The 57671-nt window shown below is 64.5% G+C and carries 48 protein-coding genes (1 of these 48 running past the window's edge); 30 read left to right on the plus strand and 18 right to left on the minus strand.

Features of this window, described 5'->3' with window-relative positions; translation table 11 throughout:
- Positions 1-280 precede the first annotated feature (280 nt).
- Positions 281-1630, plus strand: a complete 1350-nt coding sequence (locus QRN59_RS02595; RefSeq protein ID WP_284980952.1) for an LLM class flavin-dependent oxidoreductase — start codon at positions 281-283, stop codon at positions 1628-1630.
- A gap of 25 nt (positions 1631-1655) precedes the next feature.
- Here QRN59_RS02595 and QRN59_RS02600 read toward each other — a convergent pair whose 3' ends face one another.
- The 9 genes from QRN59_RS02600 to QRN59_RS02640 all read right to left on the minus strand — a co-directional run bounded on the left by QRN59_RS02600 (position 1656) and on the right by QRN59_RS02640 (position 11330).
- Positions 1656-2861, minus strand: a complete 1206-nt coding sequence (locus QRN59_RS02600) for an AAA family ATPase (protein ID WP_284980954.1) — start codon at positions 2859-2861, stop codon at positions 1656-1658.
- Positions 2862-2877: 16 nt separating this feature from the next.
- On the minus strand, positions 2878-3705 hold the full coding sequence (locus tag QRN59_RS02605) for an inositol monophosphatase family protein (RefSeq protein WP_284980955.1): 828 nt from the start codon (positions 3703-3705) through the stop codon (positions 2878-2880).
- On the minus strand, positions 3702-5981 hold the full coding sequence (gene ligA, locus QRN59_RS02610) for an NAD-dependent DNA ligase LigA (protein WP_350225213.1): 2280 nt from the start codon (positions 5979-5981) through the stop codon (positions 3702-3704). The genes QRN59_RS02605 and ligA overlap by 4 nt, the downstream gene beginning before the upstream one ends.
- Before the next feature lie 91 nt (positions 5982-6072).
- Entirely contained in the window at positions 6073-6690 is a 618-nt protein-coding gene (locus tag QRN59_RS02615) for a hypothetical protein (protein ID WP_284980956.1), read from the minus strand.
- A 143-nt stretch (positions 6691-6833) separates the two neighbouring features.
- Positions 6834-7592: a PP2C family protein-serine/threonine phosphatase gene (locus QRN59_RS02620; RefSeq protein WP_502871013.1), complete on the minus strand. Its 759-nt coding sequence runs from the start codon at positions 7590-7592 to the stop codon at positions 6834-6836.
- A 101-nt stretch (positions 7593-7693) separates the two neighbouring features.
- Complete coding sequence (locus tag QRN59_RS02625) at positions 7694-8857, minus strand: adenylate/guanylate cyclase domain-containing protein (RefSeq protein WP_284980957.1); 1164 nt, start codon at positions 8855-8857, stop codon at positions 7694-7696.
- Positions 8847-9482: a PH domain-containing protein gene (locus tag QRN59_RS02630; RefSeq protein WP_284980958.1), complete on the minus strand. Its 636-nt coding sequence runs from the start codon at positions 9480-9482 to the stop codon at positions 8847-8849. Before QRN59_RS02630 ends, QRN59_RS02625 begins: the two co-directional genes overlap by 11 nt.
- Positions 9475-10383, minus strand: coding sequence for a biotin--[acetyl-CoA-carboxylase] ligase (locus QRN59_RS02635; protein ID WP_284980959.1), 909 nt, complete (start codon positions 10381-10383; stop codon positions 9475-9477). The genes QRN59_RS02630 and QRN59_RS02635 overlap by 8 nt, the downstream gene beginning before the upstream one ends.
- A 47-nt stretch (positions 10384-10430) precedes the next feature.
- Positions 10431-11330: an SDR family oxidoreductase gene (locus tag QRN59_RS02640; RefSeq protein ID WP_284980960.1), complete on the minus strand. Its 900-nt coding sequence runs from the start codon at positions 11328-11330 to the stop codon at positions 10431-10433.
- Between the two features lie 210 nt (positions 11331-11540).
- Between QRN59_RS02640 and QRN59_RS02645 the strand changes: the two genes are divergently transcribed.
- From QRN59_RS02645 to QRN59_RS02685, 9 genes are all read left to right on the plus strand, one after another.
- Entirely contained in the window at positions 11541-13124 is a 1584-nt protein-coding gene (locus QRN59_RS02645; RefSeq protein WP_284980961.1) for an acyl-CoA carboxylase subunit beta, read from the plus strand.
- On the plus strand, positions 13121-13375 hold the full coding sequence (locus tag QRN59_RS02650; protein WP_284980962.1) for an acyl-CoA carboxylase epsilon subunit: 255 nt from the start codon (positions 13121-13123) through the stop codon (positions 13373-13375). Before QRN59_RS02645 ends, QRN59_RS02650 begins: the two co-directional genes overlap by 4 nt.
- Before the next feature lie 141 nt (positions 13376-13516).
- Entirely contained in the window at positions 13517-15202 is a 1686-nt protein-coding gene (locus QRN59_RS02655; protein ID WP_284980963.1) for a DUF885 domain-containing protein, read from the plus strand.
- A gap of 230 nt (positions 15203-15432) precedes the next feature.
- Entirely contained in the window at positions 15433-16845 is a 1413-nt protein-coding gene (locus QRN59_RS02660) for a dicarboxylate/amino acid:cation symporter (protein WP_284980964.1), read from the plus strand.
- A gap of 97 nt (positions 16846-16942) precedes the next feature.
- Entirely contained in the window at positions 16943-17383 is a 441-nt protein-coding gene (locus QRN59_RS02665; protein ID WP_284980965.1) for a YbjQ family protein, read from the plus strand.
- A gap of 37 nt (positions 17384-17420) precedes the next feature.
- Complete coding sequence (locus QRN59_RS02670) at positions 17421-18089, plus strand: TetR/AcrR family transcriptional regulator (RefSeq protein WP_284980966.1); 669 nt, start codon at positions 17421-17423, stop codon at positions 18087-18089.
- Between the two features lie 43 nt (positions 18090-18132).
- Positions 18133-20655, plus strand: coding sequence for an MMPL family transporter (locus tag QRN59_RS02675; protein ID WP_284980967.1), 2523 nt, complete (start codon positions 18133-18135; stop codon positions 20653-20655).
- Between the two features lie 203 nt (positions 20656-20858).
- Positions 20859-21533: a Maf family protein gene (locus QRN59_RS02680; RefSeq protein ID WP_284980968.1), complete on the plus strand. Its 675-nt coding sequence runs from the start codon at positions 20859-20861 to the stop codon at positions 21531-21533.
- A 149-nt stretch (positions 21534-21682) separates the two neighbouring features.
- Positions 21683-23491 (plus strand): acetyl/propionyl/methylcrotonyl-CoA carboxylase subunit alpha, encoded by a 1809-nt coding sequence (locus QRN59_RS02685; protein WP_284980969.1) that lies wholly within the window; start codon positions 21683-21685, stop codon positions 23489-23491.
- A 91-nt stretch (positions 23492-23582) separates the two neighbouring features.
- Here QRN59_RS02685 and QRN59_RS02690 read toward each other — a convergent pair whose 3' ends face one another.
- Positions 23583-24992 (minus strand): MFS transporter, encoded by a 1410-nt coding sequence (locus tag QRN59_RS02690; protein WP_284981305.1) that lies wholly within the window; start codon positions 24990-24992, stop codon positions 23583-23585.
- A gap of 291 nt (positions 24993-25283) precedes the next feature.
- On the opposite strand from QRN59_RS02690, the gene QRN59_RS02695 reads away from it, so the two are divergent.
- From QRN59_RS02695 to QRN59_RS02705, 3 genes are read left to right on the plus strand one after another with little or no spacing between them, the layout of a single operon-like run.
- Positions 25284-26690: an MFS transporter gene (locus tag QRN59_RS02695; RefSeq protein ID WP_502871014.1), complete on the plus strand. Its 1407-nt coding sequence runs from the start codon at positions 25284-25286 to the stop codon at positions 26688-26690.
- Between the two features lies 1 nt (position 26691).
- Complete coding sequence (locus QRN59_RS02700; protein WP_284980970.1) at positions 26692-28941, plus strand: molybdopterin oxidoreductase family protein; 2250 nt, start codon at positions 26692-26694, stop codon at positions 28939-28941.
- On the plus strand, positions 28938-30500 hold the full coding sequence (locus QRN59_RS02705) for an FAD-dependent oxidoreductase (RefSeq protein WP_284980971.1): 1563 nt from the start codon (positions 28938-28940) through the stop codon (positions 30498-30500). Before QRN59_RS02700 ends, QRN59_RS02705 begins: the two co-directional genes overlap by 4 nt.
- 25 nt (positions 30501-30525) lie before the next feature.
- Here QRN59_RS02705 and QRN59_RS02710 read toward each other — a convergent pair whose 3' ends face one another.
- From QRN59_RS02710 to QRN59_RS02725, 4 genes are all read right to left on the minus strand, one after another.
- A complete protein-coding gene (locus QRN59_RS02710; RefSeq protein ID WP_284980972.1) occupies positions 30526-31011 on the minus strand; it encodes a GNAT family N-acetyltransferase in 486 nt (161 codons plus the stop codon).
- 10 nt (positions 31012-31021) lie between these two features.
- Complete coding sequence (locus tag QRN59_RS02715) at positions 31022-31780, minus strand: tyrosine-protein phosphatase (RefSeq protein ID WP_284980973.1); 759 nt, start codon at positions 31778-31780, stop codon at positions 31022-31024.
- An 18-nt stretch (positions 31781-31798) separates the two neighbouring features.
- Entirely contained in the window at positions 31799-31987 is a 189-nt protein-coding gene (locus QRN59_RS02720; protein WP_284980974.1) for a hypothetical protein, read from the minus strand.
- A 156-nt stretch (positions 31988-32143) separates the two neighbouring features.
- Positions 32144-33988 (minus strand): HNH endonuclease signature motif containing protein, encoded by a 1845-nt coding sequence (locus QRN59_RS02725; protein ID WP_284980975.1) that lies wholly within the window; start codon positions 33986-33988, stop codon positions 32144-32146.
- Positions 33989-34101: 113 nt separating this feature from the next.
- On the opposite strand from QRN59_RS02725, the gene QRN59_RS02730 reads away from it, so the two are divergent.
- Positions 34102-34368: a type II toxin-antitoxin system Phd/YefM family antitoxin gene (locus QRN59_RS02730; RefSeq protein WP_236816425.1), complete on the plus strand. Its 267-nt coding sequence runs from the start codon at positions 34102-34104 to the stop codon at positions 34366-34368.
- Positions 34365-34622 (plus strand): type II toxin-antitoxin system RelE family toxin, encoded by a 258-nt coding sequence (locus tag QRN59_RS02735; RefSeq protein WP_284980976.1) that lies wholly within the window; start codon positions 34365-34367, stop codon positions 34620-34622. The genes QRN59_RS02730 and QRN59_RS02735 overlap by 4 nt, the downstream gene beginning before the upstream one ends.
- Positions 34623-34646: 24 nt before the next feature.
- Here the strand turns inward: QRN59_RS02735 and QRN59_RS02740 are convergent, their stop codons facing one another.
- Positions 34647-35633 carry a S66 family peptidase gene (locus QRN59_RS02740; protein WP_284980977.1) on the minus strand — a complete coding sequence of 329 codons (987 nt, stop codon included), beginning with the start codon at positions 35631-35633 and terminating at the stop codon, positions 34647-34649.
- Positions 35634-35675: 42 nt separating this feature from the next.
- Positions 35676-37091 carry an NAD(P)H-quinone dehydrogenase gene (locus QRN59_RS02745; RefSeq protein WP_284980978.1) on the minus strand — a complete coding sequence of 472 codons (1416 nt, stop codon included), beginning with the start codon at positions 37089-37091 and terminating at the stop codon, positions 35676-35678.
- Positions 37092-37237: 146 nt separating this feature from the next.
- Here QRN59_RS02745 and QRN59_RS02750 point away from each other — a divergent pair, with 146 nt between their 5' ends.
- From QRN59_RS02750 to QRN59_RS02775, 6 genes are all read left to right on the plus strand, one after another.
- Entirely contained in the window at positions 37238-38038 is an 801-nt protein-coding gene (locus QRN59_RS02750; RefSeq protein WP_236816417.1) for a purine-nucleoside phosphorylase, read from the plus strand.
- A gap of 104 nt (positions 38039-38142) precedes the next feature.
- Complete coding sequence (locus tag QRN59_RS02755; RefSeq protein ID WP_284980979.1) at positions 38143-38748, plus strand: hypothetical protein; 606 nt, start codon at positions 38143-38145, stop codon at positions 38746-38748.
- Between the two features lie 116 nt (positions 38749-38864).
- Positions 38865-39599, plus strand: a complete 735-nt coding sequence (locus QRN59_RS02760; RefSeq protein WP_284980980.1) for a YcnI family copper-binding membrane protein — start codon at positions 38865-38867, stop codon at positions 39597-39599.
- Between the two features lie 740 nt (positions 39600-40339).
- Positions 40340-41944, plus strand: a complete 1605-nt coding sequence (locus QRN59_RS02765) for a glycoside hydrolase family 68 protein (protein ID WP_284980981.1) — start codon at positions 40340-40342, stop codon at positions 41942-41944.
- Positions 41945-42049: 105 nt separating this feature from the next.
- Complete coding sequence (locus QRN59_RS02770; protein WP_284980982.1) at positions 42050-43711, plus strand: glycoside hydrolase family 32 protein; 1662 nt, start codon at positions 42050-42052, stop codon at positions 43709-43711.
- Positions 43712-43864: 153 nt separating this feature from the next.
- A complete protein-coding gene (locus QRN59_RS02775; protein ID WP_284980983.1) occupies positions 43865-45613 on the plus strand; it encodes a phospho-sugar mutase in 1749 nt (582 codons plus the stop codon).
- Position 45614: 1 nt separating this feature from the next.
- Here QRN59_RS02775 and nirD read toward each other — a convergent pair whose 3' ends face one another.
- The gene (gene nirD / locus QRN59_RS02780) at positions 45615-45986 is read right to left on the minus strand and encodes a nitrite reductase small subunit NirD (protein WP_284980984.1); all 372 of its coding nucleotides are present in this window, start codon (positions 45984-45986) and stop codon (positions 45615-45617) included.
- Positions 45987-46266: 280 nt separating this feature from the next.
- Between nirD and nirB the strand changes: the two genes are divergently transcribed.
- Genes nirB through QRN59_RS02795 form a run of 3 tightly spaced genes read left to right on the plus strand, consistent with a single transcriptional unit; the run spans position 46267 to position 51113 of the window.
- Complete coding sequence (gene nirB / locus QRN59_RS02785) at positions 46267-48894, plus strand: nitrite reductase large subunit NirB (RefSeq protein WP_284980985.1); 2628 nt, start codon at positions 46267-46269, stop codon at positions 48892-48894.
- A 13-nt stretch (positions 48895-48907) separates the two neighbouring features.
- Entirely contained in the window at positions 48908-49942 is a 1035-nt protein-coding gene (gene cobA, locus QRN59_RS02790; protein ID WP_284980986.1) for a uroporphyrinogen-III C-methyltransferase, read from the plus strand.
- Between the two features lie 10 nt (positions 49943-49952).
- Positions 49953-51113 (plus strand): uroporphyrinogen-III synthase, encoded by a 1161-nt coding sequence (locus tag QRN59_RS02795; protein WP_284980987.1) that lies wholly within the window; start codon positions 49953-49955, stop codon positions 51111-51113.
- On the opposite strand, the gene QRN59_RS02800 is transcribed toward QRN59_RS02795, so the two are convergent.
- On the minus strand, positions 51110-52567 hold the full coding sequence (locus tag QRN59_RS02800; protein WP_284980988.1) for a sugar porter family MFS transporter: 1458 nt from the start codon (positions 52565-52567) through the stop codon (positions 51110-51112). The genes QRN59_RS02795 and QRN59_RS02800 overlap by 4 nt on opposite strands.
- Before the next feature lie 133 nt (positions 52568-52700).
- Between QRN59_RS02800 and QRN59_RS02805 the strand changes: the two genes are divergently transcribed.
- The 6 genes from QRN59_RS02805 to QRN59_RS02830 all read left to right on the plus strand — a co-directional run.
- A complete protein-coding gene (locus QRN59_RS02805) occupies positions 52701-53711 on the plus strand; it encodes a LacI family DNA-binding transcriptional regulator (protein ID WP_284980989.1) in 1011 nt (336 codons plus the stop codon).
- Positions 53712-53852: 141 nt separating this feature from the next.
- The gene (locus QRN59_RS02810; RefSeq protein WP_284980990.1) at positions 53853-54752 is read left to right on the plus strand and encodes an FAD-dependent oxidoreductase; all 900 of its coding nucleotides are present in this window, start codon (positions 53853-53855) and stop codon (positions 54750-54752) included.
- A 200-nt stretch (positions 54753-54952) separates the two neighbouring features.
- Positions 54953-55657, plus strand: coding sequence for a deoxyribose-phosphate aldolase (deoC, locus tag QRN59_RS02815; RefSeq protein ID WP_284980991.1), 705 nt, complete (start codon positions 54953-54955; stop codon positions 55655-55657).
- A 51-nt stretch (positions 55658-55708) separates the two neighbouring features.
- The gene (locus QRN59_RS02820) at positions 55709-55933 is read left to right on the plus strand and encodes a hypothetical protein (protein ID WP_284980992.1); all 225 of its coding nucleotides are present in this window, start codon (positions 55709-55711) and stop codon (positions 55931-55933) included.
- Positions 55934-56288: 355 nt separating this feature from the next.
- Positions 56289-56744 carry a hypothetical protein gene (locus QRN59_RS02825; protein ID WP_284980993.1) on the plus strand — a complete coding sequence of 152 codons (456 nt, stop codon included), beginning with the start codon at positions 56289-56291 and terminating at the stop codon, positions 56742-56744.
- Positions 56745-56831: 87 nt separating this feature from the next.
- Positions 56832-57671, plus strand: partial view of a COG1361 family protein gene (locus tag QRN59_RS02830; protein WP_284980994.1) — the 5' portion only. 6 nt of this gene lie beyond the right edge of the window; the window shows 840 of its 846 coding nt (coding positions 1-840); it begins with the start codon at positions 56832-56834; the stop codon falls past the right edge of the window.

Consider the following 57671-nt stretch of genomic DNA (forward strand, 5'->3'; position numbering starts at 1 on the left):
ATTCTGGAAGAATCAGCAGCATAAGGACGTGTTGCAACGACCACTTGAATCCGCCCCCAACGCGCGCTCAGATATCAGTGAGAGGGCGTCGGCGGAACACCCCACATAAGTGAGCCAGCGTCGGCGGCGCCTCAAACATTGCTTTGCGTGGCGCCAGATTGAGTCGGGTTTCGGGCTGTGAAGCCCGGTTTCCTGCTGTTGCGGGAAGGTTTCGCGACGCTGGCGCAGGGCGGGTGTCGCGTGGTTGATTGGCGGCCAGGACACAACGAAAGGAACCCCCATGAGCCCGCAGCAACGCACACTCCACCTCAACGCCTTCCTCATGAGCACCGGCCACCACGAGGCTTCGTGGCGGCTGCCCGAAAGCAACCCGCGCGCCAGCACCGACATCCGGCACTACCAAAACCTCGCACAAATCGCCGAGCGCGGCACGTTCGACTCCATCTTCTTCGCCGACTCCCCCGTGATCTTCGGCGACGTCGGACGCCGTCCGGTAGGGAAGCTGGAACCGACGGTGCTGCTCACCGCGATTGCGGCCGCCACCGAAAAGATCGGCCTCATCGCGACGGCGTCCACCACGTACAACGATCCCTTCAACCTGGCCCGGCGCTTCGCTTCGGTGGACTTCGTCAGTGGCGGTAGGGCCGGCTGGAACGTGGTGACCACAGCGGGACCGGAAGCAGCGCGCAACTTCGGCATAGACGATCAGCCCGCCCATGCCACCCGCTATGAACGGGCGGCAGAGTTCCTGGAGGTGGCCGCCAAGCTCTGGGACAGTTGGGAGGACGACGCCGTGCTTGGGGACAAGGAGGCAGGCGTCTGGGCAGACTCCGCCAAGGTCCGGCCCATCAACCACTCGGGCAAGCACTTCCGCGTCCAAGGGCCGCTCAATGTGCCGCGCTCGCCCCAGGGCCATCCCCTGATCGTCCAGGCAGGTTCCTCCGAGAATGGCAAGGGCCTGGCCGCCGAGTACGCCGAGGCCGTGTTCACGGCCCAGCAAACGCTGGAAGATGCACAGGCGTTCTACGGAGACCTGAAGACTCGGGCAGTCGCGCTTGGCCGGGCGGCTGAGAGCATCAAGATCCTGCCGGGAATTGTCCCGGTGATCGGTTCCACGCAAGCCGAAGCGCTGCGCCTGGAACGTGAACTGGATGAGCTGATCCGCCCCGAATACGCGAGGGCCGAGCTGGCCAAGACGCTCCGCGTGAAGCCTGAAGACCTGCCCCTGGACCGTCAGCTTCCCGCGGATCTCCCAGACGAGGACTCCATCGAAGGAGCGAAGAGCCGCTATACCCTCATTGTGGAGCTGGCCCGCCGCGAGAAACTCACGGTCCGCCAGCTGATCGGCAGGCTGGGAGGCGGCCGCGGCCACCTGACCTTCGCGGGAACCCCGGAGCAAGTTGCCGACGCGATCCAGCTGTGGTTCGAAAACGGCGCCGCCGACGGCTTCAACATCATGCCCGCAGTGTTGCCCTCAGGACTTGAGACCTTCGTTGACCACGTGGTCCCGGTGCTGCGCCAACGAGGTCTGTTCCGCACTGAATACACCGGCAGAACGCTGCGGGAACACTACGGCTTGGAACGCCCCGCGAACCGCTACGCGGAGGTGGGGTCTCGCGCCGGAGCCTGACAGATCAGGATGTTCGGTGCACGAATCACCGGCGGGGCCAGTTCCAGGGCGGTCCTTCCAGCGCACCAAGGCCCTTGATCCTTGTCTCCCCCAGGTCCTTGTACAGCTCATGCTGATGAACGCGTCTGCTCTCCCGCAAGGCAGCGATCAGGGGCGCAGAGTGCGAGACCACAATCAGCTGGCTGCGCTCACCGGCTTGAACGATGAGCTGGGCCAGCGCCGGCATCAGATCCACATGCAGACTGGTTTCCGGCTCGTTCAGCACCATGAGCTCCGGCGGCCTCGGCGTCAGGAGTGCCGCAACCAACATGAGGTAGCGGAGTGTGCCATCGGACAGTTCGGCGGCCGCCATGGCCCGAAGCATGCCCGGCTGTTGGAGTTCGACGCTGAAGCGACCATCGACGACGGCGATGCGCAGCCTACTGCCTGGGAACGCGCTGCCGATCGCGGCGTCGAGCAAACCGTCCTCGCCGGTTTCGCGCAGTGTCTGCAAGGCTGCCGCAAGATCACCTCCAGAATGGTGGAGGACGGGAGTCCTGGTGCCGATCTGCGCCTGACGGGCTGGAGCTTCATGGTCGGTGCGGAAGTGGTCATAGAAGCGCCAAGACCGCACCATGTCCCGGACCCTGAGTACCTCCGGGGCCCTGTCATGGTCAGAGACTTCTGTGAGCATGCTTTCGTAAGCGTGCAGGCGACGGGACAGTTCCACCCATTCGCCGTTCTCGCCTCTCAGCCGGGCAACGGCCCCTTTGCGGTCCACGAGCACCGACCCGGGCCTGGCTACCGGGCCGGAAAATACCTGCTCTCGCTTGATCTCCGGATCCCTGTTGAACGCAGACGGGACGGTCCTGCCTATGGCGTCGTCAAAAGCGCCACCGGAAACGGGCAGTCCCAGGTCAATCAGATAGCCGAAATCATCTCCGGAGAAACCCAGTTTCAGGTTGACGGATTCCTTCCGGACTGTTCCCTGCACCGGCGCTTCACCCCGCCGCATGGCATCGCTGATGGTTTCCGGTCCGGCCCATAGCGTTGAGCTGAGTCCTCCATCGCGGGCCAAGGAACCCACCACGTTCGCGGAATCGCTCCCGGCACACTCCGACAAGAGCCGCAAAGCACGGTAAAGCGAGGATTTGCCGCTGCCATTGGAGCCGGTGACCAAGTCCAGGCCATGCAGCTCCATGGTCAGGTCCCGGAGGGAACGGTAGTTCGAAATCGCCAGCGTCCGTATCATCGAAGACTCCGCGATCCTAGAGCGGGAACTTGCCCGAGAGCTCAAGGGTTCCCGCGCAGGTCCACGCTTCCAAACGGTCCGCGTCTGTGGGGCCGCCGTCCAACGGGCTCGCCAGCCGTGGGCGGCGGACCCAGCAGCCGGCTTCCTCGGCGATCAACGCGCCCGCCGCGTAGTCGTGTTCGTTGAGCCCGCGCTCTCCGAACGCGTCGTGGGTTCCATCGGCCACGAGGCAGAGATCCAATGCGGCGGAGCCGAGGCGGCGAAGATCGGCGAAGCCTTCCATGAGGTTCCCGAGCCCAGCGAACTGCTCTGCCCGCGTCGCGGGATCGTAGCTGAACCCCGAGGCCACAATCAGTCCCTTACGGCCGAGGAGCGGTCCACTCAACTGGGTGCGCTGCCCATTCTCTTCAAGCCACGCTCCGTGGCCCCGTGCCGCCGAGTAGATTCGTCCCAGCGCAGGGGCGTTGACGACGCCGGCCAGCCAGACGCCGTCGGCATCAGCAACGGCCACAGACGTGGCGTAGTAGACGATGTTCCGGATGAAGTTGGTGGTGCCGTCCAGCGGATCGATGGACCATCGGTAGCCACTGGGCTCCTCGGGCCGCGTGGTGCCGTGCTCTTCGCCCGTGATGGTGTCGTGCGGGCGGGCCGCGGTAATTGCGCCCCGCACAGCGTTCTCCGCCGCGACGTCGAAGGCCGTCACCCAGTCGCCGGCGTCACCTTTGTTCACGACGCCGAGGCTCCCCGCCGAGTTGGGGCCCGCAGGCCTGGCCGCGAGCACCTCAGCTCCTGCCGCGGCAGCTGCGTGGGCGACGGCGAGAAGCTCCAAGACATCGGCCGTCATTCGGCGGCATCCATGTCCGACGCGGCTTCCATTTCCGCCACAGCGATGGCTGCGTCTTCATCGTCCAGCGCCGTGCCGCCGGCAGGTTCCAGGACGCCGTCGAGCAATGCCTTGAAGCCATCCTCGTCCAACACCCGGATGCCGAGCTGCTCAGCCTTGTCCAGCTTGGAGCCTGCGTTCTCACCGGCCACGACGTAGCTGGTGTTCTTGGAGACCGAGCCGGCTGCCTTGCCGCCCCTGATGATGATGGCTTCCTTGGCTTCGTCCCGGCTCAGCGTGGGTAGGGACCCCGTCACCACAATAGTGAGGCCTTCCAGGTTCCGCTGGAGGCCGGCGTCGCGTTCGTCGACCATGCGCACTCCGGCAGCTGCCCAGCTATCAACGATTTCCTGGTGCCAGTCAACGGCAAACCATTCCTTGAGTGCCGCGGCAATGGTCGGTCCCACCCCGTCAACGTTGGCCAGCTCCTCCTCGGAGGCGGCCCGGATGGCTTCCATGCTCCCAAGGGCCGTGGCCAGGGCCCGGGACGCCGTGGGGCCGACGTGCCGGATGGACAGGGCAACGAGGACGCGCCAGAGGGGTTGTGTCTTGGCTTTCTCGAGTTCCTTGAACAGCTTGTCCGTGGTGGCTGTGGGTTTTGAAGGGGCCTTGGCGGTGGCCTTGGAATAGAAGTAGGGCACGAGTTCGAACGTTCCCGTCCCCACGCCTTTGGAGCGCTTCTCGCGCCGGATGCGGACCTCGGCGAGATCCTCCGGTGTGAGGCTGAACAAGGCCGCTTCACTGCTCAGGGGCGGCGTTTCCGGTTCGGCAGGCTGGGTGAGGGCGATGGCTGCTTCCCACCCCAAAGCTTCAATGTCGAAGGCGCCCCTGCTCGCGACGTGGAAGACACGCTCGCGCAGCTGGGACGGGCACGACTTCGCGTTGGGGCAGCGGATATCGACGTCGCCTTCTTTCGCCGGAGCCAGGGGCGTGTGGCAGGACGGGCATTCCGTGGGCATCACGAACTCACGCACGGGAGGATCCTGTTGATCACGCAGCGCCAATACCGGCCCGACGATCTCTGGAATGACATCGCCGGCCTTCCGCAGCACCACGATGTCGCCGATCATGACGCCCTTGGCCTTGACCACATCCTGGTTGTGCAGGGTGGCCATCTCCACGGTGGATCCAGCCACCTTGACCGGTTCCATCACGCCGTACGGGGTGACGCGGCCGGTGCGGCCAACGTTGACCTGGATGTCCAGCAGCTTGGTGTGGACTTCCTCCGGCGGGTACTTGTAGGCAACGGCCCAACGAGGAACCCGCGAGGTGTAACCGAGGGCGCGCTGCGTGGCGAAATCGTCGATTTTGACCACGATGCCGTCGATCTCGTGCAGGAGGTCGTGCCGGTGCTCACCGAAGTGCTTGATGAAGTCCAGGACCTCCTCGAAGGAGTCCAGGACCTTCAGGTAAGGGCTGACCGGCAAGCCCCACTCCTCGAGCAGCTTGTAGGTTTCCGACTGGCTGATGGAGTCAAGGCCTTCGCGCGCACCGATGCCATGGACGAACATCCGCAACGGGCGTTTGGCCGTTTCCGCAGGGTCCTTCTGACGCAGGGAGCCGGCCGCGGCGTTGCGGGGGTTGGCCAACGGCGCCTTGCCGGCCTCGATCAGCGCTTCGTTGAATTCAGCGAAAGCCTTGGACGGAATGAAGACTTCGCCCCGGATTTCCACCTCGGAGGGAAATCCGCTGCCGCTGAGCTGGCGCGGGATCTCATTGATGGTGAGCACGTTGTGGGTGATGTCCTCGCCCGTGGTGCCATCTCCGCGCGTGGCGGCACGGACGAGCTTGCCGTCGCGATAGAGCAGGTTCACCGCCAGGCCGTCGATCTTCAGCTCCGTCAGCCATGCAATGCGGGAAGCCGCCGTGCCCAGTTTTTCGACCGAAGCCTCGGCCTTGCGGACCCACGCTTCCAACTCGTCCAGCGAGAAGACATCTTCCAGGCTGTACATCCTCTGAAGGTGCTCGACGGCGGCGAAAGCAGCCGACACCTCGCCGCCCACTTCCTGAGTGGGCGAGTCGTTGGACACCAGCTCGGGATGCAGGGCCTCGAGCTCCTCAAGGCGGCGGTAGAGGGAGTCGAACTCGGCGTCCGAAACCGTCGGCGCATCCTCCTGGTAGTACGCGTAGCGGTACTTGCGGACGAGGTCTGCGAGGTTTTCGTACTCTTCCCGTACGGCTTCCGTTGGAACTGCGGTTTCGCTCTCTGCTGTGCTCACGTACCTATCTTGCCGCAAAGCCGCGACAAAATAGGCCCCCCGGACGGGAAGCAGGGACGGGAAGCAGGGACGGGAAGCAGGGACGGGAAGCAGGGACGACAAGCAGGAATCAGTGCGTAAAGCGGTGGCGGCTCCACAAAGCGAAGGCAATGCCGCCGGCCGCCACCAAAAGCACGCCGCCCATGATGGCGATCACGGCGAACATGTCCGAACCCGGCCCTTTGGCATCGCTCACCGACGCAGCCTGGGTGGCCTTGAGCCCGTCTTGGATGGGGGTATTCCAATTGGACGACGCCGACGGCGAGGCGCTGCTCGTCGTCGGACTGTCCGACGGGGTCGCAGGGCTGGAGGCCACAGGAGCCTCCGACGGCGCCACGCTGGGCTCCGGTTCCACCGTCACCGGTGTCATGGGGGCCTGTGCGGGCGCGGCAGGCGCGGGTGCCACCGGGGCGGGTTGAACCGGCACGACGACGGGTGGCTTGGAGGGCGCGGGATCCACGACTTTCGGCTGGGTCGGCGTGGGCTCGGTTGGTGCCGGGTCCGGGGCCGGGGACGTGGGCAAAACTTGTCCCTGGCCGGGAGCCACGACGCTCTCGGCGTGGGCCGAAAGCAACGGGAAAGCGCAGATCACCACGGCCATGGCAATGCCCGCGAGGGCAACGGAGAACGGGCGTCGCACGGCGGCACGGGTCGCGCCGCCAGAGCGCGCGGAGGAGCGTTGGGTCATGTTTACCTCTGCAGGACGGCACGGGCCGCCCGGAGTTGGGGTGGTATTGACCGGAATCTTCCTACAAAGTCCGGGCGTGTCGCAAATCCCGTTCTCCAAAGACGCCATCGGCAGGAGCGTGTGCCGGCCCATTCGGCGTCGTTTTACCCGATCCTGGCATCCACCACAATCGCGGTGACATTGTCCCGTCCGCCGCTCAGCAACGCCTCCTGGATGAGGGCATCCACGGCGTCCTGGGGCTTCTCCACCGTGCTCAGGATCCGGAACATGTGCTCGTCGCTCAGCTCCCCGGTGAGTCCGTCCGAGCAGATCAGCATCCGGTCCCCGTCCCGGATGGGGAGCAACCAGAAGTCCGCTTCGTTTTCGCCGCCGGTTCCAAGGGCGCGGGTCACCACATTGCGGCGCGGATGCACCATGGCCTCTTCACGCGTGATGTTTCCGGACTCCACGAGTTCCTGGACTTCCGAGTGGTCCACGCTGATCTGCCTGAAATCGCCCCCGCTCAAGCGATACGTCCGCGAATCGCCGATGTTCATGACCAGCCAATACGGGACGCCCATATGCTCAGCGACGACGACGCCGGTGAGTGTGGTTCCCGCGCGGCCACCCGTGGCATTCCGGATCTGGAAGTCGGCCGCAAGGATGCACTCTTGCATGGCAACGGCGGTCGCCGAGCGAACTCGCGACGCCAATTGCGGCATGCTGCCGAGAGTCCGTACGCACAATGCGCTGGCAATCTCGCCTGCTTCATGCCCACCCATGCCGTCAGCCACCGCGAAGACCGGATCCTCCGCAATGAGCGAATCTTCGTTGAGTTCCCGGCTGAGTCCGCGGTCCGTCCCGTAGCCATAGCTCAACGTGAATCCCGGCTCAGGGGCGGTCGCTGCGGAGGGTGAATTCATTCTTGTCCTCGGTGGAAGGCACGGTTGCCAGGTGGACTCTAGGGCTGCGGAGACGACTATGCCACGATCCGAAAGCCAACTCCAAGGACCGTGTCCCGGGATCAGTCGAGAACCAGGCCCCTGCCAAGGCCACGGGCAAGCCGCACGGGAAGGATTTCCCCGAAACCACGAACGTTCTCGGCCGTCTGCGGAACCAGGACGAAGCGTTCGTCCTGGCCCAGCGCTGCCGCCGTCATCTCGTCCACGAGGACCGTACCGGGTTCAGCCAAGGCCGTGAGACGGGCCGCCAGGTTGACGGTGGGGCCGTAAATATCGCCGAGGCGGGAAAGGATGCGTCCCCAGACCATAGCCACGCGGGCTTCCGGCAAGATTTCGTCTTCCGTGAAGGCCTGGGCGAGTGCCAAGGAGATCTCAGCGCCGGCGGCCGGCGTCTCGGCGATGTAGAGGACTTCGTCGCCGACGGTCTTGACGAGGCGTCCGCCGCCGATGGAGATGATCTCCGCGCACTTGTTCTCGAAGCGCTGGACCAACTGGGCCAGGGTTTTCTCGTTCATGCGGCGCGACAGGCTCGTGTAGGAGACGAGGTCGGCAAAGCCCACGGCGCGTGCCAAGGGCAGGGGGGCATCGTCTTCGTCGCCTTCGCGGCCGGCCTCGCTGGCCTGCAAACCGGCTTCGGCACGGACGGCCAGGCGCTGCACCCCGGCGTTCATCTGGCGGCGCCACGAGTACAGCAGGATCTCTTCCATGGCATCCACGAGGTTGGGCAGTTCGTTGACCAACTGTTTGCGGGCAACCGCGTCGGGAATGCCTTGCTGCACCACCATGTCTTCAATGAGTGCCTCGACTTGCCACACCACCATGCGGTCGGTCATCTGCCCGATGGCGCGCGTCACGGAAATGGCAGCTTCCTCGGTGAGCTTCCCTGCGCGGACAAGGTCAAGGATGGTGGAAAGCGCGGCGAGGTCGCGCTCTGTGAACGCCACGTCCTGGTCGCCGAAGTTGGGGAAACCCAGCGCTCGCCATAGCTTGCGCGCCGACAACAGCGAGACGCCTGCGCCCGCCGCCACTTCGCGTCGCCGGAGTTTGCGTTCGCCGCCCAGGAGCCTCGTTTCCAGGGCCTTGATGGCAAGCCGTTCTGCCGACAGGGCGCCGGTTGGCGGGGACAGGACGGGGAGGACCCCCGTTGGTGCCTGGTCCACGGAAGGTTCGGGCACGGCGTCGGGCTCGTGGTCCATGTACTCAGGCTCCTGCTCGTCAACGCTCATCTCTTCCACCTTCTCTCATATCCCAGGGCAACGCGGCATCCGGGTAGTCAGCTGGTCCGGCAAAACTGTCAAAATCGCCCGCCTCCGGCACGGCGCCGGGGCCGAACCTGACATTCGTCGGAAGCTCGGCCATGGCATCCAGGATGAAACTTCGAAACTTGCCGACCTCCGGAACGTCCGCGAGGACGGTCTCGCCGGGGTGCCCGGTATCCAAGGATATATTCCCGGAGCGCAATATCCGTTGGAGGAGCGATTGTTTGATCCCCACGCTGCGCACCGCAGCCAGCGGCACCTGCCAGTCGCCCCGGCGAAGCATTCCGAAACGGGCAACTATCCGGCCGCTTGTCAGGATGTACCGTACGCCACGCCAGCGGATGAATCGCGGGAGGCTGTAGCCGAGCAGCACGACCGCCACGATGGCCAGGCAAGCGGTGACCAACCATTGGGTCCAGTCACTGGTGATGACCGGAAGCAACTTGCCCGGTCCGCCCTTGACTATCCATGCACAGGCGAACGCGGCCGCAGCGGGGACCAGGATGAATGCCAGGACGGGACCAAAGAGCATCCTGGGCTGCTGCCGCGTGATCACGATGACTTGCTCCCCACGCAGGAGCTCTTTACGCATAACCGCTTTCGGTAGCCCTCAGGTGGACGACGTCGCCGGCGGTCACGACGTGCTCGCGGCCACCATGGTCCACGACCAAAAGGGAACCGTATTCATCCAACCTGGACGCATGCCCCACCAATTCGTGGTCGCCGGGCAAATGCGCCTTCACTTCGCGTCCCAGGGTGACCATGACGGCTTCCACCCGCTTGTGCAGCGAGGAGCCGCCGGCCAATCCCGCTGTAGGGTCGCCGTCGGCATTGCAGAAACTGCGGTAGAGCGCCGCGAAGCGGGACAAATAGTTGCGCAGAAGCAAAGTGCGGTCCGTGGTGGTGGCGCCTTCAAGCAGGAGGGAGGTCGCCGTGGGGACAGGCAGTTCATCCTCGCTGAGCGTCACGTTGAGGCCGGTGCCCAGGATCACTGCCGGAACCGATCCGTCGCCCATGGGCCCCATCTGGGCCAGGATGCCGGCGATCTTCCTGCCTCGGACGAGGACATCGTTGGGCCACTTGATGTCGGCGGGAAGGCCGGCGGTTTCCAAGAGGGTCTCGCGCAAGGCCAGCGCGCCGAGGAGGGACAGCCAGGAGTAGCTCTGGGTCGGGACGGGCAGGCCCTGGGAATTGACGGGACGCAGGACGATCGAAACGGAAATCGCCGAACGCGCGGGAGATTCCCAGTGACGGTCGAGCCGGCCCCGCGCCGCCGTCTGGTGCTCGGCGGTGAGGACTGCGAGGTCGGACCATTCCTTGGGCTCCGTGGTGACGGCGCGCAGCAGATCAGCGTTCGTGGAGCCGGTGGTCTCCACGATCTTCAATTGCGAAATACCGGCGGCCGCGAGGAAGTCGGGATGAAGCAAGGCATCACGGTCCAGGCCCAAGCGCGGGGCACGTGGTTCGCTGCTGGCAGGCTGTTCGACATCCATAGACAGAATCCTATCCAGCCAGGCTGGTCCCGGAAGAAGTTGTCCGCTTAGAGGAAGATATCCGGCACAAGCTTCTCCTCGGGGGCACCCAGACTGTAGGGCCTGAAGTCCGAAACACCCGCAGCCTTCAACACCTGCTCGTCCGTGTAGAAGTTGCCTGTATTACTTGCCGAACCGCCTGAGTCTGCGGTCAGGTTTGACCCGGTCAGGACAGCGTGGGCGGCGTCGGCCATGATTTCCGAGCCCCTGGCGGCTTGGACGATCTGTGCCCCTCCGGGCATATTTCGGATGGCAGCAGTGTCGATCAGAGTGCAGGGCCACAGCGAGTTGACCGACACGCCGTCGTTCCTGAGTTCTTCGGCCAGGCCCAGCGTGGTGAGGCTCATGCCGTACTTGGCCATGGTGTAGGCCAAGTGCATGCCGGCCCACTTCGGGTCAAGGTTCAACGGCGGGGAAAGAGTCAGGATGTGCGCGTTGCGCGATTTCCGCAGGGCCGGAAGCGCGAGCTTGGACAGCAGGAAGGTGCCCCGGACATTGATGTCCTGCATGAGGTCATAGCGTTTCATGTCAATTGCGTCAGTGCGGGAGAGATCTATCGCCGAGGCGTTGTTGATAACGACGTCGATTCCGCCAAAGCGTTCGACGGCGGCGGCAACCGCTGCGGCAACGTCGCCGTCGTTGCGGACATCTCCCACGAGCGGTAGCGCCTGGCCGCCGGCTGCTTCCAGTTGCTCGGCGGCTGTGAAGACCGTTCCTTCCAGCTTGGGGTGGGGTTCTCCGGTCTTGGCCATGATGACGATGTTGGCGCCGTCGCGGGCCGCGCGGGTGGCGATTGCCAGCCCGATGCCGCGGCTGCCGCCGGACATGAGGATGGTGCGGCCCTTCAGTGATCCACGTGCAAGGTAGGGAAGGGCAGGGCTTGCAGAAGCATCGTTGCTTGAGGTCATGAGGACACTGTAGCCCAACTATGTTACTGGCGAGTAACATTGTTCAATGCTCGACTTGAAGTCGGAAAATTGTAGGGTTTCTACAGCGGTCTGTGGCTTTTGCGTCATTAGACTAGCCAACAGGGCCCGCACTTTGTACGGATGCTACTTAAGAGCGCATGCCTGACGAAGCAGTGCCAGCGTAAATCAGCTACAGAGCCGGAGACATTGATGAGCCACGATCTGACAACGACAGCGGGAAAGATTGCCGACTTCCGCGACCGCCAGGCCCGTGCAGAACAACCTTCCGGCCCCGAAGCTATCGAAAAGCAGCATGCCCGCGGCAAGAACACCGCCCGCGAACGCATCGACATGCTCCTCGACGAAGACTCCTTCGTAGAGTTCGACGCCTTGGCCGTCCACCGCTCCACCGCGTTCGGCATGGAGAAGAAGAAGCCCCTCGGCGACGGCGTCGTCTCGGGCTACGGCACCGTCGACGGCCGCCTCGTGGCCGTCTACAGCCAGGAATTCAGCGTCTACGGCGGCTCCCTGAGCCAGGTCAACGGCGAGAAGATCGTCAAGGTCCAGGAATTCGCCCTCCGCAACGGCTGCCCGATGGTGGGCATCAACGACGGCGGCGGCGCGCGCATCCAGGAAGGCGTAGCCTCGCTGGCGATGTTCGCCGACATCTTCCGCAACAACGTCCATTCTTCCGGCGTCGTCCCCCAGATTTCCCTCATCATGGGCCCGTGCGCCGGCGGCGCCGCCTACTCCCCTGCCCTCACCGACTACGTGGTGATGGTGGACAAGACCTCCCACATGTTCATCACCGGCCCTGACGTCATCAAGACCGTCACCGGCGAAGACGTGGACATGGAAACCCTCGGCGGCGCGCGCCAGCACAACGCCACCACCGGCACTGCAACGTACCTCGCCAGCGACGAAGCCGACGCGATCGAGTTCGTCCGCGAACTCCTGGACTTCCTGCCGTCCAACAACCTGTCCGAGGCTCCCGTCCTGGAGCACGAGCAAGAACTGGAGCTCGACGACGACGACCTCGCCCTGGACACGCTCATCCCGGACTCGGCCAACCAGCCCTACGACATGCGCAAGGTCATCGAGCAGATCGTCGACGATGCCCATTTCCTCGAAATGCAGTCCCTCTACGCCCCCAACGTGATCATCGGCTACGGCCGGGTTGAAGGCCACACCGTCGGTATCGTGGCCAACCAGCCCATGCAGTTCGCCGGCACCCTGGATATTTCCGCTTCGGAAAAGGCAGCCCGCTTTGTCCGCCACTGCGATGCCTTCAACGTTCCCATCATCACCTTGGTGGACGTCCCCGGCTTCCTGCCCGGCAAGGACCAGGAATTCCAGGGCATCATCCGCCGCGGAGCCAAGCTGCTTTACGCCTACGCCGAGGCCACCGTGCCCAAGCTGACGGTCATCACCCGCAAGGCCTACGGCGGAGCGTACATCGTGATGGGTTCCAAGAAGCTTGGGGCTGACCTCAACCTGGCCTGGCCGACGGCCCAGATCGGCGTCATGGGCGCCCAAGGTGCCGTCAATATCCTGTACCGCCGCGACCTTGCCGCCGTCGCCGAGGCCGGTGGCGACGTCGAAGGCAAGCGTGCCGAGATCATCCGCCAGTACGAGGAAGAACTCCTCAACCCCTACCAGGCAGCCGAGCTTGGCTACGTCGACGCCGTCATCGTGCCGTCGGAGACCCGCATCCAGATCATCAAGGGCCTCCGCGCCCTTCGTGACAAGCGCGCCAGCCTGCCCACCAAGAAGCACGGAAACATCCCCCTGTGAGCCTCGAACAGAACGTTCCGGACTTCTTTGCTGAATCCGCTGACGCGGCGCCGGCCGAGCCCTTGCTTTCGGTCGTCAAGGGAGATCCGACGCCGGAAGAGCTCGCGGCGCTTGCCGCCGTCGTCGCTTCCCTTGGATCGACGGAGGAAGCCGAAACTCCCAAACCGAGCACGCGGCACTGGCTGCGCCGACAGCAACTGCGCATGGACCCCACGCCGGGGCCAGGCGCCTGGAAGCGCAGCCGGGGCTGAGTTCCATGGTGACCCAACTAGCTCGCATTTAATGTCGTTTTGAAGGCTCAAAGCGACATTAAATGCCAGTCAGTTGGGTTGGCCTCCGAGATATCTGCAACAACCCTTTCACAAGAGTCTTGTCGCGGTTAGGCTCGTGGGGTGACTACTCCTAACACAGCTCCGGCACGCCTCCAGACTGCCATCGATGCGGTCGCCGACGCCTACACGGACACCCTCCTTGCCCTCAACCCGAGCCTTGCCACCACCCTCGGCCTGCCCGGACACGAAACCGAGTACCAGGACTTCTCGCCTGCCGGCGCGGCGGCATTCGCCAAGGCAGCGCGCCGCACCCTCGACGAGTTGGCCACCCTCGAACCGACGGACGCCTCCGACGTCGTCACCCTTGACGCGATGCGGGAACGGCTCGGCCTCGCCCTCGAGATCCACGAGTCCGGCTGGGGCGCCGCCGACCTGAACAACATCGAGTCTCCGGCCCAAACCATCCGTGCGATCTTCGACCTCATGCCCACCGACACGGCCGAACAGTGGGAGCACATCGCCGGCCGCGCGGCCAACATCGCTGAAGCGATCGACGGGTACATCGCTTCCCTTCGTTCGGCCAGGGACGCAGGGAAAGTCTCCGCGGTCCGCCAAGTCAAGATCGTCATCGAACAGACCAGCAAATACGCGGCCGAGGACGGCTTTTTCGCCAAGCTCGCCGCCGAAGCCTCGATCGACGGCCAGCCGCTGCCGGCGGAACTGCAGGAAAAGCTCGACGCCGGTACCGCCGTCGCGCGTTCCGCTTACTTGCGTCTTGCCGCCTTCCTCGAAGCGGAGCTCCTGCCCTTTGCTCCGGAAAAAGACGCCGTGGGCCGCGAGCGCTACGCATTGGCCTCACGTTTGTTCCTCGGAGCAACCGTGGACCTGGAGGAAACGTACGCCTGGGGCGTGCAGGAACTCGACAGGCTCATCGCCGAACAGGAACGCGTGGCCGAGCAAATCAAGCCCGGCGCGTCCATCGAGGAGGCCAAAGCCATTCTCGACAACGATCCCGAACGGCAAATCAAGGGCACCGATGCCCTCAAAGCCTGGATGCAGGAACTCTCAGACCGCGCAGTAGCCGAACTGGCCGACGTCCATTTCGACATCCCGGACATCATGAAGACGCTCGAATGCCGTATCGCGCCCACGGACGAAGGCGGCATCTATTACACGGGGCCTTCTGACGACTTCTCCCGGCCCGGCCGCATGTGGTGGTCCGTTCCGGCCGGCGAAGACACCTTCACCACCTGGGCCGAAACCACTACGGTTTTCCACGAAGGCGTCCCCGGCCACCACCTCCAGGTGGCCACCGCCGTCTACCGCCGCGAGCTCCTCAACAACTGGCGACGGAACGTCTGCTGGGTCTCCGGACACGGCGAAGGCTGGGCCCTCTATGCCGAAAAGCTCATGCTGGAGCTCGGCTACCTCAAGGACCCGGGCGACCACATGGGCATGCTGGACATGCAGCGCATGCGTGCCGCCCGCGTGGTGTTCGATATCGGCGTCCACCTCGAGCTGGAAGTTCCGGAACGTTGGGGCAGCGGCACCTGGACCTCGGACAAGGGCTTCGAATTCCTCAAGGCCAACCTGCCCATCAGCGCGGGTCAGCTCCAGTTCGAATTCACCCGGTACCTCGGCTGGCCCGGCCAGGCCCCGTCGTACAAGGTGGGGCAGCGGCTATGGGAGGAAATCCGGGCTGAACTAGAACGCCGCGACGGGTTCGACCTGAAGTCCTTCCACACGGATGCGTTGAACATCGGCTCAGTCGGCCTGGATACGCTTCGCCGGGCGCTGCTGGGGTGACCCAACTGACTCGCATTTGTTGTCGTTTTGGAGGCTCAGAACGACAACAAATGCGAGTCAGATGGGCTGAGACGTACGAGATCTTTCCCACATTCCGTCCGGGAATAACTTCATAAATGGGTGGTTTCGCGGCGAATTCTTTGGGCTATTTGGCAGTTGCTCGAATTTGAGACCGTAACATTTCTCAACGTCGGGTCGCGGTGGTATGTGCCGGGGCCTAGTTTGTTCCGGTGAGCAATTCATCCAACACTTTGACTTCCGCCGGAAAGACTTCGTCCCGGCTTCCCAAGTGGGCAACGTCCTTCGGCGTCCAGATCATCGCGGCCTTGGTGATCGGCCTGGCCCTCGGCCTCCTGGCCAAAGCCACCGGTAGCACCACGAAGGCTCCCAACGGGCTCGGCGCCACGCTGCAGACCATCGGCTCGAGCTACGTCTCGCTGCTGCAGACCGCCGTCGTGCCCTTGATCTTCACCGCAGTGGTGAGTTCGATCGCGAACCTCCGCCAAGTGTCCAATGCGGCGAAACTGGCGTGGAACACCTTGCTCTGGTTCGCCATCACCTCGCTCATCGCAGTGATGATCGGCATCGGACTGGGCGTGATCTTGCAGCCGGGTTCAGGCACCGGCATCACCAAGAAGGCCGAGTACGCAGGCAAGACCGGCGACTGGTGGGCATTCCTTACCGGCCTCTTCCCCAAGAACTTCCTCGGCATTGGCGCGAGCACGAGCGTCACGGACGGCGTCGCCAGCACGTCGATCAGCTTCAACGTGCTGCAGATCCTGGTGATCGCCATCGCCATCGGCGTCGCCGCCCTCAAGGTCGGCAAGCAGGCCGAACCGTTCCTCAACCTCAATGCTTCCGCCCTGGCCGTCATCCAGAAGGTCCTCTGGTGGATCATCCGCATCGCCCCGCTGGGCACCATCGGCCTGATCGGCAACGCAGTGGCCGTCTACGGTTGGGACACCATCGGTTCGCTCGGCAAGTTCACCGTGGCCATCTACGCGGGCCTCGCCCTGGTGCTCTTCGTTGTCTACCCCATCCTGGTCAAGACCCATGGGCTGTCCGTCAAGCAGTACTTCTCGGGCGTGTGGCCCGCCGTGCAGCTGGCATTTGTCTCCCGGTCCTCGATCGGCACGCTGCCGCTCACGCAGCGCGTCACCGAACGCAACCTCGGCGTTCCGCAGGGTTACGCATCCTTCGCCGTGCCGCTCGGCGCGACCACCAAGATGGACGGTTGCGCCGCCATCTACCCGGCCGTCGCTGCGATCTTTGTTGCCCAGTTCTTCGGCATCAACCTGGACTTCAGCCAATACTTGCTGATCGTAGTGGTTTCGGTCCTTGGTTCGGCGGCAACGGCAGGCACCACGGGCGCCGTGGTCATGCTCACGCTGACCTTGTCCACCCTGGGACTGCCGCTTGCCGGCGTCGGGCTCCTCCTCGCGATCGACCCCATCCTGGACATGGGCCGCACGGCCGTCAACGTGGCCGGACAGGCGTTGGTTCCGGCCATCGTGGCCAAACGGCAGGGAATCCTGGACGAATCGCTCTACAACGCTCCACGCACGGGAACGGCGTTCGCGGCCCAGACTGAGTCTCCGGAGGCGTCCGGGGAAACTCGCGAGCTCGCTGACGCCAACGCCTAGCGACGGCCCAATGGCGCACGGACGAATCTCCGGGGAATACCCTGGGGATTCGTCCTTTTAACCGTGGGAAACGGTGGATTCTGGATAGGCTCTGTCCATGCTGATAGTCACCTCAAACAAGATTCCGGGCCACAGGATCGACGCCGTATTCGGCGAAGTCATGGGCCTCACCGTCCGCTCCCGGGATCTCGGCTCCCAAATGATTGCCGGTTTCCGCTCCCTCGGCGGCGGCGAGCTGCCCGAAATGACCAAGGCGCTTTATGAAAGCCGCCAGGAAGTCATGGCCCGTATGGTCAACGAGGCACAGCAGCGCGGCGCCAACGCAATCGTCGCCATGCGCTTCGACACGTCCGAGATGGGCGGCAACTGGACCGAGGTGTGCGCCTACGGCACCGCCGTGTTCGCCATCCCCCTGGCCGAAGGCGAGCCCGGCGCCACAGGCCAGTCCATCTACTTGACGAGCACCGCCGCCCAGCAGCCCGAGCAGTCCACGACGTCGCCCGCGCCCCAGGAACACACGGCACCGCCGGAGATTTAACTTGCCCTGAGTGCAAAGTTGCACTTAGTGTAAGTACGTGACAACTTCCGACACCGCCACTGTCCCCTCGCGCCGGGAACAGAACAAACTGGCCACCCGCCAAGCGATCACGGACGCAGCCCTTGCCATGTTGCGCAGCAGGGGCGCCGCCAATTTCACCGTGGAAGATATCGCGGAAGCGGCCGGCGTATCCCGGCGCACCTTCTTCAATTACTTCCCGAGCCTCGAAGCGGCCCTGGCCTCAGTGACCGAGGGCTTCCTGGACCATGCCCTCGAACAGTTCCGCCTGCGCCCTTCGGACGAACCCATCCTCGATTCCGCCCGGGCCGCCCTCGCGGCGCTGGCTGACCCCATGACGGTTTCCCCCATGGCCGAACTCTTCAGCCTGACCCACGACAACCGTGCCCTGGTGCGTTCCGAACTCGAAGCCTGGGACCACTGCACCACGCAGATCATCGACGCCGCCCGCCTTCGCCTCGGCCCGGATGTCGATGAGCTCTATTTACGGGCCTTGGCCGGGTCCATCATTTCCTGCGGCAAGGCAGCCATGAGCGTCTGGTTCGAACAACACGGCCCGGATCTTTCCCCCGAATCCCTCGCAAGCTTGCGGCAGCACTTGATCGACGCGATTGGCCTGCTCGGTTCAGGCTTCGCGGCACCGGTCCCTCGAAGTCCCGGCGTCGCGCGGCACTCCGCCCGCGACTGATCCACAACACTCGGCATAACCACACCGACAGATCGGTTCCGATATGGCACTCCTGCTCTACCGCCTTGGCAAGTTCTCCTACCGTCACCGCTGGCTGGTGATCTCCCTCTGGCTGGCCGTGCTCGTGGCCGTCGGCGGCTCCGCAGCCGCCTTCCACGGCACCATGTCCAACAACTTCCAGATTCCCGGCACCGAGACCCAGCAGATGCTGGACAAGCTCAAGAAGGACCTTCCGGCCTCCTCGGGTGGCTCCGCGGGGATCGTCTTCGAAGCCGGCGACGCCGGATTCAACCAAGCCGGCAAGGACGCCATTGCGTCGGCCCTCTCCCGGCTGGAAAAACTGCCGGATGTGCAGTCCACGGTCAACCCCTTCACAACCCAAGCCACGTTGGACAAGGCGCCGTCCGATCTTGCTGCCGGGGAACAGAAGGTGGCCGCCGGGCAGGCCGAACTGGACAAGGCCCGGGCCACGCTCGACGCAGGTGATGCCCAACTCAAGGCCGCCGAACAGCAAATGACCGCTGCGGGCATGCCTGCTGCGCAGATCCAGGCCCAACTCGCCCGGCAGAAGGCCGAACTTCTCGCTGGCCGCCAAAAGCTCGATGCCGGCCAGAAGCAAGCAACTGATGGTGCCGCCGCCCTCGCGTTGGTCAAGCGCCAGGTGACAGCTTCCCAAGGCATGCGTTTCGTCTCCGAAGACGGCAAAGCGGCGATCGCCCAGGTCCAGTTCAAGACCTCCATCAACGGATTGACCCCCGCAGTCCGGCAACAAGTCCAGGACATCGTCCACGGCGTCTCCTCAGCAGGTGTCACGGCCTTGGCCAGCAAGGAAATCACCGAGGACGTCTCGCAGTTGTTCGGCGTCTCCGAAATCATCGGCATCGCTGTGGCCGCCATCGCCCTCATCGTGATGCTGGGAACGCTTGTCGCCGCGGGCTTGCCCCTCCTGATGGCGATCATTGGCGTGGCCGTGGGCGTCGGCGGAACGTTTGCCCTCACCGGCGTCATCGACATGAGCTCCATTTCCCCGATGCTCGCGCTCATGCTGGGCCTCGCCGTCGGAATCGATTACTCGCTCTTCATCGTCAACCGCCACCGTGGGCAATTGCTTGCGGGGATGGACGCGGAGGAATCCGTGGCCCTCGCCACCGGCACCTCAGGCAACGCCGTTCTCTTCGCGGGCCTCACTGTCGTCATCGCGCTTGCCGCATTGGTCGTTCCGGGGCTCCCGTTCCTGGCCGTCATGGGCCTGTCGGCCGCCGCGACGGTGGCAGTCGCCGTCGTCGTCTCCCTCACACTGACCCCGGCGGTGCTATCGCTGGTGGGCCGCAAACTGATCTCGAAGCGGACGTGGGCCAAGGCCGAGCGCCACAACGCGGAGCCGGAGCACGCCTCTGCGGACCGCGCCGAGGACCAGCGCCGGAGCAGCCGAGGGTGGGGCGGGCTCGTGACCCGGCACCCGGTGGTTTCGCTCCTTGCCGGCGTCGTGCTGCTCGGGGTGCTCGCCCTCCCTGCCTCCCAGCTGCGCCTCGCTTTGCCCGACGGCGGTTCGGAACCGGTCGACTCGCAAGCGTTCAAGGCCTATGACCTCACACGAAAGAGCTTCGGAGAGGGCATGACCGGTCCCATCGTGGTTGTCGGCACGTTCCCGTCCGGGCTCAGCGACGACCAGGCCAAGACCAAGCAGTTCGACGTGGCCGACAAGCTGCGCAGCGTCGACAACGTCATGGCAGCCGTTCCGGTAGCCCTCAGCCCGGATCACCGGACGGCCATCTTCCAGGTCATCCCCAAGGACGGCCCCGCGAGTGCCAGCACCGTCCAGGTGGTCTCGGAACTGCGTGCGAAGGGTTCCGAAATCCAGCAAGCCACAGGAGCCACCATTGGATTGACGGGGCAGACGGCCGGCAACATCGATGTCTCCGCGAAGCTCGGTGCCGCGTTGCCGCCTTACTTGGCGATCGTCGTCGGGCTCTCGCTGGTCCTCCTGCTGCTGGTGTTCCGCTCGATCGTCGTTCCGCTGCTCGCCACCGGCGGCTTCCTGCTCTCGCTCGCGGCAGCGTTCGGCGCCGTGGTGGCCGTGTACCAGTGGGGCTGGCTGGGTACCGTGTTCGACGTGCCCAATCCCGGAGCCGTGCTGAGCTTCCTGCCGATCATCCTGATTGGTGTGCTGTTCGGCCTGGCCATGGACTACCAGGTGTTCATCACCTCTGGCATGCGCGAGTCGTTCATGCACGGTGAGAATGCGAAGCAGGCAGTCCGAAGCGGCTTTAGCCATGCCGCAGCCGTGGTCACCGCCGCCGCGATCATCATGGTCAGCGTGTTTGCCGGCTTCATCTTCAGCCACCTGACCATGGTCCGGCCGCTCGGTTTCGCGATGGCGTTCGGCGTGCTCGTGGATGCGTTCGTGGTGCGGATGACCATCGTTCCGGCCGTGATGTACCTGTTGGGCGACAAAGCCTGGTGGCTGCCGCGCTGGCTGTCCCGGATCCTGCCCGACGTCGACGTCGAAGGCGCCAAGTTGCAGCGCACGACGGCGGCAGGCGGGGCCAAGGAGCTGGTGCACTAAGCGTCTGGTCGCCTTAGCGGCGGGCGTCGGTTCTGTGTTCAGAACCGACGCCCGCTCACCTTTAACGCGCTTTTCCCAAACGCCCGCTCACCTATGTTCAAGGAGCATGTCCACCTGGGCGGCACAAGTGAGCGAGCGTCCGGCCAAACACCCACACAAGTGAGCGAGCGTCCGGGGGCGGGGCCGCATACTACGCTTGAGCCGTGACCCGATTGATCCTGGCTTCCCAGTCCCCCGCCCGCACCAAGCTCCTCACGGAGGCCGGCATCCACCACGAAGTGCTCGTCTCGGACGTGGACGAGGACGCCGTGCAAGCCCGGTATGGCGTGACCGACGCGCATGACACCGCGCTCCTCCTGGCCCGTGCCAAGGCCGAGGCCGTCGCGTCCCTTCCTGACGCAGAGGGGGCCCTCGTGATCGGCTGCGATTCCGTGTTCGAGTTCGACGGCGAATCGCACGGGAAGCCGTACACGGTGGACGTGGCCAAGGCACGGATGCTGCGCATGAGCGGCTCCAAGGGCGTGCTTCACACCGGGCACTGGCTCGTGGACTGCCGCGAAACCGCAGCGGACGTGAACGACGGCGAGACGGCCGTCGGCACCGGAGCAACAGTCGGCGCCGTGTCCAGCGCAGAAGTCCACTTTGCCGAGATGAGCGAGAAGGACATCGACGCCTACATCGCGACCGGCGAGCCCTTGCACTGCGCCGGTTCGTTTACGATCGACGGCTTGGGCGGGGCCTTCATCCGCAAGGTCGACGGCGACCCGCACGCCGTCGTCGGGCTGTCCATATCGACCCTCCGCGATCTGCTCGGGCAGGCGAACGTCGGAATCACCGAACTGTGGACCCAAAACGGCTCCGAAGCGAGCAGCGAATAGGGACGGTCCGGGGCGCCGGCCCGCCTGCCGGTTTCCGGGCTTTGTAGCAACCCTACAAAGACAGGCCGTCTCACACACGGAATCCCCCATCAATATGGGCGGAACCCTCAAAATCACGCTAGGCTCCCTGAAGGACAGAAGGAGTCAACTTGTCAGCTAATCCGGCGCAGCCCATTTCCAGCCCTCTCACCAAGGTCTTGATCGCCAACCGAGGCGAAATCGCGGTCCGCATTATCCGCGCAGCACGGGACGAAGGCATCGCTTCCGTGGCCGTCTATGCAGACCCCGATCGCGACGCCCTGCACGTCCGGCTGGCAGATGAGGCATACGCGCTGGGCGGCAACACCGCTGCTGAGTCGTACCTCGTGATGGACAAGTTGATCGAGGTGGCCAAGCAGTCGGGTGCGGACGCCATCCACCCCGGTTATGGCTTCCTCGCCGAGAACGCCGAGTTTGCCGCCAAGGTCATCGACGCCGGCATCACCTGGATCGGCCCGTCCCCGGACGCCATCTCCGCACTGGGCGACAAGGTGCAGGCCCGCCACATCGCCGAAAAGGTCGGCGCTCCCCTGGTTCCCGGCACGGCCGACCCCGTGGAATCCGCTGACGAGATCCTGGCCTTCGCCCAGGAGTTCGGGCTCCCGATCGCCATCAAGGCCGCCTACGGTGGCGGCGGCCGCGGCATCAAGGTGGCCCGCACCATCGAAGAAATCCCTGAGCTTTTCGAGTCCGCAGTGCGCGAGGCCATTGCCGCCTTCGGCCGCGGCGAGTGCTTCATCGAGCGCTTCCTTGATTCCCCGCGCCACGTCGAGACGCAGTGCCTGGCCGACGCTTACGGAAACGTCGTTGTTGTCTCCACCCGCGACTGCTCCCTCCAGCGCCGCAACCAGAAGCTGGTGGAAGAAGCCCCGGCGCCGTTCCTGAGCCCCGAGCAGAACGAGCGACTGTACGAGTCTTCCAAGGCCATCCTGAAAGAGGCCGGCTACCTGGGCGCGGGAACGTGCGAATTCCTCGTGGGCCAGGACGGCATCATCTCCTTCCTTGAGGTCAATACACGACTTCAAGTGGAGCACTGTGTTTCAGAGGAAGTAACGGGCCTCGACCTGGTCCGCGAGCAGTTCCGCATCGCCCGCGGCGAAAAGCTCGGCTATGGCGATCCTGAGGTCCGCGGCCATTCCTTTGAATTCCGCATCACCGGCGAAGACCCGGGCCGCAACTTCATGCCTGCACCGGGAACCGTCAGCACCCTGAAGAACCCGACGGGTCCGGGTGTCCGCATCGATTCCGGCATCGAACAGGGCGACGTCATCAGCGGGAACTTCGATTCCATGCTGTCCAAGCTGATCGTCACAGGTGCCAGCCGCGAACAGGCCCTCCAGCGTTCCCGCCGGGCCCTTGAGGAAATGGTGGTTGAGGGCATCCCCACCGTCATTCCTTTCGACCTCGCGGTGGTAACCGACCCCGCGTTCGCTCCGGCCGAAGGCCCGTTCAAGGTGCACACGCGCTGGATCGAGACCGAGTTCGTCAATAACATCCCCGCGTGGACGCCTACCGGAACCGGAACAGAAGCCGCCGACGCCGGTGAGCGCCAGCGCGTCGTCGTCGAGGTTGGCGGCAAGCGGCTGGAAGTCGTCCTTCCCGCGACTCTCGGCTCGGTTTCCTCGGTTGCCAGCACAAGCACCAAGGGCGCGAAGGTCAAGAAGCGTTCCCGCTCGGCGGGCGCCACAGCTGCTGTAGCGGGCGGTAACGCCCTCACCTCGCCGATGCAGGGCACCATCGTCAAGGTGGCAGTAGCCGCCGGCGATGTGGTTGCCGAGGGCGATCTGATCGTGGTCCTCGAAGCCATGAAGATGGAACAGCCCCTCACCGCCCACAAGGCCGGCACCATCCACGGGCTGGTGGCCAAGGCAGGCGAAACCGTCTCCGCAGGCGCCGTCATCGCGACGATCGAAGACTAAGACGATCGAAGACTAAGCAGCGCAAATGGCTCCGGCCCCGCACCATTGGTGCGGGGCCGGAGCCATTTAACTGGAGCCTGTTAATACAGGATCAAGCTACGTTGTTCTCGTAGTCCGTGTCCTTGGTTTCCTTGGACAGGAACAGGGCCACGAGCGTCAGGACCGCCATGGCGCTCAGGTAGACGCCCACCAGGACCGTGCTTCCCTTGGCCGATTCCCAGAGCCAGACGGCGATGAACGGAGCCACAGCCGCGCCGAGGATGCTGGACATGTTGTAGCTGACTGCGGATCCGGTGTAGCGGACGTTGGTGGGGAACAGTTCCGGAAGCAGCGCACCCATGGGGCCGAAGGTGAGGCCCATCAGCGTGAAGCCGATGATCAGCAACCCCATGGTCCCCACGAAGCCGCCACTGAACAACGGCACGAAGAGCAAACCGAATACCAGGATGCCCGCCGTCACAGCGAGGAGCATCTTGCGTCGGCCGTACTTTTCGGCCAGCGGACCGGCCACCAGGGTGAAAATGCCGAAGAAGACGACGCCGGCAATCAGCATCCAGAGGAAGTCGTTGCGGCTGAAGCCCAGGCCTGGGACGAACGCAGCTGCGGCCGCGTCGGTCATGGGCTTTCCGGCCTTGACCGCTGCGGCTTGTGCGCCCGCCAGGGTGGGCTTGGTGCCGTAGGTCAGCGTGAACGTGGTCATCAGGTAGAACAGCACGTACGTCGCAAGCATGATGAAAGTACCGAGGATCAGCGGGCGCCAGCTTTTCTTGAACACGCGGCCGATGGGCAGCTTGGCTACTTCGTTCGACTCCAGCACCTTGGTGAAGGCGGGAGTCTCAATGAGCTTGAGGCGCACATAGAGGCCGAGGATCACCATGACGGCACTGAGCAGGAACGGCACGCGCCAGCCCCAGGCGGTGAAAGCCTCGGGAGTCAAGGTGTAGCTGAAGACCAGGAAGATGATGTTGGCCAGGATGAAGCCGATCGGCGCACCCATCTGCGGAAATGTTCCGTAGATGGCGCGTTTGTTGGCCGGCGCGTTTTCCGTTGCGAGCAGCGCGGCGCCGCTCCACTCGCCACCGAGGGCCAGGCCTTGGGCGAAACGCAGGACGACCAGCAACGTGGGGGCCAGGAAGGTCCAGCCGGGGACCTGCGCCGTGGGGAGGCAACCGATCAGGAACGTGGCAATCCCCATGGTCAGCAGGGACGCAACCAGGGTGCCCTTGCGACCGAACTTGTCACCGAAGTGGCCGAAAATGATGGAGCCGAGCGGCCGGGCGACGAAGGCGACACCGAACACTGCGAAGGAGCTCAGCAGCTGGGTGGTTTCGTCAGCCGTCGGGAAGAAGAGTTTGGGAAAGACGAGCACGGCTGCGGTGGCATAGACGTAGAAATCGTAGAACTCGATGGACGTGCCAATGAGGCTGGCAAAGATCACGCGTCCCCGCGAGTTGACCGGCTTGACTGACTCGCTTTCCTTGGATTCAGCGATGGAAGGCATGTAGTGGTTGCTTTCGTTCACGCCGGCCCGGCGTTCCTGAGCCTGCCGGCAAGATTATTGAGACTTCAATAATAGTTCCCGGCATCCACCAAATGGACAATCAAGTCCAGCATGCGGACGCTTTGGAAAGTCTCATTCTGTGGTCCGCACCACAACAACCTCACCATCGCCTCACCCACCGGTGACCCCCTCCGATAGGCAAATGTCACAGCACGTTTACAAACCGCGACGGTCTGCGAAACGCGCCATCCCTAACGTGGAAGAACAACGTCCCCACAAAGGAGGCACTCCGTGACAGTTGACCGAAGCACCGAAATCCTCACCAACGAGCAGGCGCCCACCACCCTCGTCCCCGAGCTTGAACACCGCCCTGGCCGCTGGATTGCCAACTGGGATGCAGAGAACAAGGAGCAGTGGGAAGCTGCTGGCCGTTCCATCGCCAAGCGCAACCTGTACTGGTCCATCTTCGCCGAATTCCTCGGCTTCGTCGTCTGGCAGCTCTGGTCGATCGTCGTCGTCCAGCTCCCGGCAGCAGGCTTCAAGTTCGACACCAACCAGATCTTCTGGCTCATCTCGATCCCGAGCCTGGTCGGTGCCACCCTGCGCATCCCCTACACCTTCATGGTTCCAAGGTTCGGTGGCCGCAACTGGACCATCGTCTCGGCCCTCCTGCTGCTGATCCCGACGGCGGGCCTCGCCCTCTGTGTCTCGACCCCCGGCACGCCGTTCGGCGTCATGCTGCTGGTAGCGGGCCTCGCAGGCTTCGGTGGAGGCAACTTCGCCAGCTCGATGGCAAACATCACCTTCTTCTACCCTGCCCGTGAAAAGGGCTGGGCGCTGGGCCTGAACGCCGCGGGCGGCAACCTCGGTGCCGCCGTCGCGCAGCTCGTCGTCCCGATCGCCGTCACCCTCCTGGCCGCCGGCACCGTCAACCTGCCCATGGCCGGCCTCATCTGGATTCCCCTCATCCTTGTCGCCGCGTTCGGCGCGTGGAAGTACATGAACAACCTCACGAGCGCCAAGGGTGATGTCGCAGGCTCGATCGCCGCGCTCAAGGAGCCGCACCTGTGGATCATGGCCTTCCTGTACATCGGCACCTTCGGCTCGTTCATCGGCTTCTCCGGGGTCTTCCCCAAGCTCATCAAGGACTACTTCCCGGCCTTCTCCTCCATGCACCTCGGCGCAGTTGTCCTCTCGCTCGCCTTCCTTGGCCCGCTGGTCGGCTCCCTTGCCCGGCCTTACGGTGGACGCATGGCCGACCGCATGGGCGGAGCCCGGATGACCGTCACGGCGTTCGCGGCGATGGCCATCATCACCTTGACCATGATCTGGACCCTTCCGCTCAAGAACTTCTGGCTCTTCCTGGTCCTGTTCCTCTTCCTCTTCACGGCAAGCGGCTTTGGAAACGGCGCCACCTACCGCATGATTCCGGTCATCTTCGCCACGTCCAGCCGGGCCGCACGCTCCGGGGCCAGCGCCGCCAGCACGGCACGCCTCGCGTCTTCCTCCCTCGGCCTGATCTCGGCGATCGGCGCCTACGGCGGATTCGTCATCCCCCAGGTGCTCAACGCATCCAGCGCTTCCGGCTCCTACACCCCCGCGTTCTATGGCTTCGTCGGCGCCTACGTGCTGATGCTCGTCGTCTGCTGGGCCTGCTACCTCCGGAAGGCCAACCGCAACGCGATGGGACACATCTAATATGCCCAATGGCGCCAACACCCACTGCCCGTATTGTGCGCTGCAGTGCGCCATGACCCTGACCCCGGCAGCGCCCACTGCGCAGCCGGGGTTGGGGGTTGCGCAGCCGGGGTCAGACCCCGCCCCCGCAGCAAAGGCCCTTCCCCCACTGGAAGTGTCCGGCCGCGACTTCCCCACCAACCGGGGCGGGCTGTGCCGCAAGGGCTGGACATCGGCGTCGTTGTTGAACCACACCGGACGCGTCACCGAACCCATGCTCAAAGGGTCCGACGGCGTCCACCGGCCGGTCACGTGGGACCAGGCACTCATGCTGGTCACCGGAGCCGTCAAGCAGACCCGCGAGCAATACGGGCCCGACGCCGTCGGCGTGTTCGGCGGCGGCGGACTCACCAATGAGAAGGCCTACCAGTTGGGCAAGTTCGCCCGCTTGGCGCTGGGAACCTCGCGCATCGACTACAACGGACGTTTCTGCATGTCTTCCGCTGCGGCAGCGGGAAACCGCGCGTTCGGCGTGGACCGCGGCCTCCCGTTCCCCGTGGAGGACCTTGATTCGGCGAACGTTATCTTCCTTCTCGGCTCCAATGTCGCCGAGACCATGCCGCCGTTCGTCCAGCACCTCCAGGGCGCGCGCGATTCCGGCGGGTTGATCGTGGCCGATCCCCGCCGTTCGGCGACGGCCGCATTCACCGGCGACGGCGGCGGCATCCACTTGCAGCCGACCCCGAGAACGGACCTCGCCCTGCTGTTGGGCATCTCCCACGTAGTGGTCCACGAAGGCCTTGCCGACACCGAATACCTCCAGGACCGCACCACCGGATACCCGGCAATCGTTCGTAGCCTCGCCGCTTTCTGGCCGGAGCGCGTCCAGTCGATCACCGGAGTGCCCGCCACGCTCATCCGGGACACTGCACGCCGCCTCGCCGACGGCGCCCGGCGCGGCGGCAGCTACATCCTGACCGGCCGCGGAGTCGAGCAGCACGTCGATGGCACGGACACCGCCACGGCCGCGATCAACCTCAGCCTCCTTCTCGGACTGCCGGGCTCATCCCGCAGCGGCTACGGCACGCTGACGGGCCAAGGCAACGGCCAGGGTGGCCGCGAGCACGGGCAGAAGGCCGACCAGCTCCCCGGCTACCGCAAGATCACCGATCCCGCCGCCCGCGCCCACGTCGCCAAGGTGTGGGGCGTGGACGAATCCCTCATTCCCGGCCCCGGCCTGCCCGCAGTGGAGCTGTTGAAGTCCTTGGGACAGCCCGACGGCGTCCGTTGCCTTTTCGTGCACGGCGCCAACGTGGCGGTGTCAGCCCCCGACGCCGGTGCGGTGCTCGAGGGCCTGCGCAGCCTGGATTTCCTGGTTGTCTGCGACTTCTTCATGTCCGAGACCGCACTGGAAGCCGACCTCGTCCTCCCGGTCACCCAATGGGCCGAGGAAGAAGGCACCCTGACCAACCTCGAGGGCCGCGTGCTCCGGCGCCGGAAGGCGCTCACTCCTCCCCCGGGCGTCCGCAGCGAATTGTGGCTCATGGCCCGGCTCGCCGAATCCCTCGACGCACCCTCCACCTTCAGCGACGATCCCGAGACCGTCTTCGAGGAGCTCCGGCTCGCCTCGGCCGGCGGCTTGGCCGACTACTCCGGAATCGACTACGCCATGCTGGATCGCGGAGAGGCCGCCTATTGGCCCTATCCCACCGGCAGTTCGGGAACGCCGCGGCTCTTCCTCGACAGCTTCGCGCACGCCGGCGGACGCGCGGTGATGGTCCCGGTGGCGCCGCAGAAGCGGTCCCGGCGATCCGCCGTCGTCGGCTCCGATCCAGATCCGCTGACCCTCGTCACCGGGCGATTGCTGGAACATTACCAATCAGGCGCCCAGACCCGCCGCGTGGCCGAACTCGCGGCCGCGCAGCCGGAGGCCCTCCTGCAGATCCACCCAGCGACGGCGGCCGTCAGGGACATCTCCGGCGGCGACTTTGTCCGGGTCTCCAACGAGCGCGGAGAGGTCCTGTGCAAGGTGGAGCTCAGCAACAGCATCCGGACGGACACCGTCTTCCTGCCTTTCCATTTCCCTGGACTGGGCAGCGCCAACCGTCTCACTGAAGCGGTCACGGATCCTATTTCCGGAATGCCGGAGTTCAAGACCAGCACGGTCTGGGTCCGGAAGGCGGCACGAGCAAATATCGAATCGGTGTTGGCTGCCCAGTTGGCTGTGCCAGCGGCGGCCGGCTTGTCAATGCAGGTCAAGGAGGCATCGTGAGCGAGCGCATTGTGGTGGTCGGGTTCGGACCGGTCGCGGCCCGGCTGGTGGATGAGTTGTTGCCCGCCGTGCGCAGCGGCCTTGTCCAGTTGCTTGTCGTCGGGCAGGAAGCCGAAGCCGCGTACAACCGCGTCATGGTGGCGGAACTCGGCGTAGGGCGGACCACCGCCGAGGCCCTCGCGATGGCGGACGCCACCGATTTGGCGACCGACGGCGTCGAGGTCCGGCTGGGCGTCACCGTCAAACGCATCGACCGTGCCCGCCAACAGCTTGTCCTTTCGGACGGGACCACGCCCCCCTACGATCGCTTGGTGTTCGCCACCGGTTCGAGGCCCGTTATTCCGAACCTCACCGGTATCAACCCTGATCCTTCGCACCCGGTGCTCCCTTTAGGGGTGACGGCCCTCCGCGACCTTCGCGACGCCGCGCAATTGCGCGACGCCGTGACTGCCGGCAAGCGCGTGATCGTCCTTGGGGGTGGCGTGCTTGGCCTCGAAACGGCCCTGGCCGCGGCAGAAGAAGGCGCCCTCACCACAGTGGTGCACAACGGTTCCTTCCCCCTGGGCCGCAATATCGACCGCGGCGGTGGAGCCGTCCTCGCGGCGAGCTTGCGAAACAGCGGGATCACCATGGTGGGCAATGCCCGCTCCACAGCGGTGGAGCACAATGGCCCCCACGGCATGTTTTCCGCCCTGGTGCTCAACGATGGATCAAGGATCGAGGGCGACCTTCTTGTCCTTTCTTGTGGCGTTCGCCCGCGGATCGAGCTGGCCGAAGGTTGTGGGCTCCCCGCGGCCACCGGCATCCTGGTGGATCACCACCTGCGGACCTACCACGAGCCGCACATGTTCGCGATCGGCGACTGCGCCGAAGTCCGCTGCGCCGATATCGAGTGTGCCGAATGCCGCACCGCACTGGGTCCTTCCGGCCTGGTGGGGCCGGGCTGGCGCCAGGCCGAGTGGCTTGCCGAGTACCTGCTCCTCCTAGCCGAGGGCGGCCAGGCCGCGGCCGACACGTTGGCCCCCCTGCCGCAGGAGAAGCCCGGCGTCGTAGTCCTGAAGGCACGCGGCATCAACCTGGCCGTTGCCGGCGACAACAGCGCCGAACCCTGGGATGACGAGCTGTTGTCCGTCGGGATCTCCGAGGGAATGCCACGGCGCCAGGTGGCCCAATGGGCCGATCCGGAACACGGCCGCTACGTCAAAATGACGACGCGCGGCGGCGCACTCGAGGCACTCGTGACCGTAGGCATGCCGCGGACGGCCGCGGAACTCGTGATGCTCTTCGAACGCGGCTCCGAACTTCCGGCAGACCGTTCACTCCTGCTGCGGCTGGACGGTCCGGACCAGCTCGATTCTTCTGCTTCGAATGATGATCCGCAGCGCACTGTTTGCCGCTGCGCGGGCGTCAGCGGTGCGAGCATCGAGGAAGCCGTGCTGGATGGCTGCTCCTCCGTGCCGGAGGTTTCCAAAGCAACCCGCGCGGGGACCGGGTGCGGCGGGTGCCACGGGGACATCAAGGGGATTATTGAACGGCATTTCCAGGGGGTTGCGGCGTAAGGGGTTTGGGCGTCTCCCTACAGTTTCAATAGCAGGGTGTCCGAGCCTCCGTTCCGGCCCACCCGAACGAACCCGAGCCGCTCGTACAGATCCCGGGCGCGATTGCCGTCCTCCACGCTGAGCTGATACCTCGCAGTCCGCGAGATTGTCCTAGCGCAATGAGTGTAGTCATGAGCGCTGTGCCGGTGCCCGCTCCCCGAAGCCCGGGTACGACGCCGATGGTTAGTTCCGGTATATCCGTCGCCACGAAGCCGTAACCGGCGTCGTCGGCGGGGAAGACGCGGCACCATGCGGCCCCGATTCCTTTCCCACTCCCGGTCTCGGCGACAACACCGAAGTCCCCCGGGCGGGGCCAGCCCTCGACGTAGTGCGAGAGTTCCGGGTCGTTCATGAGTTGTTGGCGCGTGAACTGCTCACTCCCGCGCCAATTCGCTGCTTCAAAGCAGGCAGCCCATAGTGTCGATGTGTCTTCGGCGGTCGCTTCCCGGACTTTGATTGCCGCGGTTTCCATAATTGCCACCCTATTCCGCCGGGTTTGCGGGTGTGATCGCGCCGCGCCACGTGAAGAGGGCCTTCCGGTCCTCGTCGGTGAAGTCTGCGGCGTCGAGGAAGGCTTGGAGATCGAATTTTGCCAAGGCGTTCCGGAACGCGCCTTCGGTTGTTGTGCCATGTTGCCGGCACAATTCCTCGAGCATGGGTTCAGCGTTGTTTCGGTTGCTGCTGGCTGCTCGGACATCACCTAACCTGACGGATTCCAGATAGTCATCGATGATGCATTCGGGGTCGGTGCCGATTGCATGAAGCAGAGCCATGGCAACTAGGCCCGTCCTGTCCCTGCCTCCCATGCAATGGAAGAGGACTCCTCCTGCCGGCGCGTTGAGTACCTCCGTTATGGCTGTACCGGCCCGTTCGGGCATGGCTGCAAGGTGCGGGAGGAAGTAAATCGCTGTGCCCACTAGGCCGTTGTCCCAGTAGTCCGCCCAGAACCCTTTGTCTTCCAGGCCGTCAAGGTCAACGTGGATCGTGGTGAGCCAATCAGGCCGTTCCCGGGTATCTGTTTTGCGTTCCCGTTGCTGACGGAGATCCACCACGGTGTGTATCCCGGCATCGTAGACCTGTTGCCATCCGTTCCCGGTGATGCAATCGACGTTCTCGCTCCGGAAGAAGACGCCGCGTGGAGTGACCGTCCCGTCTGTGCGCTTCAGACCCCCTAGGTCGCGTCCGTTGACCAGCCCGTCCACTTTGAGTGTGCGATCTTCGTTCTTTTTCAAATCCCCCATGCCCCTAGTCAATCGGAGCTAGGCCTCCGAAGAGCCACGACCGCGTCGATTTGCACCTTGGCGCCCAAAGGCAGAGCCGATACCTGAAGCATCCTCGGCTATGTACGGCAGCACGCGCTCGATGTCATGTGTGTTGTTGGCCGCTTCGTACCCGCGCATTACAGCCATGAGCTCGTCGACGAGCATCCCCCGGTTTCGAATCTCCATCCCCTACTCTTGCACAGCCACTCTTGCCAGCCGTCGAGGACCTCTACAGCGCAGGACGTTGCGGCCGGGGTAAGTTTCGGGGCTGCGCGGAATTACATGGGCGTCCAGTTAGCGTCCAATTCTCGCCCACCTTGGCACGCGTACCGAGGAACTTCGTCACACGTGGAAGTAACGGTTCTTGCGTGGTTGTTGGCGTGGGTCGATGTGGGGAGGCGGGATGAACCAAGGCACGCCCGTTTGGACTTGGATGTGCCACTCTTCCTTGTGAATCAGATGGTGGTGGTGACTGCAGAGCAAGACACCATTGCCGACACTGGTAGGCCCGCCCCGGGACCAGTACTCGATGTGGTGGGCTTCGCACCACGGGGCCGGCATCGTGCACGAAGGAAACGCGCAGCCTTTGTCCCTAGCAGTGATGGCCTTCCGGATGTGGGCGGGGAAGATCCTGGAGGCGCGGCCTATGTCAAGCACTTGGCCTTCCCCGCCGAGGACAACGGGGATGATATCGGCGTCGCAGCCGATCTTCCGCAACGTGGCCGCGGGGACCGGACCAGTGAAAGTAAAGGTCCCCGTGCTCGTTTGCGGCTGTGATTGCCCGAACAGCGCCAATTGCCGGTACGGCAGCGACCCGACGGCGTGCCCGGGTTGTTCAGATTGCCCGAGGAACGTGAGTTGCCCAGCGTCTTTGAGCGATGCCAGGAGGTTGCGGTGGTCGATGGTGGCCATGATCTGGGGGCGCTGGCCTCCGGACGCGGGCAGTGCCCCTGTGGCGAGGGCGATCTTGCAGGCGCCCAACAACCCGTCCAGGAGTTTCTGCGCCCGCGTGCGGCGATCCAGGGACACGGCGTCATCGAGTGAAACACCCGGTCGATCATTTGCCGGAGCGTTTGTCAGGTCATTCTCGTCCCCCGCGTCCACCTGGTTGTCCCCGGGGCCGGGCACCGGGGACGTGCGGGTCCGGGGATTGGTGGCGGTGTTCATGACGGTGACCAGGTGTTCGTATTGGTCCTGGGTGGCGAAGATTTCCAGATGCTGCAGCCCGTGTTTGGGTTTCCGGAGGAAGGCGCCCTGGAGGTGGCGCAGGGCTTCTTCGCTGGGTTCGGTACCGTCCTGGTCGATGGCTTCGGTCCAACGGCGGGCGATCCTGGCCAGGAAATCGACATCGTTCTCGGCCGCTGTCATGGTCAACGCATGTTCCATGTCCGCAGCTGCCTCGGGGCTGCACAGGGGCCGGACGCGTTCCAGCGCCATGGTGATCGTGGTGGCCGGACGGGACGCGATGCTCCCGCAAGCCAACGCCGCGGCCACTTCCCCGTACCGCGGCTGGATCCCTTGCCCCGTCAGGGAGCGTCCCGGCAGCAGATCCTCCGCCAAGGCAAGACGGCGGCGCGCCTCGGCCCCGCTGATCCGCAGCAGAGAGCGCAGGTGCTCGCCAGTGTTCCGGAACTCCCGGAACCCGGCGGCGGCGGACGTCGCGGCGAGACCGGCGTTCCCGACGTCGGCACTCGCCCCGGCTGCTCCGCCTTCAATTTCGGGGCTGCCGGGACCATCACTGGAGCCGTCCGCCCGAGTTTCGGCTCCCCAGCCGGTCGTCCAGCCAGTCGCGGCGGCCGGCTCCTGCTGCCGCACCCGGTGCAACCGCCCCGCGGCGACGACCTGCAAATAGTCCAGGGTGCGGGAGAGCTCCTCCACACCGACGGCAAACGCCGCGGAGTCCTGCAACCCCAGCGGCCCGACGTCGTCGACCGCCGTCCGCGCCAGCGACTGCAACGCCGCAAGAGCCCCCTCCAGAACCCGCTGCGGAGCACCGCGACCGCCGCCGTGATCCCCGGCTGAATCCTCGGGCGGATTCAACAGAGCGAGCCGGCGCAGTCCCGGCATTTGACCCGTGGCTGGACCGGCCGCCGTCACTATCCGCGGCTCGCGCACCTTATGGAAGACGACGAACCCGCCACCGGGCACAGCGCCCTGGCGGGTGGTGAGATGTCCGATCGCTTCCATGGCAATACTCTGCCAGCAGGCACTGACAAAATAGCCTGCCCATCTGGCACCTACGTTGTCGCCAGTTCTGTACGCTACGTACATTTTGCGGCATTAGCCGTAGCATCGAGTGCATGACCGACATAGCCATCACCGAAGCCCGGAACCATCTGGCAACCATTGTGGACACGGCACATCGTGAGCGCGAACCGGTATTCCTCACTCGCCGCGGAATTCGGGTCGCCGCAGTTATCGATTCCGCCGAACTTGAGCGCCTTCGTGAAGCCGCGGAAGAACTCGAAGACATCCGAGCAGTCGACCTGGCATGGGAAGAGATGGAACAGACCGGTCAGACGCCGATCCCGTGGGAGGACGTCAAGCGCGACCTTGGACTGACGTGAGCTACAACATCACGGTGCTGCCAGCCGCCCTTCGGCAGCTGCGCAAGCTTCCGCCCGAGGGCCGCCGCCGGGTCCAAGCAGCGATCGAGTTGCTGGCTGAGACACCGCAGCCGCCTGGCGCCAAGAAGCTGGCAGGACGGGTCGAGTGGCGGGTTCGTACGGGAGATTATCGGGTGCTCTACCGGATCGACGACGGCCGACTCGTGATCGTCGTCGTTCAGGCCGGCCATCGCCGGGAAATCTACCGGGAGTAAGTCCAGTTACAGATTTCAGAACTGTCAGTGGCGCGTGATCCTCAAACTGCTCGATTCACCGACCAACACTTCGGCCTCTCCACCGATCGGGAAAGTGAGCATTGGCGAGGTGTGGCCAAAATCGGCGTTGGCCAGCACCGGTAAGCCTGCAAGAACAGGGTGTTTGGCCACAATCAGGGCCAGCAGTTCCCTGGTCATTCGGCTTGCCTGCTGAAAGCGACCTATGACCAATCCACGGATGCCTTCTGCCCCCGGCGTCTGGAGGAGTGAAGCCAGATCCCGCGCAAATGTGGCTGGGTGGCTTTCGAAGTCGTCCTCCACGAACAGGAGTGCCCCTTCCAAGGACGGCATGTTCGTCGTTCCTTGCAGGAGATTCAGGGTGCAGAGGTTTCCGCCCACAATCCGGCCGATCGCAGTGCCAGCCTGCAGCGGCCACCAGCCATCGCTCGGAATCAGCGTTCGCCTGTCTTGGTCGCGGAACCATGTGTCGTCTGTCCATGCCCCGACCGGACGCATGTCCATGGTCGCCTCGCCAAACAACGCGTCCACAAACCAGGCGTGGCTCTCCTCGAAATGGTCCCTCATGCCAAACGTGGACCAGTGCGGCCCGGAGTATGTCACAAGTCCGGTTTTTGCATAGATGGCGTTTTGAAGAGCCGTGATGTCCGAATAGCCGCACAGGATCTTCGGATTCGCCGCGATGAGATCCCAGTGGAGGTATGGAAGCAATTCGTTGCTGCTGAATCCACCGATCACGGTCAGGATTCCGGCGACGTCCGGATCCGAGAAAGCCGCATGAAGATCATCGACGCGTGACTGCACTGACGACGAAAGAAGCCCGTCCGCTTCGTCCACGTGTTCCCCGAAGGAAAGCCGCAGACCCATCTCCGCGAATCGCCTCTCGATATGGGTCGTATTGTCGTGCTCCATGACCATAGCGCGGCTCAAAGCGGGAGCAACAACGCGCACCAGGTCACCGCGACGAAATTTGGGCGGGTAAACAGAAGCCATGTGCTCGACGCTAGCAAACGCAGCGCAAGCCAGAGCCATGCCCTACATATGAACGTGCAACCGTCGCGCCGCTTCGGAGATGGATCCGGTGAGCGACGGGTACACGGTAAAGGTGCTCGCGAGGTCGTCGACGTGCAGTTTCTGCTTCACCGCAACGGCAATCGGGAAGATGAGTTCGGAGGCGTTCGGTCCGACGACGACGCCGCCGATCACGGTGCCTGAACCCTTGCGCGCGATGATCTTGACGAAGCCATCCTTGGAGTTGCGCATCTTGGCGCGGGCGTTGCTCAGCAGGGAGAGCATGACGACGTCGCCCTGGTACTTGCCGGATTCGAGGTCGGCTTCAGAGACGCCCACAGAGGCGATTTCCGGTGAAGTGAAAATGTTGGAGGCCACTTGGTGGAGCTTGATCGGCATGACCGCGTCGCCCAGGAAGTGCGCAACAGCAATGCGGCCCTGCATGGCCGCGACCGAGGCGAGGGCCAGGATCCCGGTACAGTCGCCAGCGGCGTAGATGTTCGGCGCGGTCGTGCGGGAGACGCCGTCGACCTTGATGTGGCCGGACTCCGTGACAGCGACGCCTGCCCCTTCCAGCCCGATTCCGGCCGTGTTGGGGATGGAGCCAACACAGACGAGGCAGTGGCTGCCCGAGACGGTGCTGCCGTCGCCGAGCGTCACCTTCACGCCGGCATCGGTCCTCTCAACGGCCTCCGCGCGTGAGCGGGACAAAACGCGCACGCCGCGGCGCTTGAAGACACCTTCGAGGACCTGGGCGGCGTCGGTGTCCGAGCCGGGCAGCACCTGGTCGCGACTCGAAATGAGGGTGACGTTCGAGCCAAGGCCGTTGTAGGCGGAAGCGAACTCGGCGCCGGTAACGCCGGAACCGACGACGATCAGGTCTTCCGGAAGTTCCTCGAGGTTGTAGATCTGTGCCCAGTTCAGGATGCGCTCACCGTCGGGCTTTGCCGTGGGCAATTCGCGGGGGTGCGCGCCTACGGCGAGAAGGATGGCGTCGGCCGTAATCGTCTTGATGCCGTCCGAGGTGATGACCTCGATGGTGTGGTTGTCCAGGAGCTTTCCGGAGCCCATCAGGATCTCGACGCCAAGGTGCTCAAGGCCCACCCGGATGTCGTCCGACTGCTCCCGCGCGAGGTGCATGACCCGGTCATTGATGTGGCCCAGATCGGCGCGCATGCCCGGCGCCACATCGCTGCCGTCGAAGGCGAACTTGACTCCCAGCTCCCCCGCCTCGCCGACGCGGGTCATGAGATCCGCCGTCGCTATCAGGGTCTTGGAAGGTACGACGTCGGTGAGGACGGCTGAGCCGCCGAGCCCGGCGCGCTCGATGAGGGTTACCCGCGCTCCCAGGTGCGCCGCGACCATGGCCGCTTCATATCCGCCTGGACCTCCGCCCAGGATCGCGATTCGTGGTGAGCTGAAGTCAGGATGCATGGTCACAATGTTCAATTCTCACTTAATGCCGGCCGACCTGCCACTAAGCCCCACCTGAGAACCCCCGCAGAGGCCCTTTGCCGTCCCCACCAGCGCCCTGTTCAACAGCGCGCGCGGCACTGTAGTTTGTACCAGTGAGTAACACAGAGCTGATGAACACAGACCCATTCGAGGCCGCCAAAGCTGCGGCCGACTACATCGCGGCGGAGACCGGCGTCGAATCCCACGACGTCGCGCTCGTGCTCGGCTCAGGCTGGGGCGCGGCCGCGGATCTCATAGGCGAAACGACGGCGACCCTCACTGCGTCGGAAGTTCCCGGCTTCCACGCTCCTGCCGTTGAAGGGCATGTGGGCACCATCCGCTCGGTCCTGACGAAGGAAGGCAAGCGAGCCCTCGTCCTCGGCGCGCGTACCCACTACTACGAAGGCAAAGGCGTTCGCGCAGTAGTCCACGGCGTGCGCACAGCCGCGGCCGCGGGATGCAAGACCTTGGTGGTGACCAACGGCTGCGGCGGCCTGAACGAAGCCTGGACCCCCGGCACTCCAGTGCTGATCAGTGACCATATCAACCTGACGGCGGCTTCACCCCTTGAAGGCGCCACCTTCGTCGACCTCACGGACCTGTACTCCTCCCGCATCCGTGGCCTGGCCCGCGAAGTGGATCCCACGCTCGACGAAGGCGTCTACGCCCAGTTCACGGGCCCGCACTACGAAACTCCGGCCGAGGTCCAATACGCCAAGCGAATCGGCGCGGATTTGGTGGGCATGTCCACCGCTTTGGAAGCCATCGCAGCCCGGCACGCAGGCATGGAGGTCTTCGGCATCTCCCTCGTGACCAACCTGGCCGCAGGCATCAGCCCGGTACCGCTGAGCCACCAGGAAGTGATCGAGGCGGGCCAGACAGCGGGCGCACGCATTTCGCGCCTCCTGGCGGACATCATCGCCAAGCTTTGATGTAGTAACCGGGGAGCAAGGGCTCCCCGGCTCCTCCTGAGTTCGTAGCACAGTAGAATTTGAGTGATTCTCCGCCGTAGCGCTCGACCCGGAAAGGACCGCCGATGACGACATCCGCGCCTTTCCGGTTTTTGCGAACGGGCCTGATCGGTTCAATCATTCTGGGCTTCGCCGCGGGTGGGCACCTGGCCGGCGGCGGAAGCCTTCCGGCACCAGCCATTTTGACGGCGCTCTGTGCCCTGACAATCCTCCCCGTCGCCATCCTGACGCGCGCCCGCCTGTCGCTGCCAGTCTTCGCAGGGCTGCTGGGGGCCGGGCAGCTCTGCCTTCACTGGGCGTTCTGTGCGCTGTCGGCGGCTTCCTCCGCGGCGCCCCTGCAGTCCGGGCATGCCGGACATGTTCCCTTGGCGCCGGCCTCGGAAACCGTGAGCGCCATCGCCTCGACCCACGCCGCGGCAAGCGACTGGCAAATGCTCGCGGCGCACACAGTCGCAACCTTGGGCACGGCGCTGGTGCTCGCACGCGGAGAACAAGCATTATGGGCCCTGGCGGCGTGGCTCCGCCCGTTGGTCCAACTGCCTGCTCCAAGAGCGGTCCAGCCACTTCGCGCCCCCGCTCCTTGCTCGGCCCCGGACGTGCGTCCTCGTGCCCTTCCCGGCCTTCGGCTTCCCTCGCGGCGCGGTCCACCAGCACTGGTGTCCGCCGCCTAAGACTCTTCCCTTTCACCTACGGGCAGGGACAGGCGGCAGATAGCTGCCTTCACCGGTCCGGACCTATGTCCGCCCCGGTCCCCAACCGTTTTCCTTTGTGAAAGGGCATCATTGCCATGAAGACCTCCCACCGCCGCACCCTCAAAACCGCCTGCGCGGCCACGATGGCTGCCGGGCTGCTCGCCTTCGGCGTCTCAGCCGCCTCCGCACACGTCAACGTCAATCCCGACGACCCCGCAGCGGGCGGCTACACCCACCTGACCTTCAACGTCCCCAACGAGTCCGCGACGGCCAAGACCAACAAACTCGAAGTCTCGCTCCCCAGCGACAAGCCCTTCAACTCGGTGTCGGTGAAGCCAGTCGAGGGCTGGACGGCCGAGCTCGTCACGACCACCCTGCCCAAACCCGTCACGGTCGCAGGGGCAACGGTGACCAAGGCGGTCAGTTCGGTGGTTTGGACCGCGGACGCCGCACACCAGATCGGGCAGGACGAATACCAGGCGTTCTCGATCTCCGTGGGTGTCCTGCCCGACGCCGGCACCACCATCACCCTGCCAGCGACCCAGACGTACACCGACGGCACGGTAGTGAAGTGGGACGAGAAAACCGTTGAGGGACAGCCCGAACCGGAGCACCCGGCTCCCGCTTTCGTGACGACTGCCAGTGACGCCACCGCATCCCCGGCTCCCACATCCTCCCCGTCCGTGACCCCGGCTCCGTCAGCTGCGACATCGACCACATCCAGTGATGCCGGATCCGCGGCGGGCTGGTTCGGCCTGGCCGCCGGCCTCATCGGCCTGGCCGCGGGCGTCACCGCCCTGGTGCGAACCCGCTCCACGAAGGCCAAATAGCCAGATCCCCGAAGACCCGAACTGCCCGCGCCGGCCCTCGGCGCGGGCAGTTTTGCATCCCGCATCGGACAGGAAACCTTGACATTGGGCCGCAAGAACGAGCCTGGGTTGGTCCGCCGAGGCCCGTCGGATTCTGCCGGATCATTCCGTCCCGCTCAGGCTGCGGCCGCGAGATTCCGGAGTGTCGTAGTTTGTCCATTCGAATGATCGAGCAAAATCCGACCCGACGCCACCGAAGCGAGATGGTGGAAACGGTCCAGGGTTGCTGGTCGGTTCACGCCACCCGATCCAGCCGACCACGCAGCACTCACCACGCAGCATGCGACAGGCGTCGTCACGGCAATTTTCCAACTACTGTCAAGTCAATTCGCCCCAGTGTTAATGGCGCGTGAATTTTTTGAATAAATCAGATTTATTCAGAAATATTTGACCCACTCCGCTTTCCATGGCACGCGCGCGGTGTAAAAATGTAAGCGCTTGCGCATAGATGTCTGACATGTGGACGATGGCCTCCCGGCCCGCTCGAAACACGAGTTGCAGCCGCATTCATTGCACGTCAAGCTTTGAACGGTCCCGGCAAGTCGACGTGTCAGGACAGAAGGATGGGGCTTCCTAAGAATCCCCCTCCGCCCGAGACGATGGCGTTCCTGACAACGCCATCGGTGTTACCGGGAACGCCGGAGTTCGGACAAGGGCTTATGCCTATTCCCCGTAGTCCAACCTCCGCGAGAAGAGCAAGCATGAAACCTCACTCAAACCCCAACAGGCCACGCCGCCGTCTGCGGTCGGCAGCCGCTTTTGCGGCCGCTGCCAGCGTGGCCGCCACGGTGCTCATGGCGTCCCCCGCTGCCCAGGCAAACCTGCCTGCCGACAAGCCGGCCACCACGATGCCGGCCCCCACACCGGGATTCCCGCTGCCGACGGTCCACACGCAAGAAGCCTTTGATCCCGCAGCAAGCTTCACGTCCAAGTGGACGCGGGCGGATGCCAAACAGATCATGGCCCAGAGCAACCCGAACGTGACTCCGGGCGAGAACTCCATGAGCCCCAACGTCACCATGCCGGAGATCCCCAAGGACTTCCCCGCCATGAACGACGACGTCTGGGTCTGGGACACGTGGTCCCTGACCGACCAGAACGCCAACCAAATCAGCTACAAGGGCTGGGACGTCATCTTCTCCCTCGTTGCCGATCGCCACGCAGGCTACGGCTTCGACCAGCGCCACTGGAATGCCCGCATCGGCTACTTCTTCCGCAAGACCAACGCCGACCCCGCGAAGGACAAGTGGAACTACGGCGGACACTTGTTCCTGGACAACACCTCCATCGGCAACACCGAATGGTCCGGCTCAACGCGCCTCATGCAGGGCGACCACGTGAACGTGTTCTACACGGCCACTACGTTCTATGACCGTGCAGAGCGCAACGCGGGCGGCGGCGGGATCGCTCCGGACGCAGTCATCGCCAAGGCCCTCGGAAACATCCACGCCGACAAGAACGGTGTGACCTTCGACGGCTTCCAGCACACCAAGCTGCTCGAGCCGGACGGAAAGCTCTACCAGACCAAGGCCCAGAACGCCGGCTTCGCCTTCCGCGACCCGTACACTTTCGAAGACCCGGCCCACCCCGGCCAGACCTTCATGGTCTTCGAAGGCAACACTGCCGGAAACCGCGGCGCCTACAAGTGCACGGATGCTGACCTTGGCTACCGCCCTGGCGATCCGCACGCCGAAAACACCAATACGGTGAACACCACCACCGGCTCGTGGTTCCAGACCGCGAGCGTCGGCCTGGCTGTCGCAGACAACAAGGACTTGACCCAGTGGCACTTCCTGCCGCCGATCCTATCCGCCAACTGCGTCAACGACCAGACTGAGCGCCCGCAGATCTTCATCCAGAACGAAAACGGCCAGAACAAGTACTACCTGTTCACCATCAGCCACCAGTTCACCTATGCCGATGGCATGCGTGGTCCCGACGGCGTTTACGGCTTCGTTGGCAACGGTGTCCGTTCGGACTTCCAGCCGGTGAACAACTCGGGACTCGCGCTCGGCTCGCCGACCGACTTGAACCTGCCCGCGAACAACCCGAGCGGCAGCCTGTCGGCGCAGCAGAACGGCCGTCAGTTCCAGGCCTACTCGCACTACGTGCAGCCGGGCGGCCTGGTGCAGTCATTCATCGACAACGTTGACGGCGTCCGTGGAGGGTCCCTCTCCCCCACGGTAAAGATCAACTTCGCCGGTGGCGTCACGCAGGTTGACCACAGCTTCGGCAAGAACGGCCTCGGCCCGTTCGGCTACCTCCCCACCAACGTCCGCGTCGGAGGGGAAGGCCTCTACAAGTAGGCCACCGTCAAAACCAGCCGGGCAGGCAGGGGATTTGCTGCCTGCCCGGCAACATGGGGCGCCCGGTTCACCCCGGGCGCCCCGCGCCACAACCCAGGAAGTCCCATGCTCTACTCTCCCCAACGCTCGTTCCGGCCCGCTCGCAAGGCGGTACTCACCGTCGTCGCCGTCGTCCTGGCAATGTTCGCGAGCTCCTGCACCCCGACGCCGGACGCCTCGCCTTCCGCGGCGAACCCGCCGTCTGCCGTCGGAATAGCTGCCCCCGCACCGTCCGAATCGGACCCGTGGCGGCCCGCCGCGCACCTGACGGCATCGCAAAACTGGATCAACGATCCCAACGGGCTTGTCTACGAAAACGGCACCTATCACGCCTTCTACCAGCACAACCCACACGGCAACTTCTGGGGAGATATGTCGTGGGGCCACTCCACCAGCACCGATCTGGTGCACTGGACCCAACAGCCGGTTGCCATGGAAGGCTCCGCGAGCGAGGAAATCTTTTCCGGCGCCATCGTTCCGGACACCAACAACGCCTCAGGCCTGGGCACCGCTGAAAACCCACCGCTGGTAGCCCTCTACACCAGCTCATACGGCGACGGCGGGGCCCTGCCCAAGGGTAGCCAGGCGCAGTCCGTGGCCTACAGCCTGGACCACGGGACGTCATGGACCAAGTACAAAGGCAATCCGGTGCTCAGCCTGAAGCCTGCGTCGAACAACTTCCGGGATCCCAAGATCACCTGGTACGAGCCCGGCAAATATTGGGTCATGACCACGGTGGTAGCTGACGCCCAAGTGGTGAAACTCTTCAAATCCACGGACTTGCTGCACTGGAATTTCCTCAGCGATTTCTCGGGGGTGGGCGCCCAAGGCGGTCTCTGGGAAGTTCCCGAGCTGCTCCAGATGGACGTCGACGGCGGCAACGGACTGAAGAAGTGGGTCCTTATCGTGAGCATCAACCCCGGAGGCATCGCGGGAGGCTCCGGCATGCAGTACTTCGTGGGCGATTTCGACGGCACCCGGTTCACGGCAGAAAACGCGGCAAAGCCGGGCGACCCGCTGACGGACTCGCAATGGCTCGACCATGGAGCGGACTTCTACGCCGCCAACACCATCACTGCGGCTCCCGGTGGAAAGCCGGTATTGCTCGGCTGGATGGGGAATTGGGACTATGCGCAGTCCGTACCGAGCACCCCGTGGCGCGGATCCATGGCCATTCCCCGCCAACTCACCCTCGTAGCCACGGGAAGCCGCTTCGAGCTCCATTCGGCTATCGCCCAGGCTGCCACGGATGCGCTCACGGACGCAAAGACCAGTGAAGTACATGGCGAAAACCTCACTGTCGCTGACTCCGCGGAGTCCCTCGACAGCGACTTTGGATCCCGAACCCAGCTGATCGACGCCGAAATGGACGTTGCGGGCTCAGCAGACGCCGGATTGGTGTTACGGGGTTCGACAGACGGAAAGGCAGGCCTCCGCATCTCGTACAACCGCGCAACCCAGACTCTCAAAGTGGACCGCTCGGCGGCCGGTACCTCCAACTTCTCGACCAAATTCAGCCCCTACCACCAAGCTTCCGTGCCGATGAAGGACGGCAAGGTCCATCTCCGCATCCTTCTGGATTCCTCGTCCGTGGAGGTCTTCACACAAGACGGATCGACGGTCATCTCGGACATCTTCTTCCCGCAATGGGGCAACACCCGTGCGGCCGCCTTTAGCACCGGAGGCACCGCGAGCTTCAGGCTCAGCAGCACACGGATGCAACCCTGACGCTGTGCACTCCAACTAGCTCGCATTTGTTGTCGTTAAAACGCCTCACAACGACAACAAATGCGAGTCAGTTGGGGTGGGGCGACCGGACTGTGACGGCTGCCATAGCCCTTGACCTCGGCATTCATTCTCTTTGACGATAGCTTTATCCCTATGACATCGAGCGATGCCGAATTTGAAAAGCTGATATCCGACGCTGGCGAGTGGGCTGCCCAGGACCCGGACCCGATCACTGCGGCAGCACTGGCCGAACTGACCGGACTCGCCTCCAGCGGCGTCGCGGCGGCCCGTCAACAGCTTGAAGACAGCTTCAGTGGAACACTGCAGTTCGGTACCGCGGGACTCCGAGCAGCGCTCGGTCCTGGCCCCAACAGGATGAACCGCGTGGTGGTGCGGCGGGCAGCGGCAGGTTTGGCGGCCTTCCTCAAGGACGCCGTTGAGGCGGCTTCCCCCGGAACGCGGCCGCGCGCCGTCGTCGGCTATGACGCGAGGCACAACTCGGATGTCTTCGCTCTAGAGTCCGCCGCCATCTTCACGGCCGCAGGAATCGACACCTTCCTGATGCCCTCAGCGCTTCCCACCCCGCTGTTGGCTTACGCGGTCCGTTCCCTTGATTGCGACGGCGGCGTCATGGTCACAGCGAGCCACAATCCGCCGCAGGACAACGGATACAAGGTGTACCTCGGTGGCCGGGCCGTGGAGGAAAGCGGGCGGGGATCCCAGATCGTGGCACCCTACGATTCGCAGATCGCCGCAAGCATCGAAGCCGTGGGCCCTTTGGATTCCGTTGAACTGGCCGAATCCGGCTGGACTGAGCTGCCCGATTCCATCACCGGCGAGTATGAGGCCGCGATGGCGGCCCTGGCCGACGTCGAAAACTTCCCTGCCCGTGAGCTGAAGATCGTCTTGACCCCCATGCATGGCGTGGGCGGTGAGACTGCGGTGTCCGTACTTAATGCGGCAGGCTTCATGGACGTCTCGCTCGTGGAAGAGCAAGCAGCACCGGATCCGGACTTTCCCACGGTCAGTTTTCCCAACCCGGAAGAACCCGGCGCACTGGACCTGGCCTTGGCGGCAGCGGCGCGCTCGGGGGCCGACATCGTGCTGGCCAACGACCCCGACGCCGACCGTGCGGCTGTAGCGGCAAAGGACCCTGATACTGGTGCTTGGCGGATGTTGCGGGGTGACGAAGTAGGCGCCCTGCTCGGGGCACATGTTGTGGCCCGGCACGCCGCGGACGCCCGGCAAGGCGACTCGAGCCGGGGCGTTTTTGCCAATTCAATCGTCTCGTCCCGGCTGCTTTCCCGCATCGCGGCGTCAGCAGGCTTCGCCCATGAGGAAACGTTGACGGGATTCAAGTGGATTTCCCGGGTGCCGGGACTTGTGTACGGCTACGAGGAAGCCTTGGGCTACTGCGTGGCGCCCGAACTCGTCAGGGACAAGGATGGCATTTCCGCCTCCTTGCTCATTGCCGAACTGGCGGCGGCGGCCAAGGCCGAGGGAAAAACGATCTTCGACACCCTGGACGAGATCTACCTTGTGCACGGCCTGCATGCGAGCGACCAGCTCAGCATCCGGGTGGCTGACCTTGGTTTGCTGGACGCCATGATGAACCGTCTCCGGGCCGATCCGCCGGAGTCCTTCGGCGGTTCCGCCATCGAGACCTTCGTGGATTTGGCCGAGGGAAGCGAACAACTGCCGCCAACGGACGGCCTCCTCTACCTGACCAAGGACCTGAGCCGCGTCATCATCCGGCCCAGTGGCACCGAGCCAAAACTCAAGTGCTACCTGGAGGTCATCAAGTCGGTCGGTTCCGCGGCGGAACTCGCAGAAACCCGGCACGCCGCGCGGACCACTTTGGACCACATACTCGCCGACGTCCGTGAAGCGCTGGGACTCTAGCCTAGAGTTCGACTTCGATGAAGCCGTCAACCATGCGGGTCTTGAATGCCGGAAGCCGGAGCCCGGGGTTGGAATAGCACTCGCCGGTCTGCAGGTCGTAGACCTCCTTGTGCAACGGCGAGGCGATGGTGGGGCGTGATCCCCGGGAACCGGTGATGCCGCGGGCCATGACGTTGGCCAAGGTTGCAGGGTCCTGCTGGGCTACTGCGTAGACATTTTCGGCGTCGACGCGGAAGAGCGCCACCTGCACGCCGTCTATCAATGCTGCCTCGCCCCAAGCCGGCTCAAGCTCGTCCAACGGGCATACGCGGTGCCAGCTGGACGCCGCCGGCGCGCTCGTCAGTTGTTCTTCCCGTTCCAGAATGACGGTCATGTCAACCCCTCTCGCTATGCCTGCGGCCGGACAAATGGTGTCCGTTCCTTTCAGGCGTTGGCCGCCAGGCGGCCATACCTTCAAGGTAGGCGGGGAGTGTTTCACCGGAACGCAGTCAATGTGTCCGGTGCGTAAAAGAGACCTCACACGTCCCGACATCCAATCGTGACCCAGAAGTTAAGACCACGAAACAAAAGGGAAACTGAAGAGAAACTGCCCGTCCGTAGTCTGAAGTGACAAGTTGCGGAGCACGTTCTGCGGCGTATGCGAAAGGCCACCAGTGACCGGACACACTTCCACCCCAGAAAACCAGCGCCGTATTGTTGTCGCCGGCGGAGGCCCTGCGGCCCACCGTTTTGCCGATGCCATGCATACCCGCGGTCTTGAGGGCTGGCACGTCACGGTCCTGACCGAGGAAGAGCACGTTCCCTATGACCGGGTCACGCTGAGCAAGGCGCTGACCGATGTCGACTATGACCTCACCTTGGGCGACATGTCCATGTGGGAGCACGAGGCCATCTCCCTGCGCACCGGCGAGCGGGTGGTCAAGATCAACCCCGAGGCCAAGTCCGTGGAAACCGCCGCCGGCAACACTTACGACTACGACCACCTGGTGGTGGCCACCGGCTCGGACGCGGCAGAGCTCCCCTTCCCCGGCGGCGAGCTCGCCCATGTCTACCGCACCCTCGACGACGTCTGGGCCATCAACAAGGCCATTGCCGAACTCACGGAGAAGCTCGGCCGGACCGCCAAGACCGTGACCATCGGTGGCGGCCTCCTCGGCCTGGAAGCGGCGGCCGGCACCATGGAGTTGGGCGCGCAGGCCACCGTCATCAACGGTTCGCGCTGGCTCATGAACGCCCAGCTGGATGAGGGCGCCGGCCAGGCGCTGGGCCGGCTGGTCACAGCCAAGGGGCTCGAAGTTCTTACGGGAACCTACCCCGCCGAAGTATTGTCCGACGACGACGGCCAGGTCACCGGCGTCCTCATGAAGGACGGCCGCATCGTCCCCGCCGACATGGTCATCGCGTCCATCGGCATCCGTCCCCGCGATGAACTGTTCCGCGCCGCCCAGGACCCCGCGGAGGGCAAAGAACAGCTGTTCGAACTGGGAAAGAAGGGCGGCGTGGTCATCAACGACCACTGCGCCACCCCGGTCCCCGGCATCTGGGCCATCGGTGAGGTCGCGAACTTCGGGGGCATGTGCCTGGGGCTCGTGGCGCCGGCGAACACCATGGCCGAGATCGTGGCCGACCGGCTCCACGGCGGGCAAGCGACCTTCCCCGGCTTCGACACCGCCACCAAGCTCAAGCTCTCCGGCGTGGACGTGGCCAGCTTCGGCGACGCGTTCGCCAGGACCGAGCACTCCCTGGAGATCGTCTACGCGGACCCGGCCCGGGGCGTGTACCAGAAGATCGTCACCACCGACGACGCCAAGACCCTGCTCGGCGGCATCTTCGTCGGCGACGCCACCCCCTACATGAGCCTGCGCCCCCTGCTCGGCCGCGAACTCCCCGCCGAACCCGGCGCGTACCTCACCGCCGCCGGGGGCGGGGACGCCCCCGACACCGAACTGCCCGACGACGCGATCCTGTGCTCCTGCAACAACGTCCCCGCCGGGAACATCCGCGACGCGATCAACGGCTGCGGTTCCTGCGAGGGCAACGCCCCCGTCCGGGAACTGGGCGAGCTGAAGGCCTGCTCCCGGGCCGGCACCCAGTGCGGCTCCTGCGTGCCGATGCTCAAGAAACTCCTCGAAGGGGAACTGAAGAAGTCCGGCATCGAGGTCTCCAAGGCGTTGTGCGAGCATTTCAGCCTCTCCCGCCAGGAACTCTTCGACGCCATCCGGGTCCTGGAACTGGACTCCTTCGAAGACATCCTGGCCAAATACGGCACCGGCGCGGGCTGCGATATCTGCAAGCCGACCATCGCCTCCATCCTCGCCAGCCAGAACAGCGAATACGTCCTGGGCGCCGGGCGCGGCACCCTGCAGGACACCAACGACCGCGCCTTGGCCAACATGCAAAAGGACGGCACCTACTCCGTGGTCCCGCGCATCGCCGGCGGCGAAATCACCCCGCAGGGCCTGGGCGTGATCGCCCGCGTCGCGGAGAAGTACGGTCTCTACACGAAGATCACCGGCGGGCAGCGCATCGACATGTTCGGCGCCCGCCTCGAACAACTCCCGGAGATCTGGAAGGAACTCGTCGAGGCCGGCTTCGAATCCGGCCAGGCCTACGGCAAGAGCCTGCGCACCGTGAAATCCTGCGTGGGCTCCACTTGGTGCCGCTTCGGCGTCCAGGACTCGGTCGCCATGGCGATCAACCTCGAGCTGCGCTACCGCGGCCTGCGCAGCCCGCACAAACTCAAAATGGGCGTCTCCGGCTGCGCCCGCGAATGCGCCGAAGCCCGCGGCAAGGACGTCGGCGTGATCGCCACCGATAAAGGCTGGAACCTGTACGTCGGCGGCAACGGCGGATTCCTGCCCGCCCACGCGCAACTCCTCGCCCAGGACCTGGACGACGACACCCTGATCAAATACATCGACCGCTACCTCATGTACTACATCCGCACCGCCGACCGCCTCCAGCGCACCGCCCGCTGGCAGGAAGAACTTGACGGCGGCCTCAAACACATCGAAGACGTCATCATCCACGACTCCCTCGGCATCGCCAATGACCTCGAAACCGCCATGGCCCGCCACATCGACACCTACCAGGACGAATGGGCCGAAACCCTCAAAGACCCGGAACGGCTCCGCCGCTTCCGCTCCTTCGTCAACGCCCCCGACCAGAAAGACGAAGCCATCGCCTTCGTCCCCGAACGCGGCCAGATCCGCCCCGCCACCAACGAGGAAAAAGGCGGCGTCCTCATCGCCAGCACGATCCCCGTTCGCGGCCAGGACTAAGGAGCAAGAAGCCATGCAGCTCACCATCGACCTCACCAGCCGCGACGTTCTGGTCACAGGCTCGGCCCACGCCGCACGGCAGGCCGTCCGGCGCTACGAAGCCGCCGGCGCCGTCGTCCATCGGCTCAGCACCCCCGACGGAGCCGACGCTGACGGCCCGCTGCCCGAACGCCCGTTCCTGGTCGCGGCCGTCGACGATGGCCAGCCCGGCTGGGAACCCCTGCTCGAACGCTGCAGGCAAGCGGGGATCCCCGTCGCCAGCGAACCGCCTGCAGGCGAGCCAGGCCACGTCACCCTGGTGGGCGGCGGCCCAGGCGCCCTCGATCTGCTGACCACAGGCGCGGTCAACGCGCTGCGGGACGCCGACGTCGTCTTCTACGACCGGCTTGCCCCCTACGCCGAACTGGCGCAATTGACGTCCGGGGAAATGGTGGACGTCGGCAAGCGCCCCGGGCACCACAAAGTAGCCCAATGCGACATCGAAAAACTCATGGTCGACGCCGCCCTGGCCGGCAAGAACGTGGTCCGGCTCAAGGGCGGTGACCCCTATGTGTTCGGCCGCGGCGGCGAAGAAGTCAGCGCGTGCGTGCAGGCGGGCATCCCGGTCCGCGTCATCTCCGGCGTCACGAGCGCCATCTCGGTCCCGGCCGCCGCCGGCATTCCGGTCACGCACCGCGAGGTCAGCCACATGTTCACGGTTGTCTCGGGCCACGCACCGCTCACCGAGAAGGAGCACACCCACTTGGCCGGCCTCGGCGGGACTATCGTGGTCCTCATGGGCATCGGAACCCTCCCCCAACTCGCCGCCGGGCTCCGCCGGGCCGGGATGGACCCCGCAATGCCAATGGCCGTCGTCGAACGCGGCTACCGCCCCGGACAACGCACTACCATCGCCGAACTCGGCACCATCGAAACGGCGGCCGCTGGCTGCACCAACCCCGCCGTCCTGGTCATTGGCGAAGTAGTCCGGGTGGCCGAATCCAACCGCAATCACACCGAAGCCACCGCCGACCTCAACCTACTCGCAGCTTCCCTCCTTGAAGCCTGAAAGAACACATATGACTACGTTGAATGCCCTAGATTCCATCGATGCGGGCTCGCCGTTGGCCACCCCCGCACCAAATGACGATGCGCCGCTGGACGGTTTCCGCATCGGGGTGACTTCACACAGGCGTTCACGTGACTTGATCGAGGCGCTTGAACGGCGCGGCGCTTCCGTGTTGCACGCTCCCGCTTTGAAGATCGCGCCGGTCCAGGAAGACATCACGCTCATCGAGGACACGAAGACGATCATCGCGGCCAAGCCCGATATCTGCATCGCCACCACCGCCTACGGAATGCGGCGCTGGTGTGAGGCCGCGGACTCTTTCGGCATCGGCGAGCAGCTTCTCGACGTCCTCGGTGCCTGCCGCATGTTCGTGCGGGGACCAAAAGCCCGCGGTGCGGTCCGCGCGGCAGGCCTTGCCGACGTCGGGATCAGCAGTGACGAGACCACCGCCACACTGGTGGACATGCTCCTTCAGGAAGGCGTCCGAGGCAAGACCGTCGCCGTGCAATTGCACGGCTACACCGATGTCCGCCAGTTGGAGCGCCTCCGGATGTCCGGCGCGACGGTCCTCACCGTCACCCCCTACCGTTGGGTAAAGCCCGACGGCGAAGACAAGCTGCCGCGGTTGATCGAAGCCGCCTGCAGTGGAGACTTGGACGTGCTCACCTTTACGAGCGCACCGGCCGTGGACGCCATGTGGAGCACTGCCCACGAAATGGGCATGTACCGCCAGCTGATCGAGGCCCTCAAGACCCAGGTGACCGTCGCCGCCGTCGGGCCCGTCACGGCACAGCCGCTGATCGACGCCGGACTCGCCCCCCTCATCCCGGACCGCTACCGCATGGGTGCGCTCATCCGGCTCGTCACCGAACACCTGGCCCTGAACCATGTGCGCCGGCTCGACACTCCTGCGGGGAACATCGAGCTGCGCGGCCGCTGTTTGAAGATCAATGGTTCCGTGGTGGAGCTGGCCCCGGCTCCGCTGCTCCTGCTGCGGGCGCTTTTGGGAGCCGGGGGCGCGGTGCTGTCCCGCGAGGCGCTTTCCGATCTTCTGGAACTGCGTGGCTCGGTCCATGCCCTGGACATGACGGTGAGCCGTTTGCGGTCGTCGCTGCCGGACGGAAGGCTCGTGGAAACCGTGGTCAAACGGGGTTACCGGCTCCGCGTCTAGCCCTGGTTCTTGTGGACCAGGTAGATGGCACCGGTGGTGACGTCTTCCTCGAGTGCTTCCAGGGTGCGGCCACGGGTTTCGGGGACCTGCTTGACGACGAAGACCAGGGCCAGCGCCCCGACGACGGCGAAGAGGAAGAAGGTGCCGGTGATCCCGATCCCCGCGACCAGCGACGGGAAGAACAGCGAAAGGAAACCGTTGACGACCCAGAGGAAGAAGATCGAGACGCCGGTACCGAAGCCGCGCATGTGCAGCGGGAAGACCTCCGACAAGTAGACCCACACCGCCACGTTCAGGAACGTCTGCATGGACCCGACGAAGGCAACCACCAGGAAGAGGATCACGTACGGGCGGATCGGGTTGCCCACGGGCAACATCATTGAGGCGAACCCGATGAGCAGGTGGCAGCTGGTGGTCAGCGTGAGACCGAGGATGAATGTCTTGCGACGGTCGATCCGGTCCATCAACGACAAGGCGATGACGCCGCCGACCACGGCGATCACGCCGGGCGCGATGTTCGCGATGAGCGCGCCGCTCTCGTTGAAGCCCGACTCGACGAGCACGGTCTGTCCGTAGTACATGATCGAGTTGATGCCGGTCAGCTGTTGGGCGACACCCAGGCCGATGCCCACGAGCAGGATGCGGAACAGGTTCTTGTTACTGAAGACCGCACGCCAGCCGATCTGTTGGCTTTCTTGCTCCTCCTTGGCGACGTTCTCGACTTCGCCAAGCTCCGCAAGCGCACGGTCCTCTGAGCGGACGGACCGCAACACTGCGAGGGCCTCATCGTGCCGGCCTTTCTCCACGAGCCAGCGCGGGGACTCGGGCACCCGGAGCATACCGAAGAACAGCGCGATCGCCGGCAACGCGCAGACCGCAAGCATGATGCGCCACACGCCGGGGACGTCGCCCCACACGATGCCGATGATGGCGTTGACGACGAAGGCCGCCAGTTGGCCGACGACGATCATGAGCTCGTTGCGGCCCGCCAGGGAGCCGCGGATCTCATACGGGGCCATCTCCGCCAGGAACACCGGGACCACCGCCGAGGCGCCACCAACGGCGAGGCCGAGCAGGATGCGACCGACGACGAGCACCCCGAAACTCGGTGTGAACACGCACACCAAGGTGCCGAGGAAGAACAGCACCGCCAGCAGGATGATCGTCTTACGGCGCCCCCACCCGTCGGAGATGCGTCCGCCCGAGAGCGCGCCGAGCGCCGCCGCGAAGACGAGCGAGCTGGCAACGATGCCCTCGGTGAACGGCGTGAGCGCGAGTTCGGCCGTCATCGGCCTCAGGGCGCCATTTATGACACCCGTGTCATAGCCGAACAGCAGGCCACCGAAGGTGGCGATCAGGGCGACCAGGCCAAGGCGCTGACGATGCGGGCCGTTGGTCAAAGGTGGAAGCGCGACGGCGCTGCCGGCTCTACTGTGATTTTGAGTAGCAGACATCAGGACTCCTTTGTCTTGTGGTGCGGGTCATACACCCGCCCTGAACACCAGACTAACGCGCGAAAGACCCAAATGTAAGGTCAAACTAACAAATGACTTAATTGAGGCTTCTTCGCCATGGGAAGATGAGGGCATGGGTCCAGACCGGCAACTCCGTCCCGCAACACAGAGCGATGTGGCCCGCGAAGTCGGAGTTTCCCGGACGCTCGTGTCTTTCGCCTTCCGGGATGCTCCCGGTGTCAGCGACGAGACCAAGCAGGCCATCTTCGACGCTGCAAAACGTCTCGGCTACCGGCCCAACGCGGCCGCCGCCGATCTGGCGCGCAAGCATCGCTCCGCCGTCGGGCTCTATTTGATGGACATCCACAACGAGGTCTATGCCGACATCCTCAGCGGCGTAAGGATGTCACTCCCCCAGGCCCGCAACCGACTCATCCTGAGCGTCTCCCAGCCTATCGACGGCGTGGATCCGGGAGCCGTGGACTCGCTGATCGAGGCACGGGTAGGGATCATCATCGCCGCAACGCTACTGGACCCGGACGAACGAGTGCGGGAACTGGCCCAAATAGTCCCCATCGTCAGCGTCGCGCGGCCGGTACCGGGCGTCGACAGCGTGTATTCGGACGACGACGCCGGCGCCCGCGCCGCCACCGAACACCTCCTCAGCCTCGGACACACCCGGATCGCGCACCTTGGCGGACCCGATTATGACGGCCATACCGTCCGCCGAAGAAGCTATGAGAAAACAATGCGCGACGCCGGCATGGTTCCTTGGACCGTACCGGCAGACGACTTTACACAAGATGCCGGCCAGCGCGCCGCCGCCGAACTGCTTGACTCCGTGGACCGTCCGACAGCAATTTTCACCCACAATGACCTGTTCGCCTTGGCGGCACGCGAAGCCGCCTACGCGAGGGGCCTGGCCATTCCCGGGGACCTGTCGCTGGTGGGCTATGACAATTCACGAACCGGCCGGCTCCACGGCATCGACTTGACCTCGGTCGACCTCCACGCTGTGGAACTGGGAAGCGTCGCCGGAGCCGTGGCAATGGACCGGCTCAACAATCCCGATGCCCCCATCGCAGACGAGCGCCTCACGCCGGAGCTGGTAGTCCGCAGCTCAACGGCGCCCGCCCCCATGTGACCCAGCTCATTACCGGCTGGTAACCATCAGGGAACGAGTCCCCGCCAAATGGCAACAACAGGGAAACACCACCGAAAAACCCCGCGCCTACGCTGGGCACAGGCACATCCACCACAGCTCAGTTCAGCGAAGGGACCCACCATGTCCATCACCCCGTCCGCAGGCTCCATCCACCTCGTCATCGCAGGAGCCGGGCCCGCAGCCCAGGCCCTCGTCCGTCGGCTGACAGGCAGCAGCACTACTTCGCGACAGCCCGGAACGGCAGCGTTCATCGGCACCATCACGGTCCTGAGCAACCGCGACGAGTGCCCCGACGCGCTCCTGGAGCTAGCAGCCCTCCCCCAGGTCTCCGTGCGTTTCGGCCAGGCCGCGAGCTTCATCGATGTCCAGGCCCGCACGGTGACGACCACCGAAGGCCTCGAGTTCCCTTACGATCAGCTGGTGATTGCCACCGGCTCCTCCCCCATGCACCCGCCGGTCCAAGGCGCGGCCCGCAGCCTCAGCTACTCCACGATCGACGACGCCGAGCAGATCGGCACCGCGGTCAAGGACATCACCAAGGTCCTGGGACGTCGTCCGCTGGGAATCTTGGTTGGCACCGGTCCGGCAGCCGGCCAAGCCGAGGCGGTCCTGCGTGCCCGCGGAGTCCGGCCAGTCCGCACCACCTTGCGTCCAGCTGCCGTCATGCCTTCCGTCGCCGGTTCGGTCCTGCCGGCTACCGGGATCGTCTTCGAGGACGGAAGCAGCATGAACGGCGATCTTGTGGTGCTCGCGGAGGAACGGCTCCCCCGCAACGCGCTCGCTGAAAGTGCAGGCCTGCAAACAGCTCCCGACGGCGGCATCAGGGTGGGGCGCGACTTCGCCACTTCGGTGCCCGGCATCTGGGCGATCGGCGACGCCGCCTCCCGTGACGGCATGCGCCTCGGGCTCGTCTTCTCCTCGAATGCCGCAGCGGCACACTGCGCCGCCCGGCTTGAGGAAGACGCCAGGCTCCATGCTTCCAGTCCCGAACGGTCCCGGCGTTCCGCCGTCGCGGCCTGAGGCGGCCTGGGGGTCTGAGGCGGCCTGGGGGGGGTCTGAGGCGGGCTGGGGCGGGCTGGGAAGCCAGTCTCAGGGGCCCAATACCCCGCCCCGCCGGCCCCTCTGGGGGAGCCTCCACGGCGGCGGGGCAGTGTGGCAAGATGGTCATTTGACGAGCCGCGACCCTTGCGGCACACCGGGCCCGCCACGGAAGGACCTCCATGAGCAACGAAGCCTCCACCGCACTGGACAACAGTGCAAGCATCGCTTCATACATCGACCACACTCTTCTCAAGCCGGAGGCCAGCGAAGCCGAAGTGCGCCAAGTGTGTGCCGAGGCGGCCGAGTACAAGTTCAAGTCGGTGTGCGTCAATCCGATTTGGGTCAAGACCGTCACGACGGCACTCAAGGGTTCCGGAGTGCTCACGTGCTCGGTTGTCGGCTTTCCGCTGGGCGCGACTCCCAGCGATGTCAAGGCCTTCGAAGCACGCGGCGCCGTATTGGATGGTGCAGATGAAATCGACATGGTGATCAACATCGCCGCGGCCCGTGCCGGGGATAAAGGCGCCTTGGTGGATGACATCACGACCGTAGCGGAGGCGGTCCACGCGGGTGGGGCCATCCTGAAGGTCATCATCGAGACTGCCCTGCTGAATGACGAGCAGAAGGTCCTGGCTTGCGAGGCATCGGTGGAGGCCGGGGCGGACTTCGTCAAGACCTCAACCGGTTTCAACGGTGGCGGCGCCACGGTGGAAGACGTGGCCCTCATGCGCAAGACAGTGGGCCCGGACCTCGGCGTCAAGGCCTCCGGTGGAGTACGTTCCCTGGCCGACGCACAGGCTATGATTACTGCTGGTGCAACACGTATCGGTGCGAGCTCCGGAATTGCCATCGTCAAGGGTGAACAAGGTTCATCCGCGTACTGATCTTCCCGGCAGCCGCCATAGTTTTGAGCCCCCCGGGGCCGAGGAGGAAGCATGTCCCAGAACGCCAGCCAGCCCATCGAAAAAGAGAACCCCCTGGGCCAGAGCATTCTGCTCTTTGTGATCAGCATGGTCCTGTTCCTCGGCGCCATCTACTCCCTGACTTTCCTGACGCTGGAGAACACGTGGCCGATGGCCATCTGCCTGGTCCTCTTTGGCCTCGCCTTCTGGATCCCGCAAACCATTCTTGGCCGCTCCAACTCGGCTGGCGAAAGCTAAGAACCAACTGCAAAACTGTGGCCCCGGACTTTTAGTCCGGGGCCACAGTAGTTTAAATGTGACTCCACCACTTCTGACCTCTTTTGAACCCGAACGACGGCGACACGCCCCAAAAAGGGGCGTGTCGCCGTCGTTCTCCCACCGAAGAAGGTCAGAAGTGGTGATCGAAACCAAGTAGTACCACTCATATTTGACTGCGAAAGACGGGTAACACCACTCGTTGTTAGTTAAAGACCGCCCATGCAAGCATTTGGGCATCGATTGAATGGGCAATCGAAGCAAGGGTTGGAAATTTCGAATTCATTGCCGCTGTCGCCTGTTCTGGGGAACACCAATTCAAAAAGGAGTCTCACTCATGCGCAAATTGAGCAAAAAAGGAAAAGTGTACGCGGCAGCGGCAACAGTTGCCCTCGTAGCAGCAAGCGGCGGAGCAGCCTACGCCTACTGGACCACCACGGGTAGTGGTTCGGGCGGAGCGGCCAACTCGGCCGGCGGAGGCACTGTCACCCTGTACGCGAGCTTCGCGGCTGGCCTGGCACCAGGCAACTCGACTTCTGTCGCCTACACGGCCGACAATGCGAGCAACACCGACACAGTTGTGGGAGCCCTCACAGCAACCGTATCCACGAGCGACCCGACGCATTGCCTCGCTTCCTGGTTCACGGTCACGGCCGTGACGTCGAATTCGCCCGTGGCACACAACTCAAACGGCACGTCCGTAGGCAGCGGCACATTGACCTTCCTCAACGACGCCGCCAACCAGGACGCCTGCAAGAGCGCCACGGTTACGGTCACGGTCGGCAGCCTCTAGCAATCCGGCTGGTGGGCCTGTCACGGGCCCACCAGCTTGTGCTGTCCCCGCAGAATCCACGCAGAACAAACCTAGAGGAGGCCCCCGGTGCCGAGCATTCCGGAGTTGTTCCACTCGCCGCTTCGCATCGTCCGTGCGGGAGCCAAAGTGCTTCTGGCCGGCCTTCTCTTGGTAACCCTCACATCGGGCGTCGTGCTCGCCGCCAATAGTAATGGCAACGGCACCCAAACCGCGCCAAAAGCCATCACGCTGCAGCTTGCACCCACCAGCAGGTCCGTCACCCAGGGGACGCCGGCAAGCTACAACGTCGTGGTCCAGCCCTCGGGCGGCTTTATTGGCAATGTCTCACTGACAGTCTCGGGCCTGCCGGCAGGTGCCACAGCATCGTTTTCGCCCGCGGTCGTAGCCGTCGGATCCGGACCAGGGTCAGCGACCCTCAACGTGTCCACTACATCCGCCACGCCCTTGGGAACCTACTCCCTGAGCCTCAAGGGCAGCAGCGGGACGGTACAGTCCGCCGTCGTCGTCGTTTCCTTGACGGTGACCGCCGGCCAGCACCAACCGTTCACCATCTCAGGCGGCCCCGCGGGAGTTCTCGCACCGGGCTACAGCGTGTCGGTTGATCTTCAGTTAGCAAACCCGGGCAATACCAACATCAACGTCACCGGCCTGACCGTATCCATCACGGGAATCACCCGGACCGCTCAAGCCGTGGCGAACAACAGGCCGTGCAATCCTTCGGATTACGTCATCACCCAATTCAGCGGCAGTTATCCGATTTCTGCCCCGCCAGGCAATTCCTCGCTCTCGACCAGCGGATTTCCGGCAATTCAGTGGCCGCAGATAAAAATGCTGAATAGCTCGCTCAACCAGGACGGTTGCAAAGGCGCAACCCTCCAGCTTTCCTACTCCGGGACGGGACAGGGC

It is taken from the genome of Arthrobacter sp. efr-133-TYG-118, from assembly GCF_030209755.1.
Taxonomy (GTDB): Bacteria; Actinomycetota; Actinomycetes; order Actinomycetales; family Micrococcaceae; genus Arthrobacter.

Bases quoted from the DNA above. Each gene is read 5' to 3' on its own strand.
- QRN59_RS02600 (WP_284980954.1), bottom strand. From the start codon at position 2,861: ATGATACGGACGCTGGCGATTTCGAACTACCGTTCCCTCCGGGACCTG.
- QRN59_RS02675 (WP_284980967.1), top strand. From the start codon at position 18,133: ATGGCACTCCTGCTCTACCGCCTTGGCAAGTTCTCCTACCGTCACCGC.
- QRN59_RS02605 (WP_284980955.1), bottom strand. From the start codon at position 3,705: ATGACGGCCGATGTCTTGGAGCTTCTCGCCGTCGCCCACGCAGCTGCC.
- QRN59_RS02825 (WP_284980993.1), top strand. From the start codon at position 56,289: ATGCGCAAATTGAGCAAAAAAGGAAAAGTGTACGCGGCAGCGGCAACA.
- QRN59_RS02635 (WP_284980959.1), bottom strand. From the start codon at position 10,383: ATGGATGTCGAACAGCCTGCCAGCAGCGAACCACGTGCCCCGCGCTTG.
- QRN59_RS02755 (WP_284980979.1), top strand. From the start codon at position 38,143: ATGACGACATCCGCGCCTTTCCGGTTTTTGCGAACGGGCCTGATCGGT.
- QRN59_RS02595 (WP_284980952.1), top strand. From the start codon at position 281: ATGAGCCCGCAGCAACGCACACTCCACCTCAACGCCTTCCTCATGAGC.
- QRN59_RS02765 (WP_284980981.1), top strand. From the start codon at position 40,340: ATGAAACCTCACTCAAACCCCAACAGGCCACGCCGCCGTCTGCGGTCG.
- cobA (WP_284980986.1), top strand. From the start codon at position 48,908: ATGCAGCTCACCATCGACCTCACCAGCCGCGACGTTCTGGTCACAGGC.
- QRN59_RS02710 (WP_284980972.1), bottom strand. From the start codon at position 31,011: ATGGAAACCGCGGCAATCAAAGTCCGGGAAGCGACCGCCGAAGACACA.
- QRN59_RS02795 (WP_284980987.1), top strand. From the start codon at position 49,953: ATGACTACGTTGAATGCCCTAGATTCCATCGATGCGGGCTCGCCGTTG.
- QRN59_RS02625 (WP_284980957.1), bottom strand. From the start codon at position 8,857: ATGAGCGTTGACGAGCAGGAGCCTGAGTACATGGACCACGAGCCCGAC.
- QRN59_RS02760 (WP_284980980.1), top strand. From the start codon at position 38,865: ATGAAGACCTCCCACCGCCGCACCCTCAAAACCGCCTGCGCGGCCACG.
- QRN59_RS02805 (WP_284980989.1), top strand. From the start codon at position 52,701: ATGGGTCCAGACCGGCAACTCCGTCCCGCAACACAGAGCGATGTGGCC.
- QRN59_RS02725 (WP_284980975.1), bottom strand. From the start codon at position 33,988: ATGGAAGCGATCGGACATCTCACCACCCGCCAGGGCGCTGTGCCCGGT.
- QRN59_RS02775 (WP_284980983.1), top strand. From the start codon at position 43,865: ATGACATCGAGCGATGCCGAATTTGAAAAGCTGATATCCGACGCTGGC.
- QRN59_RS02750 (WP_236816417.1), top strand. From the start codon at position 37,238: ATGAACACAGACCCATTCGAGGCCGCCAAAGCTGCGGCCGACTACATC.
- QRN59_RS02800 (WP_284980988.1), bottom strand. From the start codon at position 52,567: ATGTCTGCTACTCAAAATCACAGTAGAGCCGGCAGCGCCGTCGCGCTT.
- QRN59_RS02720 (WP_284980974.1), bottom strand. From the start codon at position 31,987: ATGGAGATTCGAAACCGGGGGATGCTCGTCGACGAGCTCATGGCTGTA.
- QRN59_RS02770 (WP_284980982.1), top strand. From the start codon at position 42,050: ATGCTCTACTCTCCCCAACGCTCGTTCCGGCCCGCTCGCAAGGCGGTA.
- QRN59_RS02690 (WP_284981305.1), bottom strand. From the start codon at position 24,992: ATGCCTTCCATCGCTGAATCCAAGGAAAGCGAGTCAGTCAAGCCGGTC.
- deoC (WP_284980991.1), top strand. From the start codon at position 54,953: ATGAGCAACGAAGCCTCCACCGCACTGGACAACAGTGCAAGCATCGCT.
- QRN59_RS02820 (WP_284980992.1), top strand. From the start codon at position 55,709: ATGTCCCAGAACGCCAGCCAGCCCATCGAAAAAGAGAACCCCCTGGGC.
- QRN59_RS02715 (WP_284980973.1), bottom strand. From the start codon at position 31,780: ATGGGGGATTTGAAAAAGAACGAAGATCGCACACTCAAAGTGGACGGG.
- QRN59_RS02630 (WP_284980958.1), bottom strand. From the start codon at position 9,482: ATGCGTAAAGAGCTCCTGCGTGGGGAGCAAGTCATCGTGATCACGCGG.
- QRN59_RS02645 (WP_284980961.1), top strand. From the start codon at position 11,541: ATGAGCCACGATCTGACAACGACAGCGGGAAAGATTGCCGACTTCCGC.
- QRN59_RS02730 (WP_236816425.1), top strand. From the start codon at position 34,102: ATGACCGACATAGCCATCACCGAAGCCCGGAACCATCTGGCAACCATT.
- QRN59_RS02665 (WP_284980965.1), top strand. From the start codon at position 16,943: ATGCTGATAGTCACCTCAAACAAGATTCCGGGCCACAGGATCGACGCC.
- QRN59_RS02615 (WP_284980956.1), bottom strand. From the start codon at position 6,690: ATGACCCAACGCTCCTCCGCGCGCTCTGGCGGCGCGACCCGTGCCGCC.
- QRN59_RS02620 (WP_502871013.1), bottom strand. From the start codon at position 7,592: ATGAATTCACCCTCCGCAGCGACCGCCCCTGAGCCGGGATTCACGTTG.
- nirD (WP_284980984.1), bottom strand. From the start codon at position 45,986: ATGACCGTCATTCTGGAACGGGAAGAACAACTGACGAGCGCGCCGGCG.
- QRN59_RS02810 (WP_284980990.1), top strand. From the start codon at position 53,853: ATGTCCATCACCCCGTCCGCAGGCTCCATCCACCTCGTCATCGCAGGA.
- QRN59_RS02740 (WP_284980977.1), bottom strand. From the start codon at position 35,633: ATGGCTTCTGTTTACCCGCCCAAATTTCGTCGCGGTGACCTGGTGCGC.
- QRN59_RS02640 (WP_284980960.1), bottom strand. From the start codon at position 11,330: ATGACCTCAAGCAACGATGCTTCTGCAAGCCCTGCCCTTCCCTACCTT.
- QRN59_RS02700 (WP_284980970.1), top strand. From the start codon at position 26,692: ATGCCCAATGGCGCCAACACCCACTGCCCGTATTGTGCGCTGCAGTGC.